The sequence below is a fragment of the Paraherbaspirillum soli genome, from assembly GCF_042654985.1.
In the GTDB taxonomy this organism is placed as follows: Bacteria; Pseudomonadota; Gammaproteobacteria; order Burkholderiales; family Burkholderiaceae_D; genus Paraherbaspirillum; species Paraherbaspirillum soli.
On record NZ_JBHSMT010000028.1, the window covers coordinates 1 to 57313 of the forward strand.

General features: G+C 58.8%; 57 protein-coding genes (1 of these 57 cut by a window edge). 56 read left to right on the forward strand and 1 reads right to left on the reverse strand.

Annotation, left to right across the window (positions count from 1 at the left end):
• The first annotated feature begins 151 nt into the window (after window positions 1–151).
• The 33 genes from ACFPM8_RS16085 (at window position 152) to ACFPM8_RS16245 (ending at window position 25784) form a co-directional block, all read left to right on the forward strand.
• Complete coding sequence (locus tag ACFPM8_RS16085) at window positions 152–496, forward strand: hypothetical protein (RefSeq protein ID WP_378998812.1); 345 nt, start codon at window positions 152–154, stop codon at window positions 494–496.
• 73 nt (window positions 497–569) lie between these two features.
• Complete coding sequence (locus ACFPM8_RS16090; RefSeq protein WP_378998813.1) at window positions 570–1571, forward strand: hypothetical protein; 1002 nt, start codon at window positions 570–572, stop codon at window positions 1569–1571.
• A gap of 51 nt (window positions 1572–1622) precedes the next feature.
• Window positions 1623–1796 (forward strand): LysM peptidoglycan-binding domain-containing protein, encoded by a 174-nt coding sequence (locus tag ACFPM8_RS16095; protein WP_378998815.1) that lies wholly within the window; start codon window positions 1623–1625, stop codon window positions 1794–1796.
• Between the two features lie 130 nt (window positions 1797–1926).
• Window positions 1927–2892: a glycosyltransferase gene (locus ACFPM8_RS16100; protein WP_378998818.1), complete on the forward strand. Its 966-nt coding sequence runs from the start codon at window positions 1927–1929 to the stop codon at window positions 2890–2892.
• 4 nt (window positions 2893–2896) lie between these two features.
• Window positions 2897–3274, forward strand: a complete 378-nt coding sequence (locus ACFPM8_RS16105) for an EamA family transporter (RefSeq protein ID WP_378998820.1) — start codon at window positions 2897–2899, stop codon at window positions 3272–3274.
• A gap of 127 nt (window positions 3275–3401) precedes the next feature.
• Window positions 3402–4862 carry a hypothetical protein gene (locus tag ACFPM8_RS16110; RefSeq protein WP_378998822.1) on the forward strand — a complete coding sequence of 487 codons (1461 nt, stop codon included), beginning with the start codon at window positions 3402–3404 and terminating at the stop codon, window positions 4860–4862.
• 523 nt (window positions 4863–5385) lie between these two features.
• Window positions 5386–5652: a flagellar biosynthesis protein FliQ gene (gene fliQ / locus ACFPM8_RS16115; RefSeq protein WP_378998824.1), complete on the forward strand. Its 267-nt coding sequence runs from the start codon at window positions 5386–5388 to the stop codon at window positions 5650–5652.
• Window positions 5653–5659: 7 nt separating this feature from the next.
• Window positions 5660–6424: a flagellar biosynthetic protein FliR gene (locus ACFPM8_RS16120; protein WP_378998826.1), complete on the forward strand. Its 765-nt coding sequence runs from the start codon at window positions 5660–5662 to the stop codon at window positions 6422–6424.
• The gene (locus tag ACFPM8_RS16125) at window positions 6421–7494 is read left to right on the forward strand and encodes an EscU/YscU/HrcU family type III secretion system export apparatus switch protein (protein WP_378998828.1); all 1074 of its coding nucleotides are present in this window, start codon (window positions 6421–6423) and stop codon (window positions 7492–7494) included. Before ACFPM8_RS16120 ends, ACFPM8_RS16125 begins: the two co-directional genes overlap by 4 nt.
• Window positions 7491–9554: a flagellar biosynthesis protein FlhA gene (locus ACFPM8_RS16130; RefSeq protein ID WP_378998830.1), complete on the forward strand. Its 2064-nt coding sequence runs from the start codon at window positions 7491–7493 to the stop codon at window positions 9552–9554. Before ACFPM8_RS16125 ends, ACFPM8_RS16130 begins: the two co-directional genes overlap by 4 nt.
• A gap of 16 nt (window positions 9555–9570) precedes the next feature.
• On the forward strand, window positions 9571–10278 hold the full coding sequence (locus ACFPM8_RS16135) for a flagellar hook-basal body protein (protein ID WP_378998832.1): 708 nt from the start codon (window positions 9571–9573) through the stop codon (window positions 10276–10278).
• A gap of 6 nt (window positions 10279–10284) precedes the next feature.
• Entirely contained in the window at window positions 10285–11076 is a 792-nt protein-coding gene (locus ACFPM8_RS16140) for a flagellar hook-basal body protein (RefSeq protein ID WP_378998834.1), read from the forward strand.
• 116 nt (window positions 11077–11192) lie between these two features.
• Complete coding sequence (locus ACFPM8_RS16145) at window positions 11193–11861, forward strand: hypothetical protein (RefSeq protein ID WP_378998835.1); 669 nt, start codon at window positions 11193–11195, stop codon at window positions 11859–11861.
• On the forward strand, window positions 11858–12445 hold the full coding sequence (locus ACFPM8_RS16150; RefSeq protein WP_378998838.1) for a flagellar basal body L-ring protein FlgH: 588 nt from the start codon (window positions 11858–11860) through the stop codon (window positions 12443–12445). Before ACFPM8_RS16145 ends, ACFPM8_RS16150 begins: the two co-directional genes overlap by 4 nt.
• Window positions 12445–13563 (forward strand): flagellar basal body P-ring protein FlgI, encoded by a 1119-nt coding sequence (locus tag ACFPM8_RS16155; protein ID WP_378998840.1) that lies wholly within the window; start codon window positions 12445–12447, stop codon window positions 13561–13563. Before ACFPM8_RS16150 ends, ACFPM8_RS16155 begins: the two co-directional genes overlap by 1 nt.
• Before the next feature lie 10 nt (window positions 13564–13573).
• Entirely contained in the window at window positions 13574–13942 is a 369-nt protein-coding gene (locus tag ACFPM8_RS16160; protein WP_378998842.1) for a flagellar basal body rod protein FlgB, read from the forward strand.
• 4 nt (window positions 13943–13946) lie between these two features.
• On the forward strand, window positions 13947–14420 hold the full coding sequence (gene flgC, locus ACFPM8_RS16165; protein WP_378998844.1) for a flagellar basal body rod protein FlgC: 474 nt from the start codon (window positions 13947–13949) through the stop codon (window positions 14418–14420).
• On the forward strand, window positions 14417–14719 hold the full coding sequence (gene fliE, locus ACFPM8_RS16170; RefSeq protein ID WP_378998846.1) for a flagellar hook-basal body complex protein FliE: 303 nt from the start codon (window positions 14417–14419) through the stop codon (window positions 14717–14719). Before flgC ends, fliE begins: the two co-directional genes overlap by 4 nt.
• 48 nt (window positions 14720–14767) lie before the next feature.
• Window positions 14768–16234 carry a flagellar basal-body MS-ring/collar protein FliF gene (fliF, locus tag ACFPM8_RS16175; RefSeq protein ID WP_378998848.1) on the forward strand — a complete coding sequence of 489 codons (1467 nt, stop codon included), beginning with the start codon at window positions 14768–14770 and terminating at the stop codon, window positions 16232–16234.
• Complete coding sequence (locus tag ACFPM8_RS16180) at window positions 16224–16730, forward strand: hypothetical protein (RefSeq protein WP_378998849.1); 507 nt, start codon at window positions 16224–16226, stop codon at window positions 16728–16730. Before fliF ends, ACFPM8_RS16180 begins: the two co-directional genes overlap by 11 nt.
• Window positions 16727–17434 carry a FliH/SctL family protein gene (locus tag ACFPM8_RS16185; RefSeq protein ID WP_378998852.1) on the forward strand — a complete coding sequence of 236 codons (708 nt, stop codon included), beginning with the start codon at window positions 16727–16729 and terminating at the stop codon, window positions 17432–17434. Before ACFPM8_RS16180 ends, ACFPM8_RS16185 begins: the two co-directional genes overlap by 4 nt.
• The gene (locus ACFPM8_RS16190) at window positions 17427–18761 is read left to right on the forward strand and encodes a FliI/YscN family ATPase (protein WP_378998854.1); all 1335 of its coding nucleotides are present in this window, start codon (window positions 17427–17429) and stop codon (window positions 18759–18761) included. Before ACFPM8_RS16185 ends, ACFPM8_RS16190 begins: the two co-directional genes overlap by 8 nt.
• A gap of 2 nt (window positions 18762–18763) precedes the next feature.
• Window positions 18764–19216 carry a hypothetical protein gene (locus ACFPM8_RS16195; protein WP_378998856.1) on the forward strand — a complete coding sequence of 151 codons (453 nt, stop codon included), beginning with the start codon at window positions 18764–18766 and terminating at the stop codon, window positions 19214–19216.
• On the forward strand, window positions 19203–19943 hold the full coding sequence (locus tag ACFPM8_RS16200) for a hypothetical protein (protein ID WP_378998857.1): 741 nt from the start codon (window positions 19203–19205) through the stop codon (window positions 19941–19943). Before ACFPM8_RS16195 ends, ACFPM8_RS16200 begins: the two co-directional genes overlap by 14 nt.
• A complete protein-coding gene (locus tag ACFPM8_RS16205) occupies window positions 19924–20331 on the forward strand; it encodes a flagellar hook capping FlgD N-terminal domain-containing protein (protein WP_378998858.1) in 408 nt (135 codons plus the stop codon). The genes ACFPM8_RS16200 and ACFPM8_RS16205 overlap by 20 nt, the downstream gene beginning before the upstream one ends.
• 12 nt (window positions 20332–20343) lie before the next feature.
• Window positions 20344–21531 carry a flagellar hook protein FlgE gene (locus ACFPM8_RS16210; RefSeq protein WP_378998860.1) on the forward strand — a complete coding sequence of 396 codons (1188 nt, stop codon included), beginning with the start codon at window positions 20344–20346 and terminating at the stop codon, window positions 21529–21531.
• Window positions 21531–22340, forward strand: a complete 810-nt coding sequence (locus ACFPM8_RS16215) for a flagellar motor switch protein FliM (protein ID WP_378998861.1) — start codon at window positions 21531–21533, stop codon at window positions 22338–22340. Before ACFPM8_RS16210 ends, ACFPM8_RS16215 begins: the two co-directional genes overlap by 1 nt.
• A gap of 5 nt (window positions 22341–22345) precedes the next feature.
• Complete coding sequence (locus ACFPM8_RS16220) at window positions 22346–22675, forward strand: FliM/FliN family flagellar motor switch protein (protein ID WP_378998863.1); 330 nt, start codon at window positions 22346–22348, stop codon at window positions 22673–22675.
• Window positions 22676–22908: 233 nt separating this feature from the next.
• Window positions 22909–23223, forward strand: coding sequence for a hypothetical protein (locus ACFPM8_RS16225; RefSeq protein WP_378998865.1), 315 nt, complete (start codon window positions 22909–22911; stop codon window positions 23221–23223).
• Window positions 23220–24035, forward strand: a complete 816-nt coding sequence (gene fliP, locus ACFPM8_RS16230) for a flagellar type III secretion system pore protein FliP (RefSeq protein ID WP_378998868.1) — start codon at window positions 23220–23222, stop codon at window positions 24033–24035. The genes ACFPM8_RS16225 and fliP overlap by 4 nt, the downstream gene beginning before the upstream one ends.
• On the forward strand, window positions 24032–24820 hold the full coding sequence (locus ACFPM8_RS16235; protein ID WP_378998870.1) for a sigma-70 family RNA polymerase sigma factor: 789 nt from the start codon (window positions 24032–24034) through the stop codon (window positions 24818–24820). Before fliP ends, ACFPM8_RS16235 begins: the two co-directional genes overlap by 4 nt.
• Window positions 24821–24844: 24 nt before the next feature.
• A complete protein-coding gene (locus tag ACFPM8_RS16240) occupies window positions 24845–25408 on the forward strand; it encodes a tetratricopeptide repeat protein (RefSeq protein ID WP_378998871.1) in 564 nt (187 codons plus the stop codon).
• A gap of 52 nt (window positions 25409–25460) precedes the next feature.
• Entirely contained in the window at window positions 25461–25784 is a 324-nt protein-coding gene (locus ACFPM8_RS16245) for a hypothetical protein (RefSeq protein ID WP_378998873.1), read from the forward strand.
• 64 nt (window positions 25785–25848) lie between these two features.
• On the opposite strand, the gene ACFPM8_RS16250 is transcribed toward ACFPM8_RS16245, so the two are convergent.
• Window positions 25849–27132: a tetratricopeptide repeat protein gene (locus ACFPM8_RS16250; protein WP_378998875.1), complete on the reverse strand. Its 1284-nt coding sequence runs from the start codon at window positions 27130–27132 to the stop codon at window positions 25849–25851.
• A 265-nt stretch (window positions 27133–27397) separates the two neighbouring features.
• Here ACFPM8_RS16250 and ACFPM8_RS16255 point away from each other — a divergent pair, with 265 nt between their 5' ends.
• From ACFPM8_RS16255 to ACFPM8_RS16365, 23 genes are all read left to right on the forward strand, one after another.
• The gene (locus tag ACFPM8_RS16255; protein WP_378998877.1) at window positions 27398–27748 is read left to right on the forward strand and encodes a hypothetical protein; all 351 of its coding nucleotides are present in this window, start codon (window positions 27398–27400) and stop codon (window positions 27746–27748) included.
• Between the two features lie 290 nt (window positions 27749–28038).
• Entirely contained in the window at window positions 28039–29310 is a 1272-nt protein-coding gene (locus tag ACFPM8_RS16260) for a hypothetical protein (protein WP_378998879.1), read from the forward strand.
• A 249-nt stretch (window positions 29311–29559) separates the two neighbouring features.
• Window positions 29560–30171, forward strand: coding sequence for a lytic transglycosylase domain-containing protein (locus ACFPM8_RS16265; RefSeq protein WP_378998882.1), 612 nt, complete (start codon window positions 29560–29562; stop codon window positions 30169–30171).
• Between the two features lie 188 nt (window positions 30172–30359).
• A complete protein-coding gene (locus ACFPM8_RS16270) occupies window positions 30360–31790 on the forward strand; it encodes a DUF5666 domain-containing protein (RefSeq protein ID WP_378998884.1) in 1431 nt (476 codons plus the stop codon).
• A 136-nt stretch (window positions 31791–31926) separates the two neighbouring features.
• A complete protein-coding gene (locus ACFPM8_RS16275) occupies window positions 31927–33057 on the forward strand; it encodes a sensor histidine kinase (protein ID WP_378998886.1) in 1131 nt (376 codons plus the stop codon).
• 323 nt (window positions 33058–33380) lie between these two features.
• The gene (locus ACFPM8_RS16280; RefSeq protein ID WP_378998889.1) at window positions 33381–34907 is read left to right on the forward strand and encodes a multicopper oxidase domain-containing protein; all 1527 of its coding nucleotides are present in this window, start codon (window positions 33381–33383) and stop codon (window positions 34905–34907) included.
• Between the two features lie 10 nt (window positions 34908–34917).
• The gene (locus ACFPM8_RS16285) at window positions 34918–36540 is read left to right on the forward strand and encodes a multicopper oxidase domain-containing protein (RefSeq protein ID WP_378998891.1); all 1623 of its coding nucleotides are present in this window, start codon (window positions 34918–34920) and stop codon (window positions 36538–36540) included.
• A gap of 17 nt (window positions 36541–36557) precedes the next feature.
• The gene (locus ACFPM8_RS16290) at window positions 36558–45284 is read left to right on the forward strand and encodes a choice-of-anchor D domain-containing protein (RefSeq protein WP_378998893.1); all 8727 of its coding nucleotides are present in this window, start codon (window positions 36558–36560) and stop codon (window positions 45282–45284) included.
• A gap of 119 nt (window positions 45285–45403) precedes the next feature.
• Entirely contained in the window at window positions 45404–45721 is a 318-nt protein-coding gene (locus ACFPM8_RS16295) for a hypothetical protein (RefSeq protein WP_378998895.1), read from the forward strand.
• 13 nt (window positions 45722–45734) lie between these two features.
• Complete coding sequence (locus ACFPM8_RS16300) at window positions 45735–46214, forward strand: hypothetical protein (protein ID WP_378998897.1); 480 nt, start codon at window positions 45735–45737, stop codon at window positions 46212–46214.
• Between the two features lie 48 nt (window positions 46215–46262).
• Window positions 46263–47054 carry a LolA-like protein gene (locus tag ACFPM8_RS16305; RefSeq protein ID WP_378998899.1) on the forward strand — a complete coding sequence of 264 codons (792 nt, stop codon included), beginning with the start codon at window positions 46263–46265 and terminating at the stop codon, window positions 47052–47054.
• 12 nt (window positions 47055–47066) lie between these two features.
• The gene (locus ACFPM8_RS16310; RefSeq protein WP_378999391.1) at window positions 47067–47900 is read left to right on the forward strand and encodes a LolA-like protein; all 834 of its coding nucleotides are present in this window, start codon (window positions 47067–47069) and stop codon (window positions 47898–47900) included.
• A gap of 2 nt (window positions 47901–47902) precedes the next feature.
• The gene (locus ACFPM8_RS16315; RefSeq protein ID WP_378998901.1) at window positions 47903–49543 is read left to right on the forward strand and encodes a c-type cytochrome; all 1641 of its coding nucleotides are present in this window, start codon (window positions 47903–47905) and stop codon (window positions 49541–49543) included.
• A gap of 39 nt (window positions 49544–49582) precedes the next feature.
• Window positions 49583–50197, forward strand: a complete 615-nt coding sequence (locus tag ACFPM8_RS16320) for an SCO family protein (protein WP_378998903.1) — start codon at window positions 49583–49585, stop codon at window positions 50195–50197.
• Window positions 50198–50852: 655 nt separating this feature from the next.
• Entirely contained in the window at window positions 50853–51248 is a 396-nt protein-coding gene (locus ACFPM8_RS16325) for a pentapeptide repeat-containing protein (RefSeq protein ID WP_378998905.1), read from the forward strand.
• Between the two features lie 372 nt (window positions 51249–51620).
• Window positions 51621–52055, forward strand: coding sequence for a hypothetical protein (locus tag ACFPM8_RS16330; protein WP_378998909.1), 435 nt, complete (start codon window positions 51621–51623; stop codon window positions 52053–52055).
• A gap of 238 nt (window positions 52056–52293) precedes the next feature.
• Window positions 52294–52941, forward strand: coding sequence for a CPBP family intramembrane glutamic endopeptidase (locus tag ACFPM8_RS16335; RefSeq protein WP_378998911.1), 648 nt, complete (start codon window positions 52294–52296; stop codon window positions 52939–52941).
• 517 nt (window positions 52942–53458) lie between these two features.
• Window positions 53459–53785, forward strand: coding sequence for a sulfur reduction protein DsrE (locus tag ACFPM8_RS16340; protein WP_378998913.1), 327 nt, complete (start codon window positions 53459–53461; stop codon window positions 53783–53785).
• 10 nt (window positions 53786–53795) lie between these two features.
• A complete protein-coding gene (locus tag ACFPM8_RS16345; RefSeq protein ID WP_378998914.1) occupies window positions 53796–54203 on the forward strand; it encodes a DsrE family protein in 408 nt (135 codons plus the stop codon).
• 9 nt (window positions 54204–54212) lie between these two features.
• A complete protein-coding gene (locus ACFPM8_RS16350; RefSeq protein WP_378998917.1) occupies window positions 54213–54593 on the forward strand; it encodes a DsrE family protein in 381 nt (126 codons plus the stop codon).
• A 517-nt stretch (window positions 54594–55110) separates the two neighbouring features.
• Window positions 55111–55641: a hypothetical protein gene (locus ACFPM8_RS16355; protein WP_378998919.1), complete on the forward strand. Its 531-nt coding sequence runs from the start codon at window positions 55111–55113 to the stop codon at window positions 55639–55641.
• A 30-nt stretch (window positions 55642–55671) separates the two neighbouring features.
• The gene (locus tag ACFPM8_RS16360; protein WP_378998922.1) at window positions 55672–56598 is read left to right on the forward strand and encodes a class I SAM-dependent methyltransferase; all 927 of its coding nucleotides are present in this window, start codon (window positions 55672–55674) and stop codon (window positions 56596–56598) included.
• A 546-nt stretch (window positions 56599–57144) separates the two neighbouring features.
• A protein-coding gene (locus tag ACFPM8_RS16365) for a TOMM precursor leader peptide-binding protein (RefSeq protein ID WP_378998925.1) crosses the window boundary here: on the forward strand, window positions 57145–57313 show its beginning. 806 nt of this gene lie beyond the right edge of the window; the window shows 169 of its 975 coding nt (coding positions 1–169); the start codon lies at window positions 57145–57147; the stop codon falls past the right edge of the window.

Genomic DNA, 57313 nt, shown 5'->3' on the forward strand with positions numbered 1-57313 from the left:
ACCGGGTTGGGGCTGAACGACAAGAGCCGGATGAATCGAGAGGTTCACGTCCGGTTCTGTGAGAGCCTGAAGGGGAGGTTCCTTTGGGCGACTCGATCATCCGTTTTGCAGCGGGGAAGCGGTGTTTTTTTTACTGCTAATCGGAGGTCACATGACTACCAGCACTAAGAAGTTCAAGCAATTTCCGCCCATCCCAGAAACAGCAGATCTCCAACCATTCTCCTGGTTGGACAAAGACCTGCGCACCGATCCAGCAGCGCATTTCATCGAGCTCTCGCTGGACATGAGCCAAGGCATTCGCAAGTGCCTGGCGGCGCTGCATGCCAATGCACTGGCCCAAGAGCACGGCGACCCTGCCTGTCCGCCGCCGCTAAACGCGTACGATATCGACGTGATGTTCCGTTGGGCGCTGGCTTCTGCCGACGTGATGGCGGAAAAGGCTCAAGCCAGCGTTGATTACCTGAACGCGTGGAAAGCCAGACAGCGCAAAGCCTAGGCGCAGGCGGCGAACGCCGTCAAAAGCGGCGTTCGCCAGTGCCGGCGGTCTGATCACCGCCGGACCCAACATCATGCTCAACGCGATCCGCACCCGCAGTTTTGCCGGCAGCGAAATCACTTACACCTATGCCTATGATCAAAACATCCTGGGGACGGGCGGGCAAAAGGTCGGCGGCTGGACCAAAGTCACCAGCTATACCGATGGCGGCCGCAGCGCCAGCGACAGCACCGACTACTTCAACCACGTCAGCAGCCATCGGGACTTCGGCGGCCATGTCGTTACCTATAGCTACGACTACGCGGCGCACCTGCAGCACCAAGCCTCCAGCGCCGAGCAGAACATCGATTTCAGCTACTACGTCAACGGCAGCATAGTCCTGGGTGCGACCGGCACGCAGATCAGTTATGACGGCGCGGGGCTGCGGACTGCCGCTCTCTATGCCGACGGCCATACTGAATGCTACAGCTACACCAGCGACGGCTACCTGGCGGACGTGCGGATCAACGGCGTGTTGCGCTCGCACCGTGATAATGACGCGCTCGGCCGGGTCCAGAACTACCTGGAGTATGCGGCCGACGGCAGCAGCGTCACCTACAGCAGGCTGAGCGTGTTCGATGCCGACAGCCGGGTCACGCAAGATACCGTCACGCAGTCGCCGATTGGGGGTACCAGTAAAACCACCATCACCAACTACGACTATCGTCTGGACGTTGGCGGCGGCCACTATACCGGCGCCGATCAGGGGGTGGTCACGCACAGCTTCCAGTACGATCCCAGCAAGACAGCCGGCGGCACAGGCGTTGACTTCACGACCAGTTACCTCTGGTGGGATGAGGCCAAGCAAAGCCAGATCCAGGTGCGCGGCAGCGACTCCGACAATGCCAATGCCAATGCCTGGGAATGGGGCACCGGGATGTCGGACTTCAAGTACGACGTAAACGGCCACTTGAAGCAAGTCAGCGCGCACGAAACCAATGGCAAAGGCAATGGAATAACCGACAACACGCCGTCGCGCACGCTGAACTACACCAGCGACGAGTACGGCCAGGTGCTGCACCGCGATGAGCTGTAGAGTGGCGACAGTCTGCGCTATGCGCAGCGCTACTACTACCTGAGCGGGCAGTTGATCGGCGACGTCGGCAACAACGGTCCGTCCAACGTCTCGTCAAGCGCCACGGCCAGCAGCTACACGGTCAAGCGCGGCGATACGCTGGCCTCGATTGCACGTGCGGCATGGGGCGACTCGAACCTGTGGTACTTGATCGCCGACGCTAACAAGCTGAGCGCCACCCGATGAGGGCGATCGCCAGTTGTAGTGGTAGAAGGAAAAGCTGATGCATTTCAGTATCAATGCTGCTTATCGAGAACTGGGAAGCGTATAATGCTCGGTCTACTTTTCGTTATTACCGTATAGAAAATACTGTATCGTGCAACCGAACCACACCAGAACAAAGTGCCATATTACTGTAGTCATTCCAGTATATAAGGCAGAAAATTGCCTCGATGAGCTTTATCGGCGGCTGAGTGTTGCACTTGAAGAAATCTCTCCGGATTATGAAATCATACTTGTAGAAGATTGTGGCGGCGACGGTTCATGGAGAGCCATCGAGCGTCTCGCCCGTGTGGATTCGCGTGTGCGCGGCTTGCAGTTCAGCCGTAACTTCGGTCAGCACTATGGTATTACGGCTGGCCTAGATCATTGTCGCGGCGATTGGGTTGTTGTGATGGATTGCGACTTGCAGGACCGGCCAGAGGAAATCTCGCGTTTGTATGCCAAGGCTCAAGAAGGCTATGACATTGTCTTGGCGCGGCGCGGGGTGCGCAGTGATCCTCCATTCAAACGCCTAACATCGTGGCTATTTTACAAATTATTCCGTTATCTTGCGGAGATAGACTACGACGGCGAAACGGGTAATTTCCGCATAATGTCTCGCAACGTTGTGAAAAATTTCAGGCGCATGGGGGAGCAGCTCAGGATTTTTGGCGGCTTGGTGCAGTGGATGGGATTTAGCACTGCAAGCATAGACGTACAACACGGCGAGCGTTTCGAGGGGAAATCTTCCTATACATTTTCCAAATTGTGGAAACTTTCAACCGAGGCCATCATCGCCTACTCAGATAAGCCGTTACGGCTTGCAGTGCGCCTGGGATTTTTGATGGCGTTTTTCTCTTTTTGTTATGGCGTCTACATCATTGGGCGCGCGCTTCTTTATGGGTCGCCTGTTCCCGGTTGGAATAGTCTGATCGTTTCGCTGTATTTTATCGGCGGCGTCATTATCAGTATCCTTGGGATATTCGGTATATATCTGGGGAAGACCTTTGATGAGACAAAGAAGAGGCCGTTGTATATCGTTAGGCGGACAACTTTCAACGATATGAATTCTGTTGACTAGCTTCATGAATCCGCGTTTTTACAATTATCTCTACATCGCTGCGACGATTGGATTTACCGTCTACGGGCAACTTATTTTGAAGTGGCGTATCTCCAAATTTGGCGCGCTTCCGGTCAATGGCTATGAAAAGATTAAATTCTTAATCTCGTTCTTATTCGACCCGGCAATATTTTCCGGTTTTGCAGCGGCCTTTCTCGCCTCTCTTTGCTGGATGGCGGCAATGACGAAGTTCGATCTCAGTCACGCATACCCGTTCATGAGTCTTAACTTTGTAGTTGTGCTCTTGTTGAGCGCGTGGATATTCAGCGAACCTCTGTCATTTCAGAGGGTGCTTGGTGTGTCGATTATCGTTATAGGTACAGTGGTGGCTGCACGTGGGTAATGTTTCGTTATACCTGGGTCATTTGAAAAAACGGCCAGCATTCGTTTCTCTGCTATTTGCAACAGCCCTCATCGCTAGTTTGTGCTTTGCGTTCGCTCCTCGCTGGGAGACGAATGATGATATAGCCATGTCCATGATTGCACATGGCTATGGTCTTGCTTCGTACGGCACTCCGCAGCTAGTCTTTTCGAACGTCCTTTGGGGATACATCGTTCGAGCTATACCTACAATTAATAATATATTGGGGTATTCGCTGGCGACGATTTCGGTCCTGTTGGTCGTCGGCTGGTTGATGCTTTATTTTCTGCGGCGGCTCGGGGCGGGTTATTTCGTTGGGGTGTTAGCCATTGTTCTCTTGTTGGCGCGACCAGTGATTGTGCCGCAGTTTACGGTCAATGCTGGTCTATTGGCAGTGGTTGCGGTGATTGCCTTGCAAGCATACGCGCGTTTTCAAGGTCGAGGGATGTTGGCGGCGGTATGCGTTCTCGCATTCTGTTCGTACCTAATCAGAAGTAACGAATTCGTTCTAGTGATTTGCGTCGCGTTACCTCTTTTGCCGTGGCATATGGTGCGGAAGGATCGGCAAACTCAGATAGCCTTGGTGCTGTTGGTTTTGGCAATCGCGGCGGCGGCGGCAGTAGATTACTGGGCCTATAGCGGCCCCGAGTGGCAGGCTTTCAAGGATCTAAATCAAGCGCGTATCGCATTCACTGATTATGGGGTTGGGGAATATCTCATACGTCGACCCGAAATTTTGGCGAAATATGGATTCAGTCGAAATGACGTCAATTTACTTACCAACTGGTTCTTTGCCGATCCTAAGGTTGCGAATCCGGAAGCATTGAAGGCAATGCTGGGCGAACTTGGGCCATTAGCGATACAAGCCAATGCAATTGCGTCGGCTTGGGCTGCAGTTAAGACGTTCTGGAGCCCCATGCTGTGGCCTTTGTCGCTTGCTGCACTAGCATTGGCAATGATTAGGCCAAGCTGGAGAGTTCTTGTAGCTTGGTTGTTGTGCATTAGCGCTGTAATTGCTCTGGGATTAATGGGGCGCCCCGGAATCATGCGGGTTTATGTCCCGCTGGTGACTCTATTGATAGTGGCGCCGTTTTTGATCGGGAACGCTTCACCAGGGCGAAATGCCATGGCTTCAGCGGTGTTACTCACAGCTTGTATCTTAAATTTTCATCAGTTTGCGCCTGAAGAAAAAAGATTGCGGTCGTTGGGCGAGGTTGTGCGGCATGACCTCTCCGGCTTTCCTTCTGAGCCGGTAGTGATGTGGGCAGGCGTATTTCCACTCGAGCTGTCTTATCCGGTTCTTATGGCGCCGCATTCGTTTCGGTTTTATGCGCTTTCGACATTTACTCTCGCTCCATTTTCCGTCTCGCGTTCGGAGGGGTATGTAGAGCGAGGGCTGATTAAGCGCCTGCGCGGCGAGTCGGGAGTTCCAATTGTTGCGAGCGAAATGGCGTTTGGTTTGCTTCAAAACTACTGCGCAGAGCATTATGGCGGCCAACTGCGTGAACAAGCTCTTCAACAGTATGGCATGGTAGCAGTTAGCTGGCGGCGCTGCGAAGTAGGTCAATGAATTCTGCGAGATTGGCATTGCTCGGCGTTCTAGTACATGCAATCTCGGCAGCAGTCAAAGCATCGGGTGTTTATCAATTTGCAATTGTGAAAATTTCTTCCCGTACGGCTACTCTTTCGAATTGGCAGTTGCATTCATAGATGACTACGGCGCGGCCTACCAACTAGCAGCGGCCGTCGAGATTTCTTAAAATTATCGTGTCGATAGGGGGGGCGTGATGCAATTCGAATCAATGATTCGTATGCTCGCACCGCGGCAAAGACACGTGTCTGACCAAGCTCCGCATTGGAGGTTGCAGTGTGTTACATGCTTGACGTGCCGCATAGGCCGCGTCAAAAAAGCACGAAGCAATAGCTATCAGCCCTAGTTGTGCTTGCAGATAAGAAATGTCAACACAGGTTGTTACATAACAACACAATCAGATACCGCGCAGAAATATCCTCGTACAATATTGTCGTTCCGCTATACTTCGCCCTTCGCAAAATATTGCAAAGCAACAACGATAAAGTTTCAGGGAATTTGGATGTCGGCTGATCACGCGCTGCAAATGATGGCGCAACTGTTTTGGAATTGTTTTTTGATCGCGCTGCCTGTGCTTGCCGTTACGTTGGCTGTCGGCGTGTTGATCAGCATCTTCCAGGTTGTCACACAGTTGCAGGAATCCAGCCTGAGTTACGTCCCCAAGCTGGCGGCTGCCGGCATTACGTTGTTGCTGTGCGGTTCGTGGATGTTGAACCGCCTGGTTTCTTTCGCCACGACGCTGTTCAGCTCAATTCCCAATCTCAAGTAGCCTCATTATGGTCATCAACGTATGGGCCGATTGGGCTGTTGCGGTATTTCTGTTGTCAGCGCGGCTTAGTTCGGTGCTGACATTTGCACCGCCATTCTCCATGCTCAATGCGCCGCTGCGGGTGCGGGTCTTGCTGGCGGTCGGTTTGTCGGCTTGCCTGGTAAGCAGCGGCCCGGTGCCGGACTTGATCGGCATGGCGACCGGGGCGCTGGTGCAGTCGCTCTGCATCGAGTTGGCGATCGGCCTGGTGATGGTGTTTGCGTTGCAGGCCGCGTTTGGATCCCTCTATTTCATCGGCCGGGTGATGGATGTGCAGGCCGGCTTTGGGTTGGCGATGATCATCGATCCTGCCACCAAGGGACAGTCCCCTCTCTTTGGCACTTTGCTGGCGCTGGCTGCCGGCATGGTGTTTTTCTCTGTCAATGGTCACCATGATTTCCTGCGCTTGTTCGCCGGCTTGTACGATGCTTTGCCGGTCGGCTCGCTGTCGGTACAGATGATGCCGGAGCGAGCGATTGCCTATATGGGTACGGTCTTCGGGCTGGCTCTGGCGGCCGGTGCGGCGGTGTTGATCGTGCTGTTTTTGCTCGATATCGGCATCGCTTTCATGTCCAGGACACTGCCGCAAATGAACGTTTTACTGTTCGGCTTGCAGATCAAGACGGTGACGTCCTTGCTGGTCCTGGCGGCTTGTTTCGGCTTGCTTAGTCCGGTGTTGCTGCGCATTCAGCAAACCGCGCTGCGCTTTATTGCGGAGGTGTTTGCGCAATGAGCGAGCAAGAGCATAGCCGGACCGAAGATGCGACGCCGTACAAGCTGGACCAGGCGCGCAAGAAGGGCTTGGTGGCGCGCAGCCAGGATCTGGGCGTGCTGGCGGGTTGCGGTGCGCTGGCCGGTTACTGGTGGGTGTTCGGCGACGGCATGGCGCGCAAGATGGCGGTGCTGTCGCAGCAGACGCTGGCGCAGGCGGGCCAGGTCGCGGGTCCGAGAGAGCTTTGGCTGTGGTCGAATGCGCTGCTGGCCGAGTGCATGCATATCGTGGCCCCGGTACTGTGGATCATCGCCGGGATTGGGTTGATGGCTATCCTGGCCCAGGTCGGTTTTCTGTTTGCGCCGGCGGCGCTGAAGCCGGACTTCACGCGGCTCAGCCCAACCCAGGGCTTGAAGAAAATCTTTTCCCTGCAAATCTTGATCGAGGCGGGCAAGAGCATCCTCAAATTGATGATTTATTCGATCATCGTCTATCTGGTGATCCGCAGTGCGGCGTCACGGGCGCTGTACCTGGTCGGCGAGCCTGCCAACTTCCTCAATGAACTGGCGGCTTCGGGGCTGCACCTGTTGCTATGTCTGCTGGCGGTAGCGGCGGTGATTGCGGCGATCGATCAAGTGATTGTGCGGCGTCAGTTTGCCGGCCAGATGCGGATGAGTCGGCGTGAAATGAAAGACGAAGTCAAGCAACGCGAAGGCGAGCCGCGCATCAAGCAGCGGCGCAAGCAATTGCAGATGGAATTGTTGAAGCGGACGCAAAGCATGCGCAATTTGCGCGGCGCCGATGTGTTGATCGCCAATCCGACTCACTTTGCCATCGGTCTCAAATACGACGCCGATGCGATGTCGGCGCCGATGGTGGTGGCCAAGGGGGCGGGAGATTTTGCGCAACGCCTCAAGCGCATCGCTTTCATCTATGGCGTGCCTATCATCGAAGACCGGCGCGTGGCGCGGCAATTGTTCTTCAAGGGCCGCATTGAGCAGGAAGTGCCAGAGACCCTGTATCGCGATGTGTCGTCGCTGTATTTGCGGCTGCGCACACTGCGCGGCCGTGCACAGCAGGGGGCGCGATGACATCTCTGCGTAAGTTATTTGGACAGAATTCGGATCTGGCGCTGGTGGTCGGGGTGCTTGGCATTCTGCTGATCCTGTTCGCGCCGATTCCTTCGGTGTTGCTGGACTTGTTCATCATCGTCAATTTTGCGTTTGCGCTGACGATATTGCTGCTGACTTTTTACGTGCAACGGCCGGTGGATTTTTCTACTTTTCCGTCGTTGCTGTTGATTGCGACGCTGTTCCGTCTGTCGCTCAATATCGCCGCCACCAGACTGATTCTGTCCAGCGCAGAGGCGGGGCAGGTGATCGCCGCTATCGGTACGTTTGTGGTGCAGGGTAATTTTGTCATTGGCCTGATTGTCTTCTCGATCCTGATCGTGGTGCAGTACGTTGTGGTGACCAACGGCGCCCAGCGCGTATCGGAAGTCGCCGCCAGGTTCGTACTGGATGCGATGCCGGGGCAGCAGATGAGCATCGATGCCGATCTGAACATGGGATTGATCAATCAGGATGAGGCGAAGAAGCGCCGTAAAGACCTGGAAAAAGAAGCCGGTTTTTATGGTTCGATGGATGGCGCCAGCAAGTTTGTCAAAGGCGATGCGGTGGCCGGCATCGTCATCTTGCTGATCAATATCCTGGGCGGCTGGGCGATCGGCGTGGCGCAGATGGGCTTGCCCTGGGGCCAGGCTTTGCAGACTTTCACACTGTTGACCATCGGCGACGGCATTGTGACGCAGGTGCCGGCCTTGATCATTTCGGTCGCGACCGGGATTATCGTGACCCGCTCGGCGGCGGATACGCGCTTGAGTTCCGAGGTGCTGCGGCAGTTGATGCTGTTCCCGAAAATTCAGTTGCTGGTGATGCTGGCCTTGATCGGGCTGTTGATGCTGCCCGGCATGCCGAAATGGCCGGTGTTGGTGTTGTTGAGCTTGATCGGTGCTGCCTGGCTGGCGCTGCGGATGCGCAAGAGTGAAGCTGCCGATCAGCTGGCGCAGGACGGGGAGCAGAAACAGGCGGACGGCAAGGGTGACAACGAACTGGCCGCATCGGCTGCGGTGGAAATATCTTTTGGGCCAGCTATCTCTAAAGCCTGGCTGCCGATGCAGATGCTGTTGGGCGACCGCATCGCTGCGTTCCGCAAGGAATTTGCACAAGACCTTGGCTTCGTCATTCCGCCGGTGGCTTTTCGGGATTCTTTGCAGTTGTCGCAGCACGACTACCAAATCAGTTTGCACGGCGACCGTTTTGCCCAAGCCACTATCTATACCGACCGCACCCTGGCGATCTACGCGAACGACAAGATCGAGCGTTTGCCCGGTATCGCGGCCAAGGATCCGGCCTTCGGCTTGCCGGCGATATGGATCGAGGCTAACGATACCGACAAGGCGCGCAAGGCCGGCTATACCCTGGTCGATCCGGTCACGGTGTTGATCACCCATGTGTGCGAAGTGATCAAGACCAATGCGGCGCAATTGTTGTCGCGGTCTGAAGTGGTACGCATGCTGGAAGGCGTGAGGGGGCGTCAGCCGGGCTTGCTGGAGGAACTGGTGCCGGCGGTGCTGGCGGTCAGCGATATCCAGAAGATCTTGCAGAATTTGCTGTCGGAGAATGTGTCGATTCGCAATCTCGACCTGATTGCGGAGGTGCTGGTCGATGTCGGCCGCCATCAAAAAGATCCAGGGCTGCTGACAGAAGCCGTTCGGCAGCGCATCGGCTATACGATTTGCCAGGCGCTCAGTGGTGCCCAGAATGCGTTGTCGGTGCTGACGCTGGAACCGGGTCTGGAGGCTTCGATTGTGCAAAACGTCAAAGCCAGCGATGGCGCCGGCTCTTATGTGCTGGAACCGCGGATGGCGGAGCAGTTCTTGATGAAACTGATGTCGATGGCCGAGGCCATGATGCGTCAGAACCTGGTGCCGGTGTTGTTGTGCGGCCCGGATGTGCGGCGCCACATCAAGCTGTTTTCTCGCAGGGCGGTGCCGCGGCTGGCGGTGTTGTCGGTGACCGAGATTCCGCACGCGATCGACTTGAAATCCTTTGGCGTCGTGAATGCCGCGCCTGCGGTGGCGGCAAACTGAAGAAAGTGAATGACAAATGGCTGATTTGATGGACATGGCGAGCCAGATTATTTCAATGGAAACCCGCCGTATCGAAGCCGCGAGCCAGAACATCGCGAACATCGCGACGCCCGGATATAAGCGCCAGATGGCGTTCTCGCAGTACTTGCCGGCGGCGCCGGGGCAAGTCCAGGAGGCGGGCGGCCTGTCGGTCGCCAATGCCACGGACTTCACTCCAGGCCGCCTGATTGCGACTGACAATCCGATGCATTTCGCGTTGGCGGGAGAAGGATTTTTTGAATTTACGTCGTCGTCGGGTTCGGTTTACTCGCGGCACGGCGCGTTGCAACTGGATGACCGGGGGCGATTGGTCAGCCCGCAAGGATGGCCATTGCAGGCTGCTGGTGGCGGCGACGTGGTGATTCGCGGCAAAGACTGGAAAGTCGAAAAAGACGGCACCGTGGTCGAAGAAGGCCGGCCGGTGAGCCGTATCCGGGTGGTGGAATTTGCCGATCCGGCAGCCTTGACCAGGGTCGCGGGCGGTGCTTTTCAAGCGGGCAAACAGGCCCCGACCGAAGTCAACGCGGTGATGGTCCGGCAAGGATTTATCGAGAGTGCCAACGTCTCGACCGCCGATGACATGATTCGCACCATGGAATCGATTCGGCGTGCCGAAGTGGGGCAAAAATTGGTGCATGCGTATGACGACATGCTGGGGCAGGCGTTGCGACAAACAGGACAATAATTATTTATGAACGGTGCTTTTTATATCGGGGCGACAGGACTGCGCGCACAACAGAGCGGGGTCGATCTGATCGCCAACAATATCGCCAATATGAATACCCCTGCGTTCAAGCGGGCATCGGTGTCGTTTGCGGAGCTGGTGTCGGCTCCGAGCGAAACGACTTCATCGGGACGGTCGGCTGCAGCTTCGGCGGCGGCTGCCGGCGGAATGTTCGGCGTTACATTCGGCGCGCCGCAGCAAGTTTTTACCTCAGGCAGTTTCCGTCAGACCGACGATCCGCTCGACCTGGCGATCCGCGGCAACGGCTTTATCGAATTGATGGGCGCCAACGGAAAAACAGTGTTGTGGAAGGGCGGTAAATTAAAGATCAACCAGGACGGGTTCCTGGCCACCGCCAGCGGCACGCAGTTGAAGGCGACCATTTCGGTGCCGCATGATGCGGAAAAACTGACGGTGAACGAGAACGGCAAGGTCTTTGCGAAAGTGGCGGGCCAAGCCGAACCGCAGGAAATCGGCCAGATTGATTTGGTGGTGCCAGGCGATACCCGAGAATTGAAGGCGCTGGGGGATGGCGTATACGGCGTCAATGAAAATTACACCGACCTGACGCGCTCGACGCCGGGCGAAGATGGCTCTGCGGCCGGCACTTTGGCGCAAGGCTTTTCCGAAACCTCCAATGTCCAGCTGCCCGATGAGCTGGTAAACCTGATGATGCTGCAGCGTGCGTACGCCGCCAACGCGCGTGCGGTGCAAGCCGGGGACGAGTTGATGAGCATCGCCAACGGCTTGAAACGATGAGTGCAGGGGTTGTAGCGCGTACGTTTGCCATGCTCTGCGCTATCTCGATTATGCAGGCGTCGGCAGCGGATGGCATTACTTTTTTTGATCACGCGAAGCTTGCTGCGGAGGGCGACGTGCGTTTGGCCGATGTCGCAGAACTGGGTCGCTTGCCGGCGCAGTTGCGGATGCGCGCTGAAAGCCTGGTGGTGGCGCAATTGCCGGCCGGCGCTTTGACTGCCGATGTGCCGGTCGCTGCTGTGGCGGAGCGTGCGCGGCTGCAATTGCCGGTACTGATTGCATGGCTGCCGGTGGAGAGCGGAGCCCGGATTCATATTGTGCGAGAGGCGGGCGCGACGGGCCTGCATCACATGGAGCAAGCGAGTGAGGCGCAATGCGTCGAATTGCTGCATCCGCTCAAGCGCAATCAAGCGATTACCGCGGGCGATATCCAGGACGCTGCCTGCAATAGCGGCGAGCGGGATGCCGGCAACATGGCGGCGACCAAGGCTTCGGTTCGATACGATGCGGCAGGTAGAGTGGTGCGTGCCAGTGCAGATCTGGCGGCCGGAGCAGTATTGCCGACCATGTTCCGCGGCAGCTTGGCCCAGTTTCGCTCGGGCGATCCGCTGCAAATCGCCAGCAGGATCGGACCGGTCGTGGCGGAGCGCACGGTGACGGCAATGCAGGATGGGGCGCCCGGTCGCGGCGCGTTTGTCAAGTCCAAGGATGGTGAGATTTTCTCGGCGCGACTGCCAGCTTACTCAGCCGCTCGTTCAACAACTATGATTGCCAGCCAGCCATGAGGCCATTCAATTTACGCAAGGCCGGCATGGTCTGTTTAACGCTGCTGGCGATGCAGTCGGGGTTCTCGGCCAACCTATACCAAGGCGACAGCTACGCGCCGCTGACCTCCGACCGGCGCGCATCGAAGGTGGGCGACATAGTCACGGTATTGATCTACGAAGACTCGACAGCGTCGAACAGCGCGGACACCTCGACCCATGCCGACTTTGGGGTGCATGCCGATCTGTCGACCAGCCGCGGTTTCACCAATGGCGCGAAGCTCGGCATGGGTGACGATTACGGCGGCCGTGGACGGATTCAGCGTGCCGGCAGGTTGGTGGCCCAGCTTAGCGTACCGATTCAGGAAATGATGCCGAATGGCGACCTGCTGGTGGCAGGCGAACAGGCGATTGATGTCAATGGCGAAAAGACCAATATCCGCTTGAAGGGGCGTGTGCGCCAGGAGGACATCATGACCAACAACACGGTGCTGTCCAGCCGCCTGGCAGACGTGCATATCGACTATGTCGGCGATGGCTATCTGACCGATCGCTCCAAACCCGGACTGATTCCCCGTATTTTTGCTTGGCTAGGATTGTGGTGATGCAATTTTTGCGTGTATTTCTTTTGGTTGCAGCGGTGCTGTGCGCCGGTATGTCTGATGCGCTGGCGCGCGAGGTTCGGATCAAGGACCTGGGGCGCTTTATGGGGTGGCGCGAGAACATGCTGGTTGGCTACGGCGTCGTTACCGGCCTGGCCGGATCGGGCGACTCCACCCGCAGCCGGGCCACCCGTCAGGCATTGGCTAACGCCTTGTCGCAAATGGATCTGAACGTTCCTTACGACCAGATGCAGAGCCGCAACGTGGCGATCGTGACCGTGATGGCGACGCTGCCGCCGACGGTCGGGATAGGCGACAAGATCGACGTGAATATTTCTTCGATAGGCGATGCCCGCAGTCTGGCCGGAGGCGTGTTGATGATGACGCCGCTGCGCGGGCCGGATCGAAAGATCTATGCGCTGGCGCAAGGCCCGGTCTCGGTCGGCGGTTATCTCTACGATGCCAACGGCAATATGCAGCAAAAGAACCATCCGACGGTCGGCATCATTCCCGGCGGCGGCATGGTCGAAGTGCCGGTCGAGGCGGACATCGTTTCCAAGGATGGCTATCTGACATTTACCTTGAAGGATGCCGATGCGCTGACCGCCGAACGGGTTGCGCAGCGGATCAATGCCGGGCTGGGTAGCGGACTTGCCTATTCCAAGGATGCGAAAACAGTGCAGATCAGGTCGCCGGGTGCCGGTGCCAGCCTGAATCAATTCCTGGCGCGCATCGAGTCATTGAGCGTGACCCCGGATCAACAGGCGCGGGTGGTCATCAACGAGCGGACCGGCACGGTAGTGGCCGGAGGCGACGTGCAAATCTCGGCGATTTCGATTTCTCAGGGCGACATCCGCATTTCGGTCGCCACCGAGTATTCGGCTTCGCAGCCCGGACTGATCGGTTATGCCGGGCCGGAAGTGCGCAGCCTGGTGATCAGCAACAGCAAGCTCGATGTTGAGGAAAGCTTGCCGAGCGTGGTCAAGACCTTCCCCAACACGACGGTGTCGGATCTGGTGCAGTCGCTGGCAAAACTGCATGTCAGTACACGCGACACGATTGCGATTTTGCAAGCGATCAAGGCCGCCGGCGCCTTATATGCCGATTTAATCATTCAATAAAGGACGAGCTATGGCAGTCAACCTGCTGACCCCGGTTGTATCGAAGGCGCTGGATGGTCTGTTCATGCGGCAACAGGCGCAAGTACATAACATCGCTAACGCCAGCAGCCCCGGATTCCGTCCGGTGCGTGTGAGTTTCGAGGATGCGTTGCAGCAAGCGGTGGCGCTCGCCGAATCCGGAAACAGTGCGGCTGCGCTGGACAAGCTTGCGGCCGCAGTGCCGCAAATGTCGGCGCCGTCGTTGGCGCCAGGCGACTCGTTCCGGCTCGATCTGGAAGTGTCCAAAGTGAACGAAACTTCGACCCAGTATTCGATGTTGATCGGGATGCTGGATCGCAGCAATCAATTGAAGCAGTTGGCGATCACAGGAGGAAGGTAGGCGCATGACGCAAATTTTTGAAATAAGCCGATCGGCCATGGATGTCGAGTGGCGCCGGATGGAAGTCATCGCACAGAATATGGCGAATGCGAACACCACGCGCACCCCGCTGGGCGAGCCTTATCAACCGCTGAGACTGGTGTCGGGGCCCAGTATGACGGGCGCAAGCTCGGCGACAGCGACGACTTCGACATTTTCAGGGATGCTCAAGCAGCAAACAGCGGCGCTTGATCCGCTCGCACTGAAGGGAGTGCAAGTGTACGGGGTGGAGCGCATGACAACTGCGCCGCGGCTGGTGTACGAGCCGTCGCATCCGCATGCGGATGCAAAGGGCTTCGTGGCTTATCCCGGCATCGATCATGCCGGCGAGATGGCCTTGATGGTCAAGACCTCGCGCGTGTATGAGGCCAATGTGGTGGCATTCAATGCCGCACGTTCGATGTATATGCGGGCGCTGGATCTGGGAGGCAAGGGATGACGCCGATTGCTGCAATTGCCATGTCGGATCTGGGAACGGCGGCGCTGCCGCCGCAGATGGCAACCAGCCCGATCCAGAACGGCAGCTTTTCCAACATGGTGCTGTCCGGCCTGAACAAGGTCGATGACGCCATCACCACGGCCGATGCGGCAGTGGTGCGTTTTGCGGCGGATGGGAGTGTGCCGCCGCATCAGGTCATGTTGGCGCTGGAAGAAGCCAGGTCGTCCTTGCAGTTGGCGACGCAAGTGCGGTCCCGTCTGCTGGAAGGCTACCAAGAACTAATGAGAATGCAACTTTAGGCGCCCTTTAAGCGCATTTATTTGAGTAGGTTTGGTTAAGTAGGTTTTATGTCTAAATTTGGATTGAATTTGAATCAGATGTCGCGCTCCAGCCAGGTCTTGCTGGTGGGGGCGGTCGTGCTGCTGATCTCCGGTGTGCTGCTGGTCGCTTATTGGCAGCTGCGTCCGGTTTATCAGGTGCTGTTTAGCGACTTGCGCTCACAGGATGCGGCAGCGATCGTGGCGGAGCTGGATAAACAGAAGGTCCCGTATCGCCTGGAGCGGGACGGCAATACGATCCTGGTGCAAGAGAAAGACGTACTGACCACGCGCTTGAAGGTCATGAGCCATGACATCCCGCTGAAAGGCGCGGTCGGCTTCGAGTTGTTCAATAGTTCGGATCTGGGATTGACCGAGTTTTCGCAAAAGGTCAATTTTCAGCGCGCTTTGCAGGGCGAACTGGCGCGCACCATCATGAGCCTGGGTGAAATCGAGTCTGCGCGCGTGCATCTGGCGCTGCCCGAGTCGTCGATTTTCCGCCGTTCCGCCGCCAAGCCCAAGGCTTCGGTCGCGATCGCCACGCACACTGGTAATGCGCTGACAGCGGACACCGTCAAAGGGATTCAACGACTGGTCGCGGCCGCTGTTCCCGATCTGGAAGCGCGCGAGGTAACGGTGCTGGATCAGCGTGGGGCGCCTGTCAGCGGCGGCTCGCGCGACGACGAGTTGGCCGATGATCCGCATCTCGCCTTGAAAGCTTCGCTGGAACGCTATTACCGGCGCAAAATTCTGGAGCTGATCGAGCCCATCGTCGGCACCGGTAACGCCGCGATCAGCGTCGATGCGCTGCTCAATCTCGATCAGGTACGCATTACACAAGAAAGCGACAGCGCGCCAGCTGCCCCGGCTGCTGCCGTTCCAGAAATGCTGCCACTACCGCCATTGCCGCCTCTGCCAGGCCGCCGGCTCAAGGATGGGATTAAACCACTGGATGCGGCACTTGATGTCGGTGCCGGCGAAATGCCGGTGCCTGCCAAGACCGATGAGCGGCGCAATTCCCATCGGGTCGAGCAAATCGTGGCGACGCCAGGCTCTATCCGGCGCATGAATGTGGGGGTGGTGCTGTACACCTCATTGAATCCGACCGACCTGGCGCGGGTCAACGAACTGATTGCCACCACCGTCGGCTTGACTCCGGGACGCGGCGATAAGTTGTTGATGATGGTGCGTGCGCGCACGCCTTCGCAAATGATGGATGAAGAAGTGATTGAGCCAGCTCACGCCAGCGGCGAGGGATTGGGTCTGCCGGCCAAACCGGTAGTGGCCAAGAAGGAAGTCCGGCCATTCGGCAATGTGGTGTCGATACTGGCGGGCTTGCTGGTGGCGGCGCTGACGGTATTGGCGGTCATGCTGTGGCGCTCCAGGCAAGAGAATTTGCAGCTCGCTTCTGCCGCTTCTTTAAGCGATGCGCAGCGACAGGAATATGTACGCAGGCTGCGCGCCGTGTTATCCGAGGAGAAGACCGTTGGCATTTGAAAACAAAGCAAAGCGGTCGTTGCGTCATGTGGTTGCGGATCTCAGCGCATTGCCGATTGAAGAAATCGAAGCGATTGTTGCGCAGCTGGACGCCGGCGAGCGCGCCAGGTTGGAACCGGTGCTGACAGAGGCGTTGCAGGTGAGCGGCAAACTCAACGCCGCGCCTGCTTCGATACCTGGTGCGGCACAGTCCGCACACCTCGCTGCAGATCATCCGCAGAAGCACGTCGCCACCTTGACTGCGTTGCCGGATTGGCTGGCGGCACGGGCGCTGGCGCATCTGGACAATGATGTGGTGGATGCGGTGCTGCAGGACGAATTGCCGGTGCGCCAGCAGCAACTGCAGAGGTCCAGGGCCGCGCTCAAGATAACGCCGCGGGCCGGCGCACTGCTGTTTGAAATCGTGATCGCAGGCGCAGTGCCGGCGGCCCCTGTCAAGCCAAGTCGCGCGGCCGGAAGTCGACTGCTAGGCAGGTTGTTCGGGGACAAGCGATGAGTGTCGTCTTGAAGGCGTCGCAGCTGGATTCGCAATCGATACAAAGGCATGTGGCCCCAGGATTGGCGACAGCCCAGCCCGGTGCCGCGCTGCAGCCTGTCTCGGCGCAAGCGCTGGAGGAAAAACTGCACGCTGAACAGCAGGCGCAGCTTGCGACGTTGAAGCAGCGTATTGCAGTGCTTGAGAAAGAAGCTTTGCTGGCCGCAGAGGCCGCCTCGAAAAGAGAAGCTGAGAGCGGTCGACAAGCTTATGAAAAGGGTGTGGCTGACGGCTTGAAGCGGGCCGAGCAAGACTGGGATGTACAGGTCCAGACCTTGAAAGAGGGAATGCAGCAGGCGCTAGCGGTTTTTTCCGCGGACTTGAATCGTCTGGAGGGCCTGTCCCTGGCAGTGACCCGCGCGGTACTCGACAAGATGGTGGGCGACCCGGACCACCGGAGAGAATGGGTGACGGCCAGCATCAAACATCAGCTGGAACGACTCGCTGCCTCCGCGGTGCTGGGTGTGAGCGTATCTCGGCATGACTTTCCCGATGCGGAGGCGGTTGCCGTGCTCTGCCATGCGCTCGGTGCGACAGATTGCCAGGTCGATCCTCAGCTACCTGCCGGCGGATGCCGTCTCAAACTGACTCTGGGCACCGTCGATATTGACGCCGGAACGCAATTGCAAACCCTGGGCAAGCTCTTTGCGCAACTAGATGCCTGATTCTTTCGCCAACCATCGATTTGTCGAGGCGGTTCGCGCCACCGATCTGCTCGATCGGCGCGGTGTCGTGACGCGCATCATGCCGACCTACATCGAGGCCGACGGCCCCGGCGTTCCGGTCGGCTCGCTGTGCGCGCTGATGGAGGGGGATGGTTTTATCCTGGCCGAAGTGGTCAAGGTTGAGATCGGCCGCGTGACCTTGATGCCCTATGCGAATCCAGTCTCCTTATGCGTTGGATCGACCGTGATTGCGCAAAGCTGGGGCGGCTCGGTGATGATGGGGGAAGCTTATCTGGGGCGGGTGGTGGACCCGCTGGGACAACCACTGGATGGCGGAAAACAAATCCATGCCTATCACCCGCGTTCCTTGTCGGGGGTGCCGGTCAGTCCGCTGGATCGCGCCATGGCCAAGCAGCCGGTACAGACCGGTATTCGCGCGATCGACGGCTTGTTGACGATAGGCGTCGGCCAGCGGGTCGGTATTTTTGCCGGCAGCGGCGTTGGCAAAACCACGCTGATGACCAGTCTGACTCGCAATATCGAAGCGGATTGTTGCGTCCTGTGTCTGGTTGGAGAACGCGGCAGGGAAGCGGAGGATTTCTGGCATGGTGCGCTATCCGACGATACGCGCAGCAAGGCCACGATGGTGGTGGCGACCTCAGATCAACCGGCAGTGATGCGGGCACGCGCTGTGTTATTCGCCCTGACCTTGGCCGAGTATTTGCGCGAGCAGGGAAAACATGTCTTGCTGCTGTTGGATTCGGTGACCCGGTTTGCCATGGCACTGCGCGAGATTGGTCTGGCTGCTGGCGAACCGCCTACGGTTCGGGCTTATACGCCGGGCGTTTTTTCGATGTTGCCGAAGATAGTCGAGCGTTGCGGCAGCATCAAAGCGGGCGGCTCGATCACCGCTTTCATGACGGTCTTGACCGAGAATGATGACGCCGACGATCCGCTGGCGGAAACCATGAAGTCATTGCTGGATGGGCATATCGTGTTGTCCCGGGAACTGGCGGAGCAGGGGCATTTCCCCGCGATTCATGTGCCGCGCAGCGTCAGCCGCCTGTTCCGTCAAGTCACCGATCCTCAGGCCCAGGCCTTGGCGACCGATGCGGTGGCGCAGTTGTCGCTCTATGAGTCGTCCAGGACATTGGTCGAGTCCGGCTTGTATGCGGCGGGAAGCAATCCGGCGTTGGATCGGGCCTTGCTATTGCGAGATCGTTTGGTGAATTTTTTGCGTCAGCCCGAGTTGCAGCTGAATTCGCCGCCGTTGTCGCGTAACGACACGCTGAAGGCGCTATCGCAGTTGTTGATGGCGGGCGGATGAGCATGCGCGAGCAATTCCAGATGCTGAAGGAAATCGTCGAGATCCGGCAGATCCAGCTTGAAAAGTCGCGCATGGGGCTGATGCAAATGCAGGCGACGGCGGATCAGGTTATCGCTTCGGTCAAACAGGCAGAAGCCAGTCTGCACGAAAGAACCGAGCTTTGGTCGGCAGCTTTGCAACGGCCAGTCTTATCGGTCATCGCGGTCATCAATACCCGAGGCTCGCTGTCCGCCGCCAAGCAGGATTGCATCGTGCTGGAGCAGCAAATGGCGCAGGTCAATGCGCGTCTTGCGCAACAGCGGCAGCAGGTGGGGCGAGCGCAGGGATGTCTTGATGCGGCGGAAACAATGGCTGCCCGGTATGGCCGCCAATTAAGCAAACGGCAGGAAGCGAATCAGTTGATGGATGTCGAGGAAATGACGGGGCAAAGGAGGCAGTTTGATGCAAATAGTTGATGCAGCTTTGGGCGGCCTATTGCCGCAACCAGGCAGACCGGCGTCCGCCGGCAAGCCGAGCTTGTTTCAAAAGACATTGTCCGGCTTGGAGAAAGAATTGTTTTCCAGCTGTAAAGACCTGGCTTTGCAAAACGACCGTGGCAGCAACTCGCAAGCAGGTGCCCAGGACAATTCTGGCGATGCTGTGGCGGGCAGTGCGGTGCGCGCGTTGTTGAGCAAACAGGCGGCGGCGAGCGGCGCTTCGCTGGCAAGCGCAGAACCGTTCGGGATCAACTCTTTGCCAAACAGCGCGATGGCGACTGTGGCGGATGGCGTCAAATTCCAGCTTGGGGCGACGCTAAAACCCGAGCAGGGCGGGACCCCAGAGATTATGGGGCCAAGCCCCTTGAGGCAAGCGTCCGGCGCTGAACGCAAGATGGTCGACGATGCAGAACAGGGCGAGCACGAGGTGCCGGAACTGGCGCGGCGCGAGTTCTCCCCTTCGCAGGACGGCAGCGGCAAGGCCGACTGCCGCGTGCATGTCATGGATGGGCAGTCCGGCTTGACCGTATCGATACGGATGGCGGGATTTCACACTCCCGCCGACAAGGACGCACTGATGGCGTTGGTCGCGGATGAGTTGGCGAACGTCGGCAGCACTGGCGCAAGCACCATCATTAACGGCGATTACAAGGTGATCGCAGCAAACGAAGTTAAAGGAGAAGGTCATGGCTCTCGGCGCAATTAATCCTGCGGGCAACACTACTACACGACCGGATTCGCTTGGGCTGGATATGCAGTCCCTGCTGAAGATCGTGCTCACCCAACTGACTTATCAAGATCCGCTGAAGCCGGTTGAGAACACCGAATTCGTGTCGCAATTGGCGCAATTCGCTTCGTTGGAGCAGACCCGTCAAATGAGTGACCGCGTCGATAGTTTGTTGACCGTGCAAGGCAGCACCCAGGCCATCGGCATGCTGGGCAAGAATGTCGACGTGGCGGCACAAGGCGGGACGGTGACCGGCGTAGTGCAGAGCATTGCGTTCAAAAACGGCCAACCGACTGCGACCATCAAGACTGCCGACGGCCAGTTCCTGCCCGACATATCGCTTTCACAAATTTCCCAAGTCCGCTAAGGAGAAACCATCATGCTTGGAGCTGTATACATCGGACTGAGCGGCTTGAACGCCTATTCAAAGGGATTGCAGACGATCAGTAACAACGTCGCCAATCTCAATACGCCCGGATTCAAATCGTCGTCGGCCAAATTCAGTGATCTGTTCTATTCCGGCTCGCCGGCGCCGGCCGATGACGGCTCTGAAGCTAACCAGTTCGGCGAGGGGGTGTCGTACGCGCATTCCTACATCAATTTCAAACAGGGCGATGTCCGGCCCTCCGACGGCCAGCTCGATCTGGCGATCCAGGGCAAAGGTTTCCTGGTGCAGCTCAATGGCGCAAATAAGGTGTATAGCCGGACCGGGCAGTTTTCGGTGGCGGACGACGGCAATATTGTCGAACGCACGACCGGCAATCGGATCGCCTTGCTCGGTGCGAACGGAAATTTGATTCCGGCGTCGATCAGCGGCAAGAAACTGTCGCCGCCGCAAGTAAGCACCAAACTGACATTTGGCGACAATTTGTCGTCCAGCGGCGATAGCCATGAGATAGCGAACGTGGATGTCTATGATGCCAGCGGCGCCAAGCAAACATTGAAAATCCATTTCCAGAACATGCAGGCAACCACGCCGGGAAAATGGAAAGTGACGGTCATGAATAGCGCCGGCACCCAGATTTCCGAAGGTGCACTGATGTTCCGCAACAGCGTTCCGGAACCGGGAAACGACAGCATGACCGTGTCACTCCAGCCGCCAGGAGCGCCGTTGCTTTCACTCGACTTCGATTTCAGCCAAGTCACCAATTTCTCGTCGGGCACGACTTCCTCGATGCGTGTGGCCAACAAAGACGGTTACGGCTCCGGTGATCTGACCAGCACCACGGTCGACGACTCGGGACAAATCGTCCTGAGCTATTCGAATGGAAAAACCGCCACGCTGGGCTATGTTGCGATGGCCGACTTCGAGGACCCTCAGGCCTTGAAGCAGATGGGACAGGGTATCTATCAGAGCGATGCATCGAAGGCGCCCAACATCGGACGCAGCGGCGAGCAGGGCATGGGCAAGGTGAGCGGTCATTCTTCCGAGGCATCCAATGTCGATCTGTCGGGCGAATTCGGCCAATTGATTATTGTGCAGCGCGGGTTCCAGGCGTCGTCGCAAGTAATCAGCACCGCCAACGACATGATTCAGCAACTGTTTGACCTGAAGGGATTGAAGTAATGCCGGCTTTGCAGTCATCCCTTCCTTGGCGACCGCTGGCCGAGCGGGATCTGGCGTCGCTCAAGAGTCGAATCGACGGCGTTTTTTCGGTCTGGTTGTCCGATTGGTTTTCGGAGCCATCGCTGACCTTGTCGAAAGGACGCTATTTGTCGACGGTCGCAGCCGATAGCGCATGCTCCAGCACCTCGTGCCAAGAGTTCGGCAACGGCTTGTGGGTCAGGATCTTGGACCAGGGCCGCGATCAGTTGGTGGCGCAGGCGCTCGACTTCCAGTTTGCTGCGCGATCGGGAGAGTCCGTCCAGGTGCGCTCCATGCTGGAATCTTTCGGGATGCGGCTCTTGCAGGATCTCGCGCAGAAGCTCAGGACCTGTTTTCAGATAGGCGAGCCCGATCATGGCGTCGGTGCGACCGCCGAACCGCGGGCTTTCAAGCAGGGCGGGGCCAGTTTCGACCTGCAGGGGGCGAACCAGGAAACATTGCTATCCATCTTGCTGCCCTATGAACTGGCAGCCAAACAAATCCCGTCGCCCGTTGCCGATGCACGGAGCGGCGGCCTGACGTCGCGCAAAGCGGCATTGATCGATTCGGTGGTGAGCTTGCATGCAAAACTGGGACGCGCCGAATTGACCCTGCCGGACCTGAGCGGCCTGGCGCTGGGAGACGTGATCAGGCTCGACCAGAAAATCAACCAGGATTTAGCCATTTGCATCAATGGTTCGGAGCAAGCCGTGGCGCGCGGCATGTTGCACGAATCGACAGAATCAAGCGCATCAATGGTGCTACAGCTCACATCGGTATCTATCAACTGAAAATTATGAAAACTAATAAAGAACTGCAAACGCCGACCGTGGTCGCCGTCGACTTCAACGAATCGAAACCGCCGCGCTCTGTTGCCCAGCTGGATGCGGGCGTGCTGGACCAGGTCAAGGTGTCGCTGGAAGCGGTCCTGGGTGCCGCCGACATGACAGTCAATCAATTGATGGCGCTGCGCGAAGGCGCGGTGGTGCGGCTGGATGCAGCATTGGGGGCGACGGTCGATATCCGGCTGAATCAAAAAGTGATTGCCCGCGCCGAAATCGTGACGGTCGACGAAAACTTCGGCGTCCGCATTACCGAAATCTTGTCCGCCGCAGCGACAAATTGATGCGCGCGCTCCATCGCTTCGTGCTAGTGAACTGTAACAATAGATTCGATAGTGCCTGTCGCGTACCCGACGCGCATGGCGGCGTTGCAAATGCTCGCGATAGCTCACTATCGCTGTGCTGTGCGCCTTGCCCTGCACGCCGGGTACCCGCCTTTCACTCCCGAATCCACTGTTACAGTCCACCGGCCGCAATCGCGGCTGCCGCCGCTGGAGCGCTGTTTCCAAACATTGCAATGGCCGAGTTGACCGGTGGCGGCGCGGCGCCATCCATTGACTATGTGCGCATCGCATTGGCATTTGCCGTTTGCGTGCTGTTGGCGATCGTCTGGATCGGCTTCGTCAAGCGCACCAGCTTTGGCTTGAAATTGACGCGGGATCAGGGTGCTGCGCGTTTGAAACTGGTGCAATCTGTTCGCTTGAACGCTCGGACTACCGTGTATTTGCTGGAGTGTGACGGCGCATCCGTTTTGCTTGCCTGCGATCCGGACGGCACCAAGGTCATTTCTGGCGGGCACGCGGGTTCTGGGCAGGTGGGTGGATCTCAATGAAATCAGGTTTTTTGATGCGCCTTTTGTGCACGATATATTGCATTTTTCTTTTGTGCGGCAATGCGCAGGCCGGACCGCTGCATGCCGGATCGGCGAACGCATCTCGGATTGAGAATCCGATATTCGACATAGAACTCTCGTCCAAGGGACATGGCCTCGATAGCAAGACGAAGAATGGCACGGCGCCGGTTTCCGAAGCGGTACGGATTGTCATTTTGCTGACAGTGCTTAGTCTGGGGCCTGCGATCGTGGTTTCCATGACCGCGTTTATCCGGATCATCATTGTCTTGGCGATGATCCGGCATGCATTCGGCATGCCGGAAACTCCGCCCAACCCGGTGCTCATCAGTCTTGCGTTGTTCCTGACTATTTTCGTCATGATGCCGACCTTGGAAACGGTCAACGAGCAGGCTTTCCAGCCTTTTATGAAAGGCAGCTTGACGATACAGGAGGCCGCCCAGCAAAGTGCAATTCCGATTCGGGACTTCATGCTGCGACAGGTTCGCGAGGATGATCTCAAGCTCATGTACGAGCTGTCGAAAAAAGAGGTGCCCGATACGCCGGAACAGGTGAGCTTGTTGCAACTGACGCCGGCATTCATCTTGAACGAATTGCGTGTGGCGTTTCAGATGGGCTTCGTGATCCTGCTGCCGTTCCTGCTGATCGATCTGGTCGTTTCCAGCATTCTGCTGTCATTGGGCATGATGATGGTGCCGCCGGCGACAATCGCATTGCCGCTGAAAGTGCTGATGTTTGTGTTGGTCGATGGCTGGGGCTTGATATTGCGAGGTGTGTTGGGAAGTTTTAAATGACCCCATATGGTATTGGGCAGGGTGCAAGCGAGGATGATGCGCCGGAACATATGCCCGATCCTGAGGATCTTCTGTGGCTGGATATGGCCGCGGGCCAAGCCTTGGCGACAGCGGCCAGAGAACGGATATTCATGCGATATCTGCCCTATGCCAAGGCGCTGGCGGCCAGACTGTATCGCGGCAGGCCGTACGACGACGTCGAATTCAGCGATTTTTACCAGCTCGCATGCGTTGGCCTGCTCGAAGCGATTGATCGTTATGATGCGACCCGCGGAGTGAGCTTCAAGACCTTTTGTACGCTGCGGGTGGAGGGCAATGTGCTGTCCGGCGTCGAGCTGTTGACGGATGGGCAGGAACAGGTGAGGTTGGCTCGCCGCATCAAAAAGGACAGGCTTGCCTCGCTGAAAGAGGGCGGCGATGAAGGACATTCACGCGCTTCAGGCGCCTTCGCCAAACTGTGCGAGGTGGCCACCGGCCTGGCAATCGGTTTCATGCTGGACGACACCAGCATGTTTGCCGGCGCCGACGAGCGGCAAAACCAGGTCGGCGCGTATCATACCGTCGCCTGGCGCCAAGCCAAGGCCAGGTTGATGATGAATCTGGAGCGGCTGCCGGAGCGAGAGCGGAAAATCCTGATGTACCATTATTTTCACGGACTGACCTTCGAACATATCGGATCGATTCTCGGCGTGACCAAGGGCCGCATCTCGCAAATACATAGAAGTGCGTTGGCCCTGCTGCGGCAGGCAATGGGCGATATCGATACTGTCGGTATGGTTCGTTAATAGAATTCCTTGGAGAATAAAGCTATGCAAAAAAACTGTGACGACGATACTTTGAAAAATCTGCTGGCAAAGATCGGCCAGGGCTCTGCCGCCGACCTGCACCTGATCGACAGCACGCTTGCGCAGTGGCCGCAAGACGCTCGCCTATATTTTTTACGCGGATCGATCCGGGCGGGCCTGCAGCAGTACGATGCCGCGATTGCGGACATGATCGCGTCATTGACCTTGAATCCGAACGATATAATCACGCGCTTCCAGTTGGGATTCCTGTACCTCACCTGCGCTGACGCAGCACGTGCGGTAGCGACATGGAGAGCGCTTGAGGGCTTGAACGCGGCACATCCGATCCGACTGTTTGTCGACGGCCTGCGGAATTTGGCAGAAGATCGTTTTGCCGAAGCCGAAGCCAGCCTGAAAGCAGGTATTTCCAGCAATCAGCAGTGGCCGGAAATCAACCGCAATATGCAATTGATTCTGGCAAAAATTCCACCAAGCGGCACGGGAGCGACACAAGCAGCGGATGCAGAACACCAAGACAACGGGCATCTATTGTTATCGGGATACCTGACGAGTAAGACCACACATTGACTGCCTAAATTGATTCAATAGAACGATGGACCCAATCTCCAGACTCAATCAAGTGACCCTGCTGCTGCGCAAGCAACTGGCGGAAAAATCCGGTCGAGCGCGTAATGCCGGCGGTGCGGCCGATGGCGGCGGCAGTGAGGAATCGGTCGGCGGACTTGAGAAATCGGTCGTCGATCGCGTGCAGGGGCTACGCTCGGCCGGCTTGAACGATCAACGCCAATTGCGTCGCATGATTGTGGAAGCAGCGTTGAAGCAAGAGCTCGGGATGCAAGTCGCCAATGATGCTGAATTCAACCAGGTTGTCGATCTGGTGCTCGATGAGATCGAGGGCGATGAGGATATGCTGAACCTCATTAAGTCCATTCTGGACAACTGACCTGAACAATTGACTTTAGAGACGACCGGAAGGTGCGAGCGTCGATCGCCCGCACCTCTCTCTCTCATTTAAGATCGGGCAGCTTGAAGCCTTGACGTGCAATTGCTTGCGCAATCGTCATCCCGGTCGCGTTGAGCGGCGTATTGAGCGCCTTGTCGAGAATCGCCTGACCGCTTTGCGCGTTGCCCCTAGCCGTTTGCAAAAGACTCTGTGCCAAAGCTCCCGACAGGCATTTGCTGTTCAGGCGCAGGGAGATCGTGGCATGGCGTTGGGCAGCCTCAGTGTTCCCTTCTTTTATTTCCAATACCGCGAGGCTGCCATGCGTCTCTGCAAAATTTGGATCAATCTCAAGAGCGGTATTGAAATCGGCGCGCGCCTGGTCGAAACTTCCCGCCAGCAGGTGTGCCCAGCCGGCCGCAACCCACGTTCCCAAATGGGTTTTCATGATGTTTGCGCCGTGGTCCAGACTGCCTGCCGCCGTCTTCAAATGTCCGCCCAATAACAAGCCGAGTCCTTTGCCAACCCAGGCACGGCCGCTTTGCGGATTGCGTTCTAGGGCTTGTTCAAATAGTTCAACGGCAGGACTTGAATTGACGTCTTGTAGAGTCAGCATGCCGAGCGTGGTCAGGCTTTCAGCTTCGGTTGGCGCGCGCAGCGCATAGGCGCGTGCAATGTCAGGTTGGTTGCGATCCAATGCCAGCGTAGCCAATGCCGCATAAAGTGTGTTGTCGGCGTTGGGACGGTTGCCATACTGCTCCCCGAGTTCCGCCGCTTCATCCAGAAGGCCGAGGTAATGCAATACCCGGACTTTAAGAGCAGGGGCTTGCAATACCGCCTCCAACGTCCTGCTATCCAATAAATTCGCTGCGCCCTCATAATCGCCGCTCATGGTTTTTGCATAGGCCAGGTTATAGCGGACGCCAAAATCATCGGGATACGTTTCAGCCAGCTGACTGAAAGCCGCGGTCGCGCTCGCATACTGGGAGCGCGCCAGTGCGTTCAAGCCTTTCAGGTTGGTCAGCGTTGCAGATAGAGGCTGCAGCTGTTCGGCTCGAGCCAGCAATATTTCGCAGCGGTCGTATTGTTGGCTGTCGAAAGCGGCACTAGCCGTATCGGACAGAAGTTGCAGATTGGATGGATCTTGTTCTAAGTAACTGGTAAGCCGCTCCAGATGTTGTGCGGTCGTGGAATGTAAGTGCAAGGCCAAACTCTGCTCCCTTATGAATGCATGCTTTGATCCGCGCAGTATATATAGGCCATTGGTGAATGGAAAGTTGTTCCCTGCTCGCGGCTGGGATGTCCTTGAATCCGGGCAAGCCAAAAGTGGCAAGAAGCCAATAATTGCCATAGGGTCCGATAGCGTTTATAGTCGCTCCCGTCCCTGAGAGAAAAATCCTGGACGTGGTCTGAACGCCACTATTAAAAGCGCACGGACCGCGGCTGCGGTTTTCAACGTGCACCCCTCGGTCGTCCTTCATGGGCGGCGAGGTAGGGAGCCCCTTAGTGGGCTGCCGGAGGGGTTTAATGCTTTTGACCGGTCGTTCAGTCCTACTTTCGCCGCCCACCCACGCCAGACGGCGGGGCGCGGATTCATCCACCGCTAGGAGACCGACATGACTAGTAGTAAGAAGAAGCCTCGCCCAACACCACCCATCCCAGATATCCCAGAACACCAGCCGTTCTCATGGTTGGACAAAGACCTGCGCACCGATCAAGCGGCGCAATGCATCGCGTTCACGCTGGACATGTGCCAGGGTATTTACAAGGGGCTGGCGATGCTGCATGCCAACCATCTGGCCCAGGAGCACGGCGACCCCGACTGTCCGCCGCCGTTGAACGCTTGCGATGTCGACCTGATGCTGCGCTGGATGATGGGCTCGACCGAGGCGGTGTTGGGCAAATCCGAGTCCAGTGTTAATTACCTGAACGACTTGATCGCCAGACAGCGCCCGACCAACCGCTGACCGCCACCGTCGGTAGGGCGGATGAGCGCAGCGTTATCCGCCGTTTTGGATGCGTCAAACACTTGTGGTACATCAGGCGGCGGATAACGCTACGCTCATCCGCCCTACGAGTGCCAAATCATCCCGCTCGTCTTCCGCCGTTACACGGCCCGAATCCACCGCAGGCGACGCATTAGACCGTCGGTCTTCCGAAGTTCGGCGCCGTACCTCGGATTGGAGGATGTCAACGTGCAACTATAGCTATCGGGCAACTATAATGTCGAATATTTCTGAATGAGCACCCGCATCGCATGAACATGACTGCAAACAAATATTACAAAGCCTCCGGCCGGGTCAGCGTCACGGCGCCATTGCGCCTGCTGTGGCCGGGAGCGGTGCCGACGGCCATATTGGCGGGCATCTATACGCTCGTCATTCGCTACAACCCGTTTATTTATTTCTCCTTTATCGCGACGCTCATTTTCGGCGTCGGTTTGGCCGTGATCGCTTCGATGGCGACCGAAGCCGGCAAGTCGCGTTCGGTCTATTTCGATCTTTTTGCCACCGCAGTGCTGGTGCTGTTTGGCCTGTGGGTGCACTGGCTGAGCTGGATCATGCTGACGCTCGACGGCGGCACTCATCTGGCCGGGCAGTTGGTGCTGGCCGGGCCTGCTGCCTGGGTCGATGCGTTGCAGGAGCTGGCGCAGCACTATCACCTGACGGTGTCGCGCAGAGTCTACACGCACGGTGCAGAAATGAGCTCGGACAACATGCTGTGGCTGTGGGGCGTTGAAGCCGCTGTCATCGCGCTGCTTGCTCTCGTCTGTTGCAAGCTGATGAATGTAGGGCGGGTGTATTGCGAGCAGAGCGGCGAATGGGCCCAAACCGATTTGCAGATTGAGGTCGGCAACCCGGACCTATCGCCGGATCAACTGCGGCTCGCGCTGGAACAAAACAACACCGCCGCGCTGGAGAAACTGGAACAGATTCGTGCAGAGGAATTTCGCGACCAGCCGCAATGGAAAAGCTTGAAACTGGAGCTGCGATCGGCGGCCGGCGGCGCGTCCACTTGCGTCATCAACGCAGAAGCGGTCGACAACACATGGAACGCCAAGGGCGAACGCAAGCAGCTCAGCACGACCATCGTGCGCAACCTGCTGCTGCCGTCCGCGAGTTACCAAGCGCTGCTTGCCCGTTTGCGTCTCGCTGAAACGGACAAACCCAAAACTGCGGCCGCAGCACTTCCTCGCATCGGCGCAGATCAAAAATACGGACTTGAGCTTGCGCAGCGCTTTGCCGAATGGCTGGCAGTCAATCAGCGCTTTTACATCAGCCATCGGGATGCCAGTTACATGGGGTTCGAACTGATGCCGGACGGTTGCATTTTGTATCGTCAATACGACGATGGCATTCCCCGGGATGAACCCGACAAGCGCTTTGCGACGGCGGACGAGTTTGTGCAATGGCTGGAGCGTCAAAGCGACCGCATCCTGGCGGCAGAATCGGCCGGCCGGACCAATCCCGTCACGCACGAGCGGATCCAGGCTGCGTTGACGGGGCAAGTTGCGCATTGGGGTTACTAACTGCAAGTAGGGCGGAAAAGCGTAGCGCCTTCCGCCGTGTTGGATGCGTCAACCACATGTGGCACATCAAACGGCGGATAACGCTGCGCTCATCCGCCCTACGGACCGTTGCAGATGATTTCGTCTTATCGGCTTGGAGATCGCTTTTTCCTCGCATATGGGTAGAACTACCTAGCCCAAAGTAGGGAATCGCAGCGATCCGGAACCGGCGCTTTTGGTTTATACCGAGGGCAGGAGCCGATAATACCTATGCAAATCCTGCCTTTCCTGCTGATGCTGTGTTGCGCGCCGGTGCTGATGACGCCCGTTACTTTGTTCGCGCAGGTGTATGGCGGGACGTCGGCTGGCGGCACGATTGTCTTGTCCAATTTCAAGAGTCCTGAAACCAGGGAGCTGGTGGTGGCGCCGCTGGCGGCTGCGCCGACGTCAATCATTCCCTCCAAAGTCGCCGCTTCGCCGATCCCGATCGCCTTCAAAGAGTTGCTGAACGAGGCTGCGATCCAGTACAAGCTCGATCCGAATCTGCTGCATGCCGTGATCAAGGTGGAGTCCGGTTACAACCCGACGGCGATCTCGCCGAAAGGGGCGCGCGGATTGATGCAGCTGATGCCCGACACGGCGCGTCGCTTCGGCGCCAAAAATTCTCTTAACCCGCGTGAAAACGTGCAAGCCGGCGCCCAGTATCTGAGCTGGCTGCTGGATCTGTTCAAGGGCGATATCGAGCTGGCCCTGGCCGGCTACAACGCTGGCGAGCAGGCCGTTATCCGCGCCGGCAATAGGGTTCCTGCTTATACCGAAACCCGCAACTATGTCGTCAAGGTGCTGGCCCAGTATCAGCGCAACTCCAAAAAAGACGATTGATCATGTGCTTGGTAACTCAGGACCCTGGTAGGGAACTGCCTACCAAGAACTGGTGGTGCTCATCCATTCAAGATTCGCCGCATAGCGCCAATACTGGGAGCCAGACCTGCCAGGACCTTCTAAACCTCGCCGGCTCGGCTTGGTCGCTATGCCGGCTTTTTAACCCCCCTTAAGCACAAGGAGTTGCCATGAACTTGAAGCAGATGCTACGCGCGTTATCCATCTTGTTGCTGATCGGCTTGCTCAACGCCTGCGGCGGTGGCGGCGGTTCGGGCACTTCCGGCGGCGGCGCCAAGTCGACTGGCGTGGTCACCGGTATCGGCAGCGTGTTTGTCAACGGCGTGGAATTCGACTCCGCCTCGGCCAAGGTCAGCATTGACGACGACCAGAACCGTTCGGAGAGCGACATCAAGGTCGGCATGGTGGTGAGCGTCACCGGCTCGGTCAATGACGATCACGTGACCGGCACCGCCCAGAGCATCGAGTTCGACGGCGAGCTGGTCGGCCCGGTGGCTGCGGCGCCGGTCATCAGCGCCGGCGGCGGCAGCTTCACCGTCATGGGCCAAACCGTGATTGTCGATAGCATGACGCTGTTCGACAACGCCACCGGCCTGGCGGACATCACAGCCGGCGTCGTCGTCGAAGTGAGCGGCTTGCGCGACGCCAGCGGCCAGATTCATGCCACCCGGATCGAAGTCAATCATCCTGCGGCGACCGGCTTCCAGGTCAAGGGCACGATCAGCAATCTGACCACGACCACTTTCATGATCGGCACGCTGACCGTGAATTTTGCCAATGCGACACAGATAAATTTCCCGGACGCCGGCTTGAGCAACGGCCTGTTCGTCAAGGTCAAAAGCAGCGCCGCACCGGTCAATAACGTGCTGATTGCCAGCAGCGTCAAAGTCCGCCCCGCCAGCATCGAGGTGCAAGAGCGAGACCACGAGGAGCTGGAAGGATTTGTCGCCGGCTTGTCGGGCAGCAGCTTTACGGTTAACGGTCAGGCGGTGCTGGTCAATGCCCAGACGGTGTTTGAAAACGGCACGATGGCGACGCTGGCGAACAATGTCAGGGTCGAGATTGAAGGCAGCATCGCCAGCGGCGTACTGGTCGCGACCAAAGTGGAATTCCGTCTGGCCGCGGATGTACGTATCGAGGCGCAAGTGACGCAGATCGATCTCGCCGGCGGCACCATTACCGTATTTGGCAATCCAGGCATCGTGGTGAAAGTGCCAGCCAATACCACGCAGTTGCGCGACGAAGACGACAACCCGGTCCGTGCCTTCAACTTGAAGAACGTCGCGGTCGGCGATCGGGTGGCGATTGTCGGGATCAAGGGCAGCGCAAATACCGTCACCGCGACCCGGCTTGAACGTACCAAGGCCAGCCTGCAGGTGGTGTTGAGAGGGCCGCTGGATTCCGCTGTCAGCCCGACGCTGGTGATCCTGGGCGTGCACATCAACACCGGCGCCGCCACGGTGTTCACCGGAAGCGATGAAGCAAGCCTGACGCAAGCGGCATTTTTCGGCCTGGCGAGCGCCGGCACGACCGTCAAGGCAAGCGGGACTTTCGACGGCATGGCGATCGCCGCGACTGCGGCAAGCCTGGGCGGCGATTAGCGCGCCCTTTAGGGAGAGTCCTACTGCAACTTGATGGCGCTCATCCATTCAATATCCGCTTGGCACCGTCAATACTGAGAAGCGGGCTGGGTATTGAGTGGGTATTGAGCGAGCGACTAGTCAAAGGAACGACATCATGTTGAAGCTGCAGCAGATGATGAGGGCGATGCGGGTCATGAGCAGTGAGCTGGAATTGTCGGAGTCGCAGTTTGGCGAGTTGACCGAACTGATTGGGATCGCCTCGGCGATTGTCGACAGCGACGGCGCGATCCTCAGCATCAATGAGATGGCGGCCACCATGCTGGGCTTCAAAGCCGAGGAGTTGCGCGGCGGTTCGCTGACGCAACTGGTGACCGAAGGCTTGGGCGCGCTTGAGCAAGTCCTGATGCCGGGCCGGAACGCCGGCAACCTGGAACCGTTCGACCTGGTTTTCCGGGGCCGCAGCGGCCGCAAAAGCACGCTCTGCGTGATCCCGCAGTACATCGAGCATACCGACGGCGCGACCCGCTCGGTGCTGCTGGTGCTGTCGGAAAAAGCCAGCCGCGGCGCCTTGCTGCAAACCTTGCACCACTCGGCGCCGGAGTTGCAGCAATTTTCCAATCGCTTGATTTCGGCCCATGAACTCGAACTGAAACGGGTCTCGTCGGAGCTGCATGACGGCATCGGCCAGGTGCTGGCGATGATCAAGTTCATGGTGGAAGACGCCGCCCGCCACGTGAAGGGCGGTCAGCCGCAGGAGGGCGGCCGCATCCTGGATGAGACGGTGCTGCGGCTGCGCGAAGCGATGAGCGAGGTGCGCCGCATCTCGATCGAGCTGCGGCCCAGCAGCCTGGACGACCTGGGGTTGATTCCCACCATTGAATGGCATTGCCGCAACTACGACGGCGCCTACCGCAACCTGCTGCTCAAGCTGGATCTGAACGTGATCGAAGCCGAGGTGCCGGCGGCGCTCAAGCTGGACATCTTCCGCATCATTCAAGAGGCCATGAACAACGTGGTCAAGCACGCCCATGCATCGACCGTGACGCTGTCGCTGCAGGTCGAACACGCCAATCTGCGCCTGCGCATCCGCGACAACGGCAATGGCTTCGATGCCAGTCAAAGCGGGCACGGCAACGGCAGCCAGGGCGGGGTCGGCTTGAAGAGCATGCGGGAACGGGTGGAGTCGACCGGTGGCCGGTTTTCGATTCAATCGGCGCTCAATAGCGGCACCACGGTAGAAGCCTGCTGGTCGCTGGAGCCGGTGGTGGCGCGCCTAGTCATGTGAGTTAGGAGGCTGTCGGACTTAGGAAGAATCGATTCCCTGAGTCCGACAAGCTCCTTGGGGGGAGGGTGGGGAAAACCCTACCGTTTTAACAGGGGAAGTAGCTTAGTGCGGTTGGACGTAACAGGAATTAATCTTAATGAAACTAGTAAGTATCTCTATGTAACAGGTGTGCTGTTTCGCAAATGATGAAACCACACCGCAAGTGGAAATCCGCTTGCCGCCCGCCTCATGCAACGCCCAGTTGCGACAGCTGACGGCCAGTCCGATCACACCGTGAAACTAGCCCGAGGCGCAGCTGGCGCCGACGGCGCAACGGAGGACATATGCATTACGTACAGCTCTATCGCCGCGCTTTGTTTGCGCTCTTACTGTGTCTGGTCGGCTTACCTGCGAGCGCGCAATCGTTCCGGGTGCAATGCCCGCCGGTCACCACCTTGCACCCGACCCCGCCGACCACCGACCCCAATCCGGCCGGCGGTTCGGTCAAGTGCCAGCAAATCGCCGGCGGCGACGGTTACGCGACGATGGCCGACGGCACCCAGACCTATATGTTCTCGTTCGGGCCGTTGTCGGGCCTGGTCGATATTTTCAACGGCCTGCCGGGTACCGAGCCGGCGTCGGTGTTCAACCAGGTGTCGACCGGGGTCGGCATCGGCGATCCATCCGCCGCCACCACCTTCAACGGTGCGGTCGGACTTGCGCCTGACCCCGATTCGGTGCCGGCCAACCAGTTGACCGGCCACGTCGATCCGCGGCCTATCATGGATGTCGGCGTCATGAACGGCAACATCCCGGCGCCTATGATGGCGATCGACGAGGACGACGAATTCTTCCTGACCCTGACCAACGTCGGCATGATCATGCGGCCCGATCTGTTCGAGCAGCACACCGTGCACTTCCACGGCTACCCGAACGCCTCCTCGTTCTATGACGGCGTGCCGGATGCCTCGGTCGCGATCAATATCGGCGGCAGCTTCACTTACTACTACCTGGCGCCGGATGCCGGCACTTATTTCTGGCACTGCCACATCACGCCGCCGGAGCACCTGCAAATGGGGATGGTGGGCCAGATTTATGTGCGTCCGCGCCAGAACCGGGTCGCCAGCGGCACGCTGTACGCCGGCCTGGTGGGTCAGCAAGCCGATCTGCGCACCGCGTGCGGCAGCGACATCCTGTGCTCGTCGCCGCTGCCGCCCGCCAATGCGGCGACGCACGCGGCCAACAAGTCCGGCACGCCGACCTTGTACGCCTATAACGATGGCGACGGCTCGACTGCCTACGACGTCGAATATCCGGTGCAGATCCACGGTTTCGATCCGAACTTCCACTTCATCGGCATGACCTTCAACCCGGAGCCGTTCGTCGACATGAAGGACAAGCACTTCCTGTTGAACGGCCGCAGCTATCCGGACACAGTCACTCAGGGCCCGATGCAGACCGTGGCGGCGGACGGCACCCCGCATTCTTCGCAACCGCTGCCGGCGCTGATCAACATCCCGGTCGGCGGAAAGGCTTTGCTCAGGATCTCGGACCTTGACGTCACGGAATTCCAGACCCTGGCCTCGCTCGGCATCCCGATGCATGTGATCGGCATCAACGCTCGCTTGCTGCGCGACTTGTCGGGCAACGACATGACCTACAACACCAACTCGATCACGCTCGGCGGCGGCGAGTCGATCGACGTCATCCTGGACGCCAGCGATACCAGCAAGTACACGGCGGGGCAGGTGTATTACCTGTACACGCCTAACCTCGATCACCTGTCGAACGATGCCGAGAATTTCGGCGGCTTGATGACCGAGGTTCACATCTGCAATAGCGTGAACCCGTCCACCAAGTCCTGCGTCTAGGAGAACAGCCGTGAGCCACATCATCAATAACAATTGGAGCGCGAAGGTCGCGCGGCTCGCTGCGGCCGCGCTGGCCGCACTGTGCTCGCTGACTTACATTGCGCCGGCGCAGGCCGCCGCTCCCGGCATCACGGGCACCAGTTTCAATTTCAGTGCCGAAGCCAACCGTATCACCCAGCCCGACGGCATGAGCGTGTATTCCTGGGGATACGGCTGCAGCACCGCGCCGTCCGGCTTCGCGCCGGCGGCGATCCCCGGCGCCAACTGTCCGACCATGCAAGTGCCGGGGCCGACCTTGATCGTGCATCAGGGCGACACGGTGACGGTGACCTTGACCAACAACCTGCCGGCGGCGGCCGGCAATACCTCTATCCTGTTTCCCGGATTCCAGGTCTGCGCCGCCGTGCTGAACCCGGACGGATCCTGTCCCGCTGCGCTAACCGGGGTGCCAGGCGTGCTGACGCGGGAAGCTGCGCACGGGGCATCGGTCACCTATAGCTTCATCGCCAGCAACGCGGGCACCCATAGTTACTACAGCGGCACCCAGGGCGATCTGCAAATCGAGATGGGACTGTACGGCGCGATCATCGTGCTGCCGACCGCGGTGCCGGCCGGTTGCCGTGCGGTCGCAGCGACGCTGCCGGACGGCCAGCCCGATTTCCGCAACGCGGCGGCGGCTTACAACCACAGCGCCACCTGCTACGACCGCGAGTACCTGTTCCAGTTTTCCGAGATGGACCCGCGCATCCATACCCAGGCGGAAGCGCAGGCCGGGGTTGCCTGCACCCAGCCCAACGGTTGCATGGCGATCGATACCGAGCCCTACCATCCGGCTTACTTCATGATCAACGGCCGCTCGATGCCGGACGACATGGATTCGAACTACGCGATGCAATACCCGCACCAGCCGTACAACGGCAATCCGCACATGCATCCGGGTGAACTGGTGCTGCTGCGGGTGATCGGCACCGGCCGCTGGCAGCATCCGTTCCATGAACACGGCAATCACGTGCGCATCCTGGCGCGCGACGGCAACCTGATCCTGAGCCAGACCGACGCCAGCAAGCCGGCCGGACCGCTGCTGTTCACCACCAGCACCACGCCTGGCGTGGCATTCGATGGGATTTTCTACTGGACCGGCAGAGGCTTGAACTGGGATGTCTACGGTCACACAGCCGGCGCGCTGTACACCGATCCGGCGTTCCCGGCTTACCTCGGCAAGCCTGTGGTCTGCATCCCGGACGCCAACGGCTACTACACCGCCGATCCGCTCGCGCCCAACTATTACGAGTGGTGCCAGGACCATAACAAGCCGCTGGAAGCCCATCCGTTCGGGGCGGTCGGCAGCGGCGGTCCGGTCACGCTGCCGGACGCCAACATCCTGACCAACGGCACCTGGTACGGCGGCAGTCCTTATCTGGGGCCGGACGCCACGGTGCGCGCGGTAGGGCCTACGGGAACCACCCCGCCTTCGCGCCGGGTGGTCAATCCGCCGACCACCGAAGCCGGTTTTGCTTTCATGTGGCACTCGCACAATGAGCGCGAGATCACCACAAACAATGTCTTTCCAGGCGGGATGATGATGATGATGCTCGTTGATCCGCAGGCATACCTGATTAACGAAGCCAATTAAAGGCAGGGAGAAATACGATGAGAACCAATCAGTTCAACACCCGGCTCTTGAACTTGGTCAAGGCCGGACTAGCGGCGTCGATTCTCTGTATGGCGAGCGGAGCGTCGTTGGCGCAAAGCGTGAGCCTGACAGCGAAAGCGGTCAATGCGACGCTGCCGGACGGCCAGGTGGTGCCGATGTGGGGCTTCAACTGCAGCGCCGCTGCGGTGGCGCCGGCCAAATGTGCCGCCGCCAATCCGGGCGCGGGGCTGGGCTGGTCGCCGGTGGTGATTACCACGCCGCCGGGTAACCTGATCATCAACCTGACCAACAATCTGCCGGTGCCTCCGGGCGCGGCGGCAGGGGTGCCGACCTCGCTGGTGATCGTCGGACAGCTGGGCGGCGGTTTGGGAACCACCGCGACCACCACCGCAAGTCCGGTGCATCCGACCCAGAGCACGACCTGGCCGATCGCCGGCAGTGCCACCGGTCCGCAATTCACCCCGCCGGCCCAGCCTCCCCGAGTGCAGTCGTTCGCCACAGAAGTGGTGACCGGCGCCACCAAATCGCTGAGCTGGACCAACCTCAAGCCCGGCACCTACCTGATCGAGTCGGGCACCCATCCGTCGATCCAGGGGCCGATGGGCCTGTATGGGGTGCTGGTGGTGACCACGCCTCCCAGCGGTCCAAACCGGGGGCTAGCCTATACCGGGGTCAACTATGACGGCGACGTGCCGCTGGTGCTGGGCGAAATCGATCCGGCGCAAAACGCCGCCGTGGCAGCAGCGGTGGCGACGGCCGGCTTCAGCGAAACCAAGGTGTGGTCCGGCCAGCCCGGCGGCTGCGGCAATCCGGCCTCGCCTGCGAGCGTCTATCGCACTTGTTATCCGCCGGCAGTGAACTACGATCCGCGCTACTACACGATCAATGGCGTCTCGTTCGACCGCACCAACCAGACCAAGTCGCAATTTGCCGTGACTGCGCCGGCCGCTACCGGCAAGGTGCTGGTGCGCTTGGTCAACGCCGGCTTGCGGATGCACGTGCCGACCGTGGTCGGCGCCCAAACCGGCAGTCCGGCGGTGTCCGGCTTTGCGTTGATTGCCGAAGACGGCAACCTGCTGCCCGGCACCCCGCGGGTCCAGAGCGAAGTATTCCTGGCCGCCGGCAAGACTTATGACGTGTTGATCAATGCGCCGGCAGCCGGATCCCTGGCGCTGCCGGTGTTCGACCGCCAGCTCAGCCTGTCCACCAACAACCAGCGCGACGGCGGCATGCAGGCCTACATCAGCATCAACGGCGGCGCGCTGCCGCAGGCGGCCATCAATCAGAACGCGATTGCCAACCCCGACACCTATTACCTGGTGCCGGGCAATACCCTGACCATCTCGGACCCGGCCAAGGGCGTGATCGCCAATGACATCCGGGTGTATGGGGTACAGGTGGCGACGCCGCCTGCCGCCGGTTCGCTGACCTTGAATCCGGACGGCACGTTTACCTATGTGCCGAATGCCGGCACCACCTCGGACAGTTTTATCTATAAAGCCAACGGCAATGCCGCGATCACGGCCAAGGTCACGCTGGCCGCCTGTACCGCCGGCAACGGCTGCCTGTCAGGCCCGCCCACCGCCGCCAACGCCAGCTATACCAGCAACATCGCGTCCAAGCTCAGCATCAGCCCGTCCGGCGTGTTGGCATACGCCAAGGACCCGGCCGGCTTGCCGATGACAGCGGCGCTGGTCGGCGCGCCTGCCGGCGGTACCGTAACCTTGAATGCGGACGGTTCGTTCATCGCCGCTCCTACCACCGCGCCAGTCGGGGCGGCCACGGCGACCGTCAGCTTCCAGTACAAGGCGGTCAATTCGCAAAAGACGGCCAGCGCTCCGGCTACCGTGACGGTCACGTTCAAGGGCGGCAGCGGGGTTGCGGTGGCGGTCAAGGATGCGATCACCGGCACCCTGATCACCGACTATCGCTGGATCATCGAGGAAGACCGTAGCTTCCAGGTCGACCCTGCGTGCCAGACCACCGCTTCCACGCGGCCGGCGACTTGCCCGCCGCTGCCGGTGCCTAGCGTCGGCACCAATTTCCATACCAGTTACATGCCGGTGGTGGCGCAGGGCTGCGTCGGCAAGATCGCTTGCGAATCGGGCCAGAAGGTGTTCGACCCGGCGACCAATTCGCACCTGCCGGCGGTGTGCGATATCGGCAACGGCGTGTGCCGCACCACCGCTACGCAACAGACCGCGGTCGACCCGCGCCAGGTGGCGCTGGACCCGACCAAGCATTACTACATCTCGGTCTTGCCGGGTGATGCCGGCAATCCGTTCGCGACCGGCGCCGGTGCGCCGCGGCCGGTCGATCCCAGTAATCCAAGCGGGCCGACCAGGCAATTCAGCATCGCGCTAGACTGCCCATCGGGCCCCGCGGGTGCGGATTTTGCCCCCGGCACCGGGACTTGCGGCCACGCCATAGGCGGCGCAGCGATTGCGCCGGCCCAGGCGACCGTCAACATCGCCTTGCAACAGACGCCGCTGCAAACGGCCAAGGTGTCGGTGTTCGTGTTCGAGGACGACTCCCCGCTCAATGGTGAAGTCGACGTCGGCGGCGGCATCATGGGCATGTTCGGGACCACCAAGGAACCGGGCTTGGGCGGATTTGAAATCAAGCTGTTCGACGACGCTGGCGGCACCGGCGATCCGACCGGTCAGATGAGCTACGACATGTTCAACATGCCGCTCTCCAATTCCTTGCAAGGGATGATAGATCCCGCTACCGGACTCAATGCGTGCCCGATTAGCAGCAAGACCGACGGCCTGGTCGGGATGATCCCAACCTGCCCGAAATTTGAATCCGACGGCAAGACGCTGTCGCCGCTGGTCGGCCAGGCCGTCATTGCCAACCTGATGCCGGGCAGATACGGCGTGGTCGCGACTCCGGCCGCCGACCGCATCGGCAGGGGCGAGGAATGGCTGCAGACCAATACGCTGGACGGCCAGAAAGCGCATGACGCCTTCATCCGGGTAGGCGGACCGTCCTACTTCCAGGAGTTCGGGCCGGCCGGTTTCCACGTCTCGATCGGCTTTGCCAACCCGAAGATCATCAATGACCGCTTGCCCGGCGTGTGCGCCAATACGACCTGCAATAACTCGGTCAACGGCCGCATCACCAACCTGCATTACAGCCGTCCGCCTAACGAGAACCTGTACGGCGCCGGCAACCGCACTTCCTTGAGCTTCACCGTGTGCTACGTCAGCATAGGCGATCCCGACGGCGACGATATCGCCTTCACCAAGTGCAATGCCGACGGTACGTTCAGCGTATCCGGCCTGCCCGACGGCACGTTCAGGATCACCGTGTTCGACCAGTGGAACGACCAGATCGTCGACGGCCTGGCCAAGGCGGTACAGCTGAAGGGCGGCCAGACTCTCAACATCGGCGATATTCCGGTGCTGCAATGGCACACCAATCTGTACACCCGGACCTATATGGACCTGAACGGCGACGGCGTGTCGCAAGCCAGCGAGCCGGGACTGGCGCTGGTGCCGACCAACGTCCGCTACCGCGACGGCAGCTTCTCCAATTTCAACAGCACCGACCTCAACGGCTATGCCGTGTTCAACGAGGTGTTCCCGCTGTTTAACTGGTATGTGGTGGAAACCGATACCACCCGCTTCAAACAGACCGGAGTGCACGTGGTGTACGACGCCGGCGGTCCGCCTGACGGCACGCCTGGCGGCGGCACCTCGACCATTGCCGCCAACTATGCCAACACGCTGGAATCGCCCACCGCGCATCTCCCGGCCGCCCAACGGATACCGGGCGCCGTGTATTGCAACGATGCCGACTGCAACGACCGCACCGGCACCAATCCGTCGACCGGCCGTATCGACCCGCCATGGGAAACCACGATGGGTTGGCAGGGCTTCTCCGGCCAGAACTCGTTCATCGAGTTCGGCAAGGCGCCATACGGCCCGACCGAGAACGGCGGTATCCGGGGTGAGGTGATTTACGCTTCGACCCGGCCGTTCGATGACCCGGCGATGCTGGTGCATACCAGCTGGACCCCGAACGTGCCGAACGTCACCGTCAACCTGTATCAAAAGGGCACGGCGGCGGACGGCAGCACCAGCCTGACCCTGGTCGACAGCACCGTGACCAGCAGCTGGGACGCTTGGGCCCAGGGTTTCCGTTCGGACGGGGTGCCCAATATGAATTGCCCGGGTCAGGAAGCCAGCGACCCGTATTTCTATACGCTGAAGAACACTACCCAGTGGCTCGACCCGCAACACCGGCCGCTGTCCGCCAATTCACAGTTCAAGTGCTACGACGGCATGCACGCCTTCAACCAGCTGCAGCCTGCGCCGTACGACGGCATGTACCGCTTCCCCAGCGTGACGGCGACCAGCCCGACTACCGGCAAGCCGACCGCCAGCAACTGCACCATCTGCGTGCCGAATCCGAGCGGCGACGGCAGCGTGATGCTGCCGGCCGGCACCTATGTGGCGGAAGTGATCGTGCCGCCCGGCTATGAACTGGTGAAAGAGGAAGACAAGAACATCCTGATCGGCGACAACTTCATCGCACCGGTGACGCAGCAGTTCGGCGGCTTGGGCAATATCTTCATCATGCCCGACCAGGCTGCGGTGAATGCCACTTACAACGCCAACAATGCGCAGAACCCGACCACCAATTTCGGCGCCTCGGCCGAGAATGCGAACCTCTGGCCCTGCGTCGGCGCACTGCGCATCGTGCCTGACTACATCAGTTTGTTCCCCGGCTCGCAGGAAGTGGCGCCGTTCGCGGGGGCTTCGCGCCACTTGTGCGACCGCAAGGAAATCAAGCTGAGCAACCAGATGCAGGCACAAGCCAAGTTCTGGATATTCAGTTCGATGCACGTGGCGTCGCACTACACAGGCTTCATGCTGGACGACTTCTCTTCGGAATTCGACCCGTATTCGCCGCAATTCGGCGAGAAGTTCGCGCCGCCGAATCTGCCGATCTCGTTCAAGGATTTCGCCGGCAACGAAATGTCGCGCGTGTATGCCGACCAGTGGGGGATTTTCAACGGCATGACTTACTCGACCTGGGAAGTCAATCCGCCTAACCCGACCGGTTACGCGCCGACCATGATGGTGGCGTGCATGAACGACCCTGGTCCGATCCCCGATCCGGCGCATCCTGGCCAGACCATGACCGACCCTAACTTCAACCCAGCGTACAGCCAGTTCTGCTACGAGATCCCATTCATGCCGGGACAGACGCAGTACATGGACACGCCGGTGGTGCCGGTGCAGGCTTTCGCGTCCGGCTACAACCCGCCTGACTGCGCCTATCCGGATGCCACACCCGCCATCTCCAAGGTAACCGGCGATAGCAGCAACGGCGGCGCCGGCCCCTGGGTCAGCCTGCCGGGCCACACCTTGACCATCACGGCCTTGGGTGACCAGTCGGTGCCTAACCATGCTTATACCGGCCCCGGCGCGACCATCGCTCCGTACAACCAGAAAACCGTCACTCGCCATTATGGCTTCGGTGCTTCGCAGGGAACCGGATCGGTGACGATAGGCGGGGTCAATGCGCACGTAAGCTCCTGGAGCGATGCGCAGATCCAGGTTCTGGTGCCCGGCTTGAGCGCAAGCCAGTCGAGTTGCCCGATTCAGCAGCGCGGCGTGATGATGCCGGCGTTCTGCGGCGAACTGGTGATCACGGCCGACAACGGCAAGAAGTCGATCGACGCGGTCACCGTCACCATCGGCGGCAAGGCGCCGACTTACGTCAATGGCGAGAACGGGACCAACAACGCGATCCAGACTGCGATCGACAGCGCCGCCCCGGGCGACCTGATCATGGTCGGCCCTGGCACTTACAAGGAGATGCTGCTGATGTGGAAACCGCTGCGCTTGCAAGGCGTAGGCGCGGCCTCGGTGAAGGTGGATGCCAATACCCATCCGTCGGGCAAGATGGATGCATGGCGGCGCGAGGTCAACTGCCTGTTCGGCGTGTCGCTCAGCGGCGGCATGATTTCGCCGACCGTCCCGTATGACCCGAGCGGCACCTACACTTGCGCGCCGAACATGCTGCGCCAGGTGGATGTGATACCGATCGAGCCAGCTTTCGGCTGGGACTCTACGCTCAACGGAAATCTGGGCGAACTGTTGATGGAACCGACGCTGATGGGCGCCTACGAAGGCGCGGGCATCACGGTCTTGGGCAAAGGCGTGCCGAACGTGACGATAGGCGGCGTGGTGCAAGCCGACCCTGCCTGCATCACGGAAGAAGGCGGCACCTGCGTGCCGCTCACGGCCAGCAACTCGGATTGCACTAACTACCCAGGCAATTTCCTGTGCAATCCGGCCCGCATCGACGGCATCAGCTTCACCAATAGCTCGCAAGGCGGCGGCGGCATCTTCGCGCACGGCTGGAACCACAACCTGGAAATTTCCAACAACCGGGTCTTCAGCAATGCCGGCACGCTGTCTGGCGGCATCACCATCGGCCAGGTCGAGGTGCCGGCCGCGGTCATGTCTGCGGATGGTCTGACCCAGCTGGCGTTCGGTTTCAACAACAATGTCAAGGTGCATCACAACGCGGTGACCTCGAACTCGTCCTACGGCGATGAAATCAACTCGACCACGCCGTCATCGGCCGGCGGGGTGACCTTCTGCACCGGGGCCGACTCCTATCACTTCAACTACAACTGGGTGTGCGGCAACATGAGCAGCGGCGACGGCGGCGGCGTGGCGCATTTCGGCTTCAGCTATAACGGCGACATCTCGTATAACTGGGTCATGTTCAACCAGAGCAATAATCCGACTCTGCCCACCTACGGCGGCGGCATCATCGCCCAAGGGGTGCCGCCGGACGGAACGTTCTGCGAGAACGCGACGGTCGACCAGGATTGCGCGCCTGCGCTTGGCGACGGCGCCGGCCCCGGCCTGAAGATCGACAGTAACCTGATCATCGGCAATACCGCCGAAAGCGGCAAAGGCGGCGGACTGCGGCTGCAAAACATCAACGGCACCGATGTCCAGCGCAACCCCGGCAATCCGGCTGCGTGGTACCACGTCGACGTCACCAACAACATCGTTGCCAACAACGTCGCCGGCTGGGCCGGAGGCGGGGTCTCGCTCCAGGATGCGGTGAGCGTCAACTTCATCAACAACACCATCGTGTCCAACGACTCGACAGCTACCGCCGGAGTGTTGTTCAACACCGCGGCCGCCGCGCAAGCCAACGTCGGCCCGCCGAACTGCACCACGGTAGGCGCGGAAACCACCTGCAACCCGACCACCACCTCGCAATATGAGCCGGCCGGATTGGAGACTGCTCGCCATACCTCCAACTTCATCGCCGCGTTCACCACGCCGGGCGTGGCTTGCCCGGCTGGCCAGGCCAATTGCACGACGTTCTCGAACCCGCTGATGACCAATAATCTGTTCTGGCAAAACCGCTCGTTCTACATCACGGTGGGCGGCCTCAATCCAGCGATCCCTGGCTTGCAGAACCTGGTGACCTTGAATCCGACCTTGAACCAGTCGGGCCACCAAACGGGTTATTGCGACCCCAACGCGGTGTACTGGGACATCGGCGCCTTTGGCGACACTGGGCCGGCCAACCATGGTTCGGGCTTGACGCTCAATCCGCAATACTCGATCCTGACCGACGTTGCCGACTATCCGGGCGCCAACAACCTGGGTTCCAACCCGACCGTGATCAGCCAGTATTGCAATGGCTCACGGGTACCGCCGGAGGGTGGCGGCATCGGCTTCGCGGTGCCGCCGGGCATCTCGGATGCGGTCCTGCCCAACCCGCTGTTCGGCTTGATGCCGAGCGCGACGCCGGATGAAGGCAACCAGTGGATCAACATGACCTACGGCCCGCTGTCGCTGTCCAACTCCAGCATCGCGTCAGGCGGCGCCGGCTACGGTATGCCGCTCGGTAACTACGCCATTGCGTCGGGATCGCCTGCGATCAATCACGCCACTGCGACCAATGCGCCTAACCACGACATCTTCGGCACCACCAGGCCGCAAGCCGGCAGCTACGATATCGGCGCGGTCGAGTTCGTGGCCGGGCCGAGCGCCGTGGCGAATGTAACGCCGGCCTCAGTGGCGCTCGGCAATGCGGTGGTCACTACCACCAGCGGACCGCAAACCCTGACCTTGCACAACACGGGGAATGCAACCATGACAGGCATCGGCTTGACCTTCACCGGTCCATTCGCGCGGGCGGCGGCCGGCGGTTCTTGCAATGCGACTTTGGCCGCCGGTTCCACCTGCACCATCAATGTGGTGTTCTCGCCGACTGCGGCGGGTCCCGCAAATGGAAGCGTAGCCATCAGCAGCAACGTGGCTGTGTCGGGTTCACCGGTGTCACTGACCGGCACCGGCGTCGCTGCCATCGTCCGCGCAGCGTTTGCTCCAGCGACCTGGAGTCCGTCGTCGCCGCGAGGCGTGCCGGGCCAGACTCAAAACTTTACCCTGACCAATACCGGTAACGTAGCGCTCACCGGCATTGCGCAAGGATCGCTTGGAGGCGCCAGCCCGGCCGACTACGCAATCATTCGCTCGGCGTCGACTTGCGGCCCCGCCGGCGGCGGCCAGACCCAGGGTCTGACCAGCTTGGCTCCGGGCTCATCTTGCGTAGTCGCCGTGCAATTCCGGCCGCTTACGGGCGACCCGGCAAACAGCGTCAGGAATGCAACAGTGTCGGTCACCGACGGGGCAGGTACGCAGAGTGCGGCATTGAGCGGAACCGCTCGCTGAAACGACGCTGCCCGCCGGAGCGATCCGGCGGGCAGCGGGCAAGTCATCCGCTGGTGGGCCAGGCGCGATCGGCGCTCCCGGCTGTCATCGACGGCAACGTGATGGAAGGCAGGCATAGCATGAAACTTTATCTACTCGTGTGCGCAGCAGTCGCCTTGCCGCTGGCGGTGATGGCCGAGACGACGGTGGACGGCGCCACGCTGGGCCAGCTGGACGCCATCGTGGCCCAATGCGGCCAGGCCAACCCGAGCGACAGCGTCAAGTACCAGGAATTGCTGACGCCCTTGATTGCCGATGTGCCGCCGGCGGAAGTCGAGGCGGCACGCCAGACCGACATCTATCGGCAGGCCTATGACGCGATCACCGAGCAACTGGCGAAGGCCAGCAAGGACGACGTGGTGGCGGCATGTGCCGGCGCCATAGCTTCAAATAACTAAGCCAGAGAGCAGCATGAACAAGTCCGGGATTGCAATCCAAATCACCACGCTGGCGGCGCTGTTGGCGGCCGGCGCCTGGCTGGGCGATGCTGGTGCGAAGGCACCGGTCGCCAAGACTTCGCCCTATCTGCCGGTCAAGGTGACCAAGACCGCCAAGAGTTATTACCAGCTGTTTGGCGGCATTGACAATATGAGCGTGCGCGAAACGGCTTCCGGCAACTTGATTCGTTTCAGCTACCGGGTGGTCGACCCGGCGCGCGCCAAGCTGCTGGTCGACAAGAGCGCGACCCCTTATATGTATGGACTGAGGAGCCATGCGGTGCTGCAAATCCCGGTGATGGACAAAATCGGCCAGCTGCGGCAGACCGGTGTCGCGGAAGCCGGCCAAGAGTATTGGATGGTGTTTTCCAACAAGGGCAATCTGGTGAAAGCAGGGGATCGCGTCAATGTGATGATCGGTTCCTTTCATGTCGATGGGCTGCTGGTCGAATAACAACGCGAGAGCGCGATCTGCGGTATTTGAAATGGGGAGGATGTACTCATGAAACGATTTCTCTTTGTGGCGTGCGGCTTGCTATCGCTTGCCGCCTCGGCCAAGGATGTGGCGCCGACCAGCCATCTGAGCGCGGCGCAGATTGTCGACAAGAACGTGGCAGCGCGCGGCGGGCTGCAAGCCTGGCGCGCGGTCAACACCTTGAGCATGTCGGGCCAGATCGACGCCGGCGGCAAGACCGATGCCAAGCTGCCGTTCGTGATGAGCATGAAGCGGCCGCACAAGAGCCGCTTCGAGCTGCGCTTCCGCGAGCAAACCGCGGTGCAGGTCTACGACGGCACCCAAGGCTGGAAGGTCAGGCCCTTCCTCGGGCGCGATGAAGTCGAGCCTTACACCCCGGCCGAAGCCAAGTCGGCCGCCGGCATGACAGAACTGGACGGGCCGCTGGTCGATTACGCCGCCAAGGGCATCAAGGTCGAGTTGCAGGGCATGGATAAGGTCGAGGGGCACAGCGCCTACAAACTCAAGCTGACCATGAAAAACCAGGAGGAGCGGCATTTGTGGGTCGACGCCAGCAGTTTCCTGGAACTTAAAATCGACGGCGAACCGCGCAAGCTGGACGGCCGGATGCACAACGTCGCCATCTATTATCGCGACTACAAGACCGAACACGGCCTGACCGTGCCCTACCTGCTGGAAACCGTGGTCGAAGGGGCCAAGCCGAGCCGCAAGATGACCATCCAGCATGTGTCGGTGAATCAACCGATGGACGATGTGTACTTTGCCAGACCGTCGGCCGGCGCTCAGGGGGCTCTGCCGGTTCAGCCAGCAGGGGGGTAGGCGTCCATGAAGATCAAACGGATCGCAATGTGGACGCTGGCCGCCTGCATCCCGGCGCTCGCGTTCACCGGGGAGCCGGCCACCGAGCCTGGCCTGAGCGTGGCCCAGATCGTCGAAAAAAACGTCGTCGCCAGGGGCGGCGCCGAGGCTTGGCGCAAGATTCAGACCATGGTCTGGCAGGGACACGTGGAGAGCGCGAACTCGGCCGTGCCGACGCTGCCGTTTGCGCTGGAAATGAAACGGCCCAACAAGACCCGCTTTCAAATTACCGCCCTCAACCAGATGGCGGTGCGCGTGTTCGACGGCACCCAAGGCTGGAAGCTGCGCCCGGCCCATAGCGGCAAGCTGGATCTGCAGCCTTACACGCCGGAGGAGGTGAAGTTTGCGCAGGAAGAGCAGGTGATCGACGGGCCGCTGATCGACCATGAACAGAAGGGCGTCGCCGTCAGCCTGGATGGCGTCGATGACGTCGAGGGCCGCAAGAGTTATCGCTTGAACGTCCGGCTGCCGTCCGGCGTCAGCCATCACATGTGGATCGACGCTCAGACATTTTTGGATATCAAGTACGACCGCGAGACCCGCAACCCCAAGGGCCAGCCGGTGACGGTATCGGTGTTTTACCGCAACTACCAGAGCGTCGAAGGCTTGCAGATCCCGCTGCTGATCGAAACCGGCGTCGGCGCCACCCCGCGCACCAATAAGCTGGTGATCGAAAAAGTCGCGCTCAATCCGCCGTTGGACGACTGGCGCTTCGCCAAACCCGATGCGCCGGGACACAGTACTTCGGTGTCGATCGGGCCCGAGACGCCGCAGGCCGCTCGCGACACGCACCGGCCGGGTCGCTAGCCATGGGCCGCCGACTGCTGCGGCCGCTTGCGCTGGTTGGCTTGCTGTTGGCAGCAGCGCTTGCCACATTTGTCGCGCCGGCCTGCCAGGCCAGCGACGCTGCGGCCGCGAGTGCGGGCGAAGCGATCTTTCGGCGCGGCATATTGAGCTCGGGCCAGCCGCTCGAAGCCAGTCGCGAGGCCGGCCTGCGCACCCAGGGCGCGGCTGCGGCGTGCATCAATTGCCATCGCCGCAGCGGCTTGGGCGCCAAGGAAGGGCGCAACACGATCCCGCCGATCACCGGTCGCTACCTGTTCCACCCGCGCGCCCAAGACCAGGACAATCCGGACCTTGATCTGCCGTATGTCGAGGGGATGCGCACCGAGCGCGATCCGTACACCGATGCCACCCTCGCCAGGGCCATTCGCGAAGGAATGGACGCCGAAGGCCGGCGGCTCAGCTACCTGATGCCGCAGTACGCGCTGAACGATGCCGACATGGCAGCGTTGATCGCTTACCTGAAACGTTTCGACCAACGCCGGATACCAGGGGTCACGGACACGGTGCTGCACTTTGCCACCATCATCACGCCCGATGCCGACCCGGTGAAGCGGCGCGGCATGCTCGACGTGCTTGAACACTATTTCACCGACAAGAACGCCTCGCCGTTCGGCGCGACGCCGCCGCTGCGCACCTCGCGCAAGATGATGTTCATGGCCAATCGCCGCTGGCAGCTGCACGTGTGGCAACTGACCGGTCCGGCCGCCACCTGGGAAGATCAACTGAAACGGCATCAGGCTGAGGAACCTGTGTTTGCGGTGGTGTCGGGACTGGGCGGCAAGAACTGGGCGCCGGTCCATGCGTTCTGCGAGCATGAGGCGATACCCTGCCTGTTTCCCAACGTCGAGACTCCGGTCGACGCCGGCAGCGATTTTTATTCACTGTATTTCTCCAAGGGAGTGATGCTGGAAGCGGACCTGATCGCCAAAAAAATCCTTGATGCAGGCAGCGTCGCCAAGAAGGTGCGCCAGATCTATCGCGCCGGCGACAGCGGCGAGGCGGGCGCCCAGGCGCTCGCGGCGATCTTGAAACAGCGTGGGATTGCTGTCTCCAGCCGCGTGCTGACGCCGAGGGAGAGCGTCGCCAAAGCGCTGCGCCGGACTAAAGGCGTGGATGCGTTTGTGCTGTGGCTGCGCCCGGACGATATCGCGGCGCTCGCCGGCACGCCGGCGCCGGCTACGGTGTACATGTCGGGCTTGATGGGCGGACTCGAACGCGCGCCGTTGCCGTCCAGTTGGCGCAGCGCCACGCAGCTGGCCTATCCGGTCGACCTGCCGGATCGGCGCCGGGTCCGCGTCGACTACGCGCTCGGCTGGTTCGCGATCCGCCGCATTCCGGTGGTCGCGATCCAGGTGCAGGCCGACACCTATCTGGCCTGCGGCCTGCTGGCGGAGACGCTGAGCCACATGGTCGACACTTTCGTCCCCGATTACCTGGTCGAGCGCATCGAAGACATGCTCGGACACCGCATCCTCACCGGCTACTATCCGCGCCTGACGCTGGCGACGGGTCAACGTTTTGCCTCCAAGGGGGGGTATATGGTCCGTTTTGCCGAGCCTGAAGGCATGCGGCTGGTTGCCGACGGCGACTGGGTGGTGCCGTAGCGGCACGCGGAGAAGCGATCCAACTATGGAGAAATCATCATGAAAACAACTATCAAATCCCTGGCCGCCAGCCTGGCGCTGGCCGCATCGTTTGCCCCCGGCGCGTATGCCGGCGGCGCTCCCGACATGCACATGCACGACCATCACATGATGCCGGAGCTGATGCGCTCGAACGTGGACTATGCGCTGCCGAAGGTCTCACTGATGCGGGAAGACGGCAAAGCTGTCTCGCTGATCAATGAGATGAACGACGACGGCCGGCCGGTGATCCTGACTTTCATCTATACCACCTGCACCTCGATCTGTCCCATCATCAGCCAGACCCTGTCGCAATTGCAGAGCGAGCTGGGCAGCGAGCGCGACAAAGTGCACATGATGTCGATCTCGATCGATCCGGAGCAGGACACGCCTGCGCGTCTGCGGCAGTACGCCAAGAAATACGGCGCCGGCCCCGAGTGGCAGCACTACACCGGCAGCGTCGCGGCCAGCATCGCAACGCAACGCGCGTTCGACGTCTACCGCGGCGACAAGATGAACCACAACCCGGTGACCTTGCTGCGCGCAGCGCCCGGCAAATCGTGGCTGCGGATCGACGGCTTTGCTACTGCGGACGATCTGTTGCGGGAGTATCGCAAGCTGGAAGAGGGCGAGTGATTCGGTTTGGCGGCTTGCTTCCGTTTCGCAAGAAATGTAGTTCACCGGGGGCAGATTTTTTTTACGCGGGGGGGGGGGGTAACGCGTAAATTACTCTGCCCCCGCGGAGTACGCGCGGCCGGTCTGCGTCGCAATTGCCACGGTACGCAATAAAGTCTATAGTTCTGCCCGTCCGTTGGATAAAACATGCCGCGTAATGCGGCTTTTTCTTGTCCAGGCACTGCACCACAATCGATCGGCGCAATTTCTGTAACTGGTCCAAGCCAGCAATCCGGCGCGCGATTACCCCGACCCGGAATGTACGCGGAACAGGCTGATAGGGAAATCGATAGCCTTAACCAAGGCAAGTAGGGCGGATGAGCGCAGCGTTATCCGCCGCTGGATGCGTCACAAATGTTTGAATCTTCCGATGCGGCGGAAGGCGCTGCGCTTTTCCGCCCTACGTTGCACACGTTTTACTCCATAGTTTGTTAAGCAAGGCAGAGACAGGTTCGGCTAGGGCCGTCGAAAAAAAGCTGATGTTGTCAAGCTGGCACCTCGAAAAACCTACTGCACGGTTATGCGTCAACTGAATAACATCTCAAGTCGCTATGAGGTTGGTGCGGAGGTTATTGGCAAACATCCATATGGAAATATATGAAAAATTGGAATCAGTATGTTTTTTGAGTCCCAGCAATTTGACACCCGCCTGAAAAAGCCATTTGGATGGTCTGATAACGTGTTTCGTTATTGCGACTTCGCTCACATCAACGCTGAAGGCGGCGATGTTGATTCTGTTTTCGTGAGTTGTACATTTGAAAAATGCGATTGGTACTGGGGGATTTTTAACCTTGCTGTATTTGTGCAGGTCAAGTTCACCAACTGCACATTTCGCGGAACTGCATTTTCAGGGAGCAAATTCATCGAATGTGAATTTGTGGACTGTGAATTTACGCTCGACAATCTTAATAGTGAATGTTCTTTTGAAGATGTGGTTTGGTATGGATGCATACAGAAAAATTGCAAGGGATTGGCAATTCAAAACACAAGCAATGGTTCAACTTGGCGCTAGGATTTTGGACGCAATGACATGACAAAAATAGCTAGCGGTTGCTTGTCAAAGCTGTATTTGGAGATTGATCAGCATGAGCGTCGCATCGACCGAGCAGTACTGTGTTTGGGTGATAGCAATTGGATAGAGCTAACTGCGATTGTCACAAATAATCAAGATGGATTTATCGTACCCCCGCCGTTTGGATGCGAATGTATCGTGACCGACATTTCGGATCGTCAGTGGGGTAATGCGAGCTATGAGATCGAATTCGTCTCATCGTATTCCAGGGATGGAATTTTTTGGGCAAAGGGTTTTCGTGAAGTCGCCGGAATTTCATGAAATGAGCGAAATCAGGAGCCTGTCAGATTTTCTGAGTGCATAACTCTACAAATGAAATCAAAAATCCGCCTAAGCAAGATTTGGTTCGATGATGACGTGGTTGAACTAGACATTGACGTCTCAGATGGCAAGTCCTCGTTTGCTAATTCCGTCTATGTAGGTCATCAGCGCCTCAAAGAGATTGCCTCAGAACTGGATCGTTTTAAAGATCAAGTTGATGGAGGTATCTACGATCTACGATTGGGGGAATTCGGTCCTGAGTTTGTTTCGGGGGCTTTCCACGCCAGGATGCATTTCCATGATCGTGGCTACATTTACATTACGGTGTTGGCCCAGTCCGAATTTAAGGATTTTGCAAGGAAAAATGTCGCGAGTGAAGCTACGCTTTATCTCGTTTCGCAACCAGCGCTGCTTGATGATTTTATTCGGGCATTGACTGCTTTAAGCATCGGGCAACGAGATGATGCTGAGCTTGAGGCTGTTTAACTTTGAGGCCTAGGATGCCATTTCCTAATGCCTACTATCGGCCAGAAGCGAGCACTCGGTCCCCGTTAAACTCATAGAAGAATCAATATCTAAATAGAGAAGAAATGGATCAATTCACTTTGATGCGCACTTAAACGAGTTAGAAGAAAAGCTAGCCTGGTCGTCGTTGTCGTGATATATGGACGCCTGGTTTGAAATGTTTTCAATTTCCCCGTATAAAACTGATTAGGGTTCATGAATGCGTTCCACGTCGCGCACGATTACAAACCCACTCGAAGCTTTTGCAATTTCGGCGATCTGCTTCGGTTGGTCGATTTATTCGTCAACTCAGGCGGTATCGGCAGGCTTCAATAGCGGCGCATTTACAGACGCAAATCTACTCTCCATCATCCTCATGGAAATAATCTTGGGAGGCATTGCGTTTCTGATTCTTTACCTCCGAAGGTTCGCGGTCTCTACGCTCTATCCTGCGCCGTCCCTCATCGGGATTATTGTTGGGATCGCTATTTATGTGGCGGCATTGGGTGTCGTGTGGGTGTCTACAGCCCCATTCGTATCAAGCCTAGGGACTCAGCCTATTGACAGCATGGTGTCGAATGCATCTGTTTCGTTGTCGACCGTAATCATAATGGCGTTGACAAATGGCGCGTACGAGGAAGTTTTTTTACTTGGCTTCCTCCTTCGAGGAATGAGAGGTTATGGCCTTTCAGTTGCGATGGGTGTGTCGCTTTTAGTGCGTGTGCTTTATCACCTTTACCAAGGGCCGGTTGGGGCAATCTCGGTCTTGGCTTTTGGCTTCGTCCTGAGTCTCTATTACGTCCGAACCGGCTCGTTATTTCCCGCGGTGTTTGCGCATATTCTGGCTGATATCATTCCCTTTCTATGAACTGTCTGAGCCTTAGCCCATCATTCGAGTGGACAGCTTAGGGCTGGTCAGAATAAGTTGGGCGTCCATGATTGCCTCTCGATGCACCGCAACGGTGTCTTGGTTTGCACAGCAGGCATCGCCAACGCCTCCCTTCTCTCTGTACACCTCGCCGGCGGCCTAGGCGATGATGAACCAGCGACTATTCTTGTCTCTGGAATGCAAGACCTTTCCGAGGAACGAGACGCCCATGTTTATTGGGTCCACGAAACTCCGCTCGTCTAAGAGACGATCATCTGTCCTTTGCGCTCCTCAAAATACTGCTCCCATTGGTCACACGGATTGGCGTCAGATTTAATCTTGACATGCCGTTGTATTGGCATAAATTTAACCAGAGGTGAAATGTACGTTCGAAACGCAAACACACAGGTGTTCGCATGCCTCAAGCACTTTCAATTGGGATACTGACGGCGGGTAAACAACTCCGCCCTTGCGTTGAGCAGCCGGTATGTTTCATTCACAACAAAAGGAAACAGGAATGGCCAAGTATTTGCTTATCGAGTCGCGCGACCCGTTCGAGAACAATATTGTTGCGCGCCAGTACGATCTGGCGGTGAATCTGGTGAAGGAAGGCAACCAGGTCACTTTGTTCCTGGTACAGAATGGCGTGCTGCCGGCGCGACCCAGCAGTTGTTCGTCTCTCTTAACCGATACCGCGCTTGCCGGTGTCGAGGTTCTCGCCGACGACTTCGCGTTACGCGAACGTGGGATCGGAGCGACCCAGTTGGCCGAGGGCGTAAAAGCCGCGCCGCTTTCCGTGGTCATCGATCAGCTCGCCGAGGGCCGCAAGGCCATCTGGCACTAAGGAGGCCGCCATGTCAACGACACTCACCTTTGCCCTGATGGATCCCCCTTTCGAAAACGAGCGCAGCACGACGGCGCTGCGTTTGATCGATCTGGCGGTGAAACGCGGTTTCAACGTTAACGTGTTTGCCTACGAAGGCGCGGTCTTTTTGCCGTTTGCGAAACAGGCGCAGCACCCGAATGCCGTGCACGGCCGCAGCGTGGAAGAGGAGAACCACCCGCTGTCGCGGATCTGGATTGCGGCGCTCATGAACGAGGCCGCCGCCAAGGGCGCAAAAGTGGACTGGGTCAATTGCGGCTTGTGCGTCGACGAGCGCGGCGCGGGCGAAGCCATTGAGGGCGTGCGCCGGGGCAGTCCCGCAGACTTCTGGAAATTCGCCGAAGGCTCCGACAATACCTTGGTCATCGGTACCAAATAGGAGACCATCATGAAAGTGTTGAATATTGTCGAAGCGGCCTATCGCGGTACTCAGGAAGAGCAGGATGACACCATTATCTGGATCTGCTCGGCGCTGAAAGGCGCCAATGCCGACATCGATGTGCTCCTGCGCGGCAATGCGGTGAACTATGCGGTGAAGGCGCAGGACGCGAGCGGATTGTCGTTCGGGGGGCAAGAACAAACCCAGCCGCCCAAGATCGCCGAGGACCTGGTCTGGCTCAAAGGCAAAGGCGTCAAAATTTACGTGGTCGAAGACGCCTTGCGCGAACGCGGCATCGACCCCAGCGAGTTGATTGACGGGCTTGACTTCGTTCCACGTAGCAAGGTCGCGAAGCTCTTCGCGGACTATGGTCAGGTTTGGCATTGGTGACGTCCGACGCTGACTTCCGTGAACTCGCAATGCATCACTCCCATCCTTGTCCCAAACTTCTGAAATCCGACAAGGGGCAATCGTTTGCAGAAACGATACTGCACCTTGATCGGGAATGAAATGTAACGGACAAATCACACGCCCACCAAATGAGGATGATCTTTGATCCAGGAAAATCAGAGAGAGCTTTATATCGGCATGTGGGAAAAACCGAGATTTCTCCGAGTCCCGTCACGGTCTCCGGGCCTGACGTCCAGGATTTCATCTCCGGTTATTCGTTGCCCAAAGGATACCTTGGTCCTATACTGCCGTTCGGATTGAACGCGGCAACTGCCTGCCTTTGTTTGATAGCGTGACACGCATCGTCGAGCATGTTGCGTTGAATGTCAGCTATGCGATGACCAGCGAAACAATTCCAACCCAGGTCCCGCAGTAGCAAATCAATATCGTCTACGGTGAACAGATCGGATTGATCGACTTAAAGTCGCCCTTACGCGCCGTATAGAAAGAAAGTTTTATGAAGTCAATTAACAGCACCCTGTTTTTTTCAATTGCTCTTGCAATTTCCATTCCGGTTTCCACCGTCTCGGCTACCGACAAAACTATCGGCGCTCAAGCCTTGAAATTGCTTGAGCCGATTACTGACCGCAAGATCATTGACGGGGAATTGGCGTTCTGGGTAAAAGGCGAACCCGATGAAGGGCGCTATACATGGGTAAAAAATAATCCCTCACCCATTTATACGCCACCGAAACAGACGATATATTTTGTGACGAATCTGAATGGCGACAAAGCCTGGTTGCAAAACAATGGCCGGCTGATCGAACTTTCGCTCACTGCTAAAAAGGGCAATCCCAAGACCAAGAAGGAAGGCGCCAAATTTAGCCGTACTTTTTCCGGGCTGGGATTTACCGAGCGAGCCGAATACACGGTGCAGCAGGTCAATGAGCAAGACGATTGCACCAAAATTTGGTACGACGTGAACCTTGAAGTTACAAAAGACAATCAAAAAGAATCGAAAGTGGTTCGCTATGGCCTTGGATGCTAGGTTGAGCCCACCAAACGAAAGCGAGTCAGCATGAATAGCGAAACCGGCAGCATGGCGCCAACTGCATGCGATCCTGCGGAGCAACCCGTGACGGCCGGCATCATGCAAGCCGGCCAGCCCAGCCGCAGTGCGTTGACGGTGGCGATGCTGCGGGCGGCGCATCAATTGCTCGATACGCCCAAGGTGTTTGACGATCCTTTGGCGCTGCGCATATTGGGTGCCGAGCACGAGGCCCAGGTGCGGCGCGATCCGGCAAAATTCGATGCCGCGTTTTCACGTGTTTTACGTGCCGCCATGGTGGTGCGCAGCAGGCTGGCGGAAGACGAACTGGCGCGTGCGATGCAATCCGGCGTCAATCAATATGTGGTGCTCGGCGCCGGCCTCGATACCTTCGCCTACCGGCATGAGGGGCAGGGCGGGCAGGCGCTACGCGTGTTTGAAGTCGACCACCCGGCTACCCAAGCCTGGAAGCGCGACCTGTTGCAGCAAAGCGCGCTCGCTGTGCCAAGCTCGTTGACCTTTGTCGCGGTCGACTTCGAGCAAGCCATTTTGTCGGAGGAGTTGCGCAAAGCAGGTTGCCGGACCGACTTGCCGGTGTTTTTTTCTTGGCTGGGGGTGACGCTTTATCTCAGTCACGCAGCCATCTTCGAGACGCTGCAATTTGTGGCGTCGCTGCCGAAGAGCAGCGCGATCGTCTTCGATTACGGTGTGGCAGCCGAATTGCTCAACCCGATGGAACGCATGGGCATGGCGCATTTTGCCAAGAAATACGCGGCCCAGGGCGAGCCCTGGAAAACCACCTTCGATCCGGCGCTATTGGCCGATGAGCTGCGCGCGACCGGCTTTAGCGAGATCGAAGATCTGGGGGCGGCCGAGCTGCAGACACGCTATCTGGCTGATCGTCAGGACGGCTTGCGGCTGGGCGGCGGTACGCGATTGATGCTCGCCCGGGTCTGATCCGGATGGCGTTGAATTCTCAAAATAGAATAAGATCTCTCTTAGCAATATTCCAATTCCACAACTAAATTGCCTGTATTCAATGCTAGGATTCAGGCGGGTGGCTTTTTATGCGAAATTCAAATTAGCTTATTTGAAATTCTCATATGGACTCATCCTTCTTTCATAACGCAAATAACGAATAGGGAAGTTAGCTATGGAAATCATGATTGAAACAACACAGATCTTCATCACTGATTCGACAGAATCGGAATATCTGCAAGACGACATGAGTGGCGCTCTGGCAGATGTGAGCGTTTCTTGCTGCACATGTTCCTGCTCTTGCTGCTGCTAAATAATTGAATTCAACGGTGGGCAGGTGTCCAGGATGTTGCTGGTGCTGGTCTTGCGCACACCATCGAATGCATGTTTTAGCGCAGTTGCCGCTGCAACTCGGCAATGCCGGCGGCGCTTGGGCCAGAGTTTTGCGTCCAGGCTGCCGCCGTCACCCGGATTGACCGGTGCGGCCAGGCTTGGAGTTTGTTTTCCTGAAAAGATTATTGCGATATGAATGAACGTTTGTATATTTCGCCGCTGGCGGAAATCACCACCATCGGCGACGACAAGATTGTGCTGTCGGTGGTTGGCCGCCGTTTTACCGTGGAAGACCGGGTCGGCATGCTCAAGAGCATCCTGGCCAACGCCGAACAAGGCGTAACGCTGGCCGCGCTGACCG

Coding starts and splice junctions, on each gene's coding strand:
- ACFPM8_RS16265 (WP_378998882.1), top strand. CDS start 29,560: ATGCAAATCCTGCCTTTCCTGCTGATGCTGTGTTGCGCGCCGGTGCTG.
- fliE (WP_378998846.1), top strand. CDS start 14,417: ATGACGCCGATTGCTGCAATTGCCATGTCGGATCTGGGAACGGCGGCG.
- ACFPM8_RS16240 (WP_378998871.1), top strand. CDS start 24,845: ATGCAAAAAAACTGTGACGACGATACTTTGAAAAATCTGCTGGCAAAG.
- ACFPM8_RS16140 (WP_378998834.1), top strand. CDS start 10,285: ATGAACGGTGCTTTTTATATCGGGGCGACAGGACTGCGCGCACAACAG.
- ACFPM8_RS16305 (WP_378998899.1), top strand. CDS start 46,263: ATGAAACGATTTCTCTTTGTGGCGTGCGGCTTGCTATCGCTTGCCGCC.
- ACFPM8_RS16320 (WP_378998903.1), top strand. CDS start 49,583: ATGAAAACAACTATCAAATCCCTGGCCGCCAGCCTGGCGCTGGCCGCA.
- ACFPM8_RS16190 (WP_378998854.1), top strand. CDS start 17,427: ATGCCTGATTCTTTCGCCAACCATCGATTTGTCGAGGCGGTTCGCGCC.
- ACFPM8_RS16350 (WP_378998917.1), top strand. CDS start 54,213: ATGAAAGTGTTGAATATTGTCGAAGCGGCCTATCGCGGTACTCAGGAA.
- ACFPM8_RS16270 (WP_378998884.1), top strand. CDS start 30,360: ATGAACTTGAAGCAGATGCTACGCGCGTTATCCATCTTGTTGCTGATC.
- ACFPM8_RS16090 (WP_378998813.1), top strand. CDS start 570: ATGCTCAACGCGATCCGCACCCGCAGTTTTGCCGGCAGCGAAATCACT.
- ACFPM8_RS16110 (WP_378998822.1), top strand. CDS start 3,402: ATGTCCATGATTGCACATGGCTATGGTCTTGCTTCGTACGGCACTCCG.
- ACFPM8_RS16250 (WP_378998875.1), bottom strand. CDS start 27,132: ATGGCAATTATTGGCTTCTTGCCACTTTTGGCTTGCCCGGATTCAAGG.
- ACFPM8_RS16225 (WP_378998865.1), top strand. CDS start 22,909: ATGGCCGAGTTGACCGGTGGCGGCGCGGCGCCATCCATTGACTATGTG.
- fliP (WP_378998868.1), top strand. CDS start 23,220: ATGAAATCAGGTTTTTTGATGCGCCTTTTGTGCACGATATATTGCATT.
- ACFPM8_RS16185 (WP_378998852.1), top strand. CDS start 16,727: ATGAGTGTCGTCTTGAAGGCGTCGCAGCTGGATTCGCAATCGATACAA.
- ACFPM8_RS16220 (WP_378998863.1), top strand. CDS start 22,346: ATGAAAACTAATAAAGAACTGCAAACGCCGACCGTGGTCGCCGTCGAC.
- ACFPM8_RS16130 (WP_378998830.1), top strand. CDS start 7,491: ATGACATCTCTGCGTAAGTTATTTGGACAGAATTCGGATCTGGCGCTG.
- ACFPM8_RS16345 (WP_378998914.1), top strand. CDS start 53,796: ATGTCAACGACACTCACCTTTGCCCTGATGGATCCCCCTTTCGAAAAC.
- ACFPM8_RS16290 (WP_378998893.1), top strand. CDS start 36,558: ATGAGAACCAATCAGTTCAACACCCGGCTCTTGAACTTGGTCAAGGCC.
- ACFPM8_RS16255 (WP_378998877.1), top strand. CDS start 27,398: ATGACTAGTAGTAAGAAGAAGCCTCGCCCAACACCACCCATCCCAGAT.
- ACFPM8_RS16195 (WP_378998856.1), top strand. CDS start 18,764: ATGCGCGAGCAATTCCAGATGCTGAAGGAAATCGTCGAGATCCGGCAG.
- ACFPM8_RS16155 (WP_378998840.1), top strand. CDS start 12,445: ATGCAATTTTTGCGTGTATTTCTTTTGGTTGCAGCGGTGCTGTGCGCC.
- ACFPM8_RS16340 (WP_378998913.1), top strand. CDS start 53,459: ATGGCCAAGTATTTGCTTATCGAGTCGCGCGACCCGTTCGAGAACAAT.
- ACFPM8_RS16280 (WP_378998889.1), top strand. CDS start 33,381: ATGCATTACGTACAGCTCTATCGCCGCGCTTTGTTTGCGCTCTTACTG.
- ACFPM8_RS16360 (WP_378998922.1), top strand. CDS start 55,672: ATGAATAGCGAAACCGGCAGCATGGCGCCAACTGCATGCGATCCTGCG.
- fliQ (WP_378998824.1), top strand. CDS start 5,386: ATGTCGGCTGATCACGCGCTGCAAATGATGGCGCAACTGTTTTGGAAT.
- ACFPM8_RS16210 (WP_378998860.1), top strand. CDS start 20,344: ATGCTTGGAGCTGTATACATCGGACTGAGCGGCTTGAACGCCTATTCA.
- ACFPM8_RS16295 (WP_378998895.1), top strand. CDS start 45,404: ATGAAACTTTATCTACTCGTGTGCGCAGCAGTCGCCTTGCCGCTGGCG.
- ACFPM8_RS16120 (WP_378998826.1), top strand. CDS start 5,660: ATGGTCATCAACGTATGGGCCGATTGGGCTGTTGCGGTATTTCTGTTG.
- ACFPM8_RS16300 (WP_378998897.1), top strand. CDS start 45,735: ATGAACAAGTCCGGGATTGCAATCCAAATCACCACGCTGGCGGCGCTG.
- ACFPM8_RS16125 (WP_378998828.1), top strand. CDS start 6,421: ATGAGCGAGCAAGAGCATAGCCGGACCGAAGATGCGACGCCGTACAAG.
- ACFPM8_RS16200 (WP_378998857.1), top strand. CDS start 19,203: ATGCAAATAGTTGATGCAGCTTTGGGCGGCCTATTGCCGCAACCAGGC.
- ACFPM8_RS16315 (WP_378998901.1), top strand. CDS start 47,903: ATGGGCCGCCGACTGCTGCGGCCGCTTGCGCTGGTTGGCTTGCTGTTG.
- ACFPM8_RS16160 (WP_378998842.1), top strand. CDS start 13,574: ATGGCAGTCAACCTGCTGACCCCGGTTGTATCGAAGGCGCTGGATGGT.
- ACFPM8_RS16330 (WP_378998909.1), top strand. CDS start 51,621: ATGAAATCAAAAATCCGCCTAAGCAAGATTTGGTTCGATGATGACGTG.
- ACFPM8_RS16215 (WP_378998861.1), top strand. CDS start 21,531: ATGCCGGCTTTGCAGTCATCCCTTCCTTGGCGACCGCTGGCCGAGCGG.
- ACFPM8_RS16275 (WP_378998886.1), top strand. CDS start 31,927: ATGTTGAAGCTGCAGCAGATGATGAGGGCGATGCGGGTCATGAGCAGT.
- ACFPM8_RS16260 (WP_378998879.1), top strand. CDS start 28,039: ATGAACATGACTGCAAACAAATATTACAAAGCCTCCGGCCGGGTCAGC.
- ACFPM8_RS16105 (WP_378998820.1), top strand. CDS start 2,897: ATGAATCCGCGTTTTTACAATTATCTCTACATCGCTGCGACGATTGGA.
- ACFPM8_RS16205 (WP_378998858.1), top strand. CDS start 19,924: ATGGCTCTCGGCGCAATTAATCCTGCGGGCAACACTACTACACGACCG.
- ACFPM8_RS16135 (WP_378998832.1), top strand. CDS start 9,571: ATGGCTGATTTGATGGACATGGCGAGCCAGATTATTTCAATGGAAACC.
- ACFPM8_RS16085 (WP_378998812.1), top strand. CDS start 152: ATGACTACCAGCACTAAGAAGTTCAAGCAATTTCCGCCCATCCCAGAA.
- ACFPM8_RS16325 (WP_378998905.1), top strand. CDS start 50,853: ATGTTTTTTGAGTCCCAGCAATTTGACACCCGCCTGAAAAAGCCATTT.
- flgC (WP_378998844.1), top strand. CDS start 13,947: ATGACGCAAATTTTTGAAATAAGCCGATCGGCCATGGATGTCGAGTGG.
- ACFPM8_RS16235 (WP_378998870.1), top strand. CDS start 24,032: ATGACCCCATATGGTATTGGGCAGGGTGCAAGCGAGGATGATGCGCCG.
- ACFPM8_RS16335 (WP_378998911.1), top strand. CDS start 52,294: ATGCGTTCCACGTCGCGCACGATTACAAACCCACTCGAAGCTTTTGCA.
- ACFPM8_RS16355 (WP_378998919.1), top strand. CDS start 55,111: ATGAAGTCAATTAACAGCACCCTGTTTTTTTCAATTGCTCTTGCAATT.
- ACFPM8_RS16150 (WP_378998838.1), top strand. CDS start 11,858: ATGAGGCCATTCAATTTACGCAAGGCCGGCATGGTCTGTTTAACGCTG.
- fliF (WP_378998848.1), top strand. CDS start 14,768: ATGTCTAAATTTGGATTGAATTTGAATCAGATGTCGCGCTCCAGCCAG.